Origin of the sequence: Hymenobacter metallilatus, from assembly GCF_003944705.1 — a bacterium.
In the GTDB taxonomy this organism is placed as follows: Bacteria; Bacteroidota; Bacteroidia; order Cytophagales; family Hymenobacteraceae; genus Hymenobacter; species Hymenobacter metallilatus.
Genome location: NZ_RWIS01000007.1, coordinates 57672 through 113566, shown reverse-complemented (window position 1 = coordinate 113566; position 55895 = coordinate 57672). Strand labels below are relative to the sequence as shown.

Genomic DNA, 55895 nt, shown 5'->3' with positions numbered 1-55895 from the left:
TGCCATCCTTCACGGTGAAGGGGGTAGCCTCGGCCACGGGCGACGGATTTCTGGCGCCCCGCCTGATTTCCGGCACCACCGTAACGGACAACATGACGGGGACGCTGAAGCTCTCGGGCTCCGCTACCATCGGCAGCAAAGTGCTGCTGAACCAGGCCCTGCCCTCGGGTGCTACTCCTACCGGCCTGTTTGTGCCGGCTACTGGTGGCATCTGGCTGAACAACCCCAACTACACCGTACTCGGCCAGAACAACTCTACCACCGTGAACGGGCTGCTACGCATGACGGCGGGCACTTACAACGTGGGCACGGGCAGTGGCAACTCGCTGGTATTTGGCTCTAACGCCGTGTACACCATGGAGGGAGGCACGCTTACCACCGCGGGGCGGTTTACCAACTTTGCCTCGGCCACCACGGTAACGGGCACCATGACCTTTAGCATGAGTGCCGGCACCATTAATGTGGCAAACGTGGCAAACGCCGGGGCAGCGCCTTCGTTTGGCGTGAACGGCACCACCACTATTTCGGGCGGCAACATTAATCTGGTGCAGCGTAGTACGGCCACTACGCCCCTCGACTACTACGTGGCCGGTGCTACCTACAACTTCAGTGGCGGCACCCTGAATGTTGGTACGGCTGCTACCGCAACCAACTTCGACTTCCGGATTCGGGGCATTGTGCCAAACGTGAGCATTCCGAGCGGGAAAAGTGCTTTCCTGGTTGGGCAAACCAATGGGTACGGCACCATGCTGGTAAACCCAGGCGGCACACTGAACCTGAATGCCAACATCCTGCTGCAACTGGGCTCCACCATCACCAACAATGGTACACTCACCGGTAGCGTTGCTGGCAGCACGCTCTATTTTGCAGGCTCCGTACCGCAGACTCTGGGCGGCAGTGGCACATTCAGTACGCCTGTGCGGACTATTTCTCTGGACAACAACGGAGGCGGCGTAACCCTAACGGCTCCGCTGACGGTGTACCGGGCCAACTTCTTCACTGGCAACCTCAACGGCTCCAACAACCTCACGTTTGGCGATGGTACGGCGGTAGGCAACGTTATCCAGATTGGCGTAACGGGAGCTACTACCCAGGCGGGCTCGTTTAACGTGGCGCCCAACTTCAACATCGGTGCGGGCTACCTGCAGGTAATTTATGCGCCGGAAACTGCCGGCCGCACTACGGGCTTCGAAATTCCGGCAACACGCAGCATCGACTACCTCTCCATTGCGAATCCGAACGGGGTAACGCTGGCCGGCGGCAACCTGACGGTGCGGGGCGACGCAACGCAGTCGTTGTTTCTGACCAGCGGCGTGCTGAGCACGTCACCCGCTAACACCCTGATTCTGGCCGAAACGGTGGGCGCACCGCCGACGGGCAGTGCCGCCAGCTATGTACGCGGCCCCCTGGCTATCATCGTAAACAGCGCCACGGCCGTAAGCCGCACCTTCGCTATTGGCGACGGGCCAGGCTGGCGGCCGGTAGTGGTAGGGGGAATTACTACCTCGGGCCCCCAAACTTTCACGGCTACTATTGTGAGTGGAGCTACGGGTGGCACGTTGTCGGGGGCTATGTCGTCGTTGAATCCGACCCGCTATGTGCGCCTGCAGAACACGGCGGCACTACCGGCTTCGGCAACGGTTCAGCTTAGCTACGGAGCCGATGATGTGGTGGGTGGCCCCACTACCTCGGTGGTTGCCCAGGCGGCTACGGCGGCCGGCACCTATGCCAGCATTGGCGGCGCAGCGGCTTCGGCCCCTACCACGGGCCTGGTATCTACCTTGCCCATCACACCCGGTAACGACTTCTTCGTGCTGGCCAATACGGAAGGCGGCGCCCTGACCTCCTCAGTGGCTAGTGTGTGCGGCAGCACGAACTCCGGCACCCTCACGCTTTCGGGCTACGCGGGTACCATTACCGGGTATGAGGCCAACACCGGCAGCGGCTTTGTGGCGGTGCCGGGCACCAATACCGGTACTACGCTGGCCTTTAGCAACCTCACCCAGACTACTACCTTCCGGGCAGTTATCCAGACCTCGGACAACCGTATTGTGTATTCTTCACCCGTCACGGTGACGGTAACCGCAGGTCCTGCCGCTACCCTGGCCGCTGCCACGCCTACTACCTTCTGCGGCTCCGGCACCCTCACCCTGAATGCCACGCCGGTAGCCGGGGCTACCTACCAGTTCTTACTGAACGGGCAGCCAATTAGCGGAGCCACTTCCGATACCTACACTACCACAGTAGCTGCCAGCGGCGCCTACTCGGTAGTAGTTACTACCGGCAACTGCTCAGCTACCTCTTCGGCTATTCAGGTAACCGTGAATCCGGCTACTTCGGCTGCCTTCTCGTACGCCACCAGCACGTTTTGCCAGAGCGGCAGCAACCCCACACCTACCATTACGGGTACGGCCGGGGGTACATTCAGCAGCACCGCGGGCCTGAGCCTGGATACGGCTACCGGAGCCATTAACCTGTCGGCCAGCACGGCGGGCACGTACACCGTAACGTACAGCGTCAGCGGCACCTGTCCTTCGTCGGCTACGGCTACGGTAACAATCAGCAATGCCGCAACGGCAGGTTTCAGCTACGCGGCTGCTACGTACTGCACCTCGGCTACGGGCCCGGTAACACCAACGCTGGCTTCGGGCGCCACTAGCGGCACGTTCAGCTCAACTACCGGCCTGACCATTGACGCGGCTACGGGCGCCATCACACCCGGCACCTCTACCCCTGGCACCTACACCGTAACCAATACGGTCGCCGCCTCGGGAGGCTGCGCGGCCGTAACGGCCACTACCACGGTTACCATTACGGCTCCGGCCACGGCCGGCTTTGGGTATGCCAACAGCAGCTACTGCACCAGCGCCACCAGCACGATTACGCCGACCCTGACGGCCGGGGCCTCGGCTGGTACCTTCAGCTCCACGGCTGGCCTAACCATTAGTGCCACTACCGGAGCTATTACCCCCGGCACCTCTACACCCGGTACGTACACGGTAACCAACACAGTAGCCGCCTCCGGTGGCTGCGCGGCCGTAACGGCCACTACCACGGTTACCATTACGGCTCCGGCTACGGCCGGCTTTAGCTACGCCAATACCACGTACTGCACCAATGCCGGAGGTACCGCCGTACCTACACTGGCCAGCGGAGCCACTGCGGGTACGTTCAGCTCTACTTCGGGCCTGACCCTTGATGCTACCACAGGCGCTGTTACGCCGGCCACTTCTACTCCCGGCACGTACACCGTGACGAATACAGTAGCCGCTTCTGGTGGCTGCGCGGCCGTAACGGCTACGGCTAGTGTTACCATTACGGCTCCGGCTACCGCCGGCTTCAGCTACGCCAATGCCAGCTACTGCGTGGGCACGGCTTCGCCGGCAGTGGTACTGGCTGCCGGCGCCACGGCCGGTACGTTCAGCAGCACTACGGGCCTTACCATTAATGCTGGCACGGGGGCCATTACCCTAGCCACCAGCACCCCTGGCACCTACACTGTAACCAATACGGTGGCTGCGGCCGGTGGCTGCTCGGCTGTTACGGCCACTACTACGGTAACTATTAACCCCACTCCAGCTCAGCCCACCGTTACCATCCGCTACAACGGACCAACGACCACGCTTACCAGCAGCGCGGCCACCGGCAACCAATGGTACCTGAACAACACCCTGATTCCGGGTGCCACCGGCCAGGATTACGTGGTTAACTCGGCGGCTCAGTACGGCAACTACTCAGTTCAGGTAACCAATGCGGCCGGCTGTGCTTCGGCCTTCTCGACCTCGCAGGTGGTTACTTCTATTGTGAAGCCGCTGGCTGGCTCTTCGCTTACGCTCTATCCGAACCCCACCACCGACGGCCAGCTGACGCTGAAGCTAGCGGGCTACAGCAAGGCCGTGGAGCTGACGGTATACAATGCCATCGGGCAGCAGGTGCGCACCCTCACGGTGCCCGCCGGCCGCCTGGAACAGCCCCTCGACCTCACGCAGCTGCCGTCCGGTGTGTACATGCTACGGGCCCGCTCCGAAGGCGGCCTCGACGTCCGCCGTATTGTGAAGGAATAAGCCTCGGTTGTATTCCTCTGACCCAAAAACTCCCTGCCGACGGTGTCGGCAGGGAGTTTTTTTGTGCTGATGGTTGCCCAACGGGCGTATTCGGCCGCCCGCCGGCTGGTTTCAGGCGGTCCAGGAACAAAAAATATGGCAGGATGCAGATATTTGGCCTCTCTCCTTTGCTGCTTGCTCTCCTATGTCTGTTTTCAGTACGTATGTACAACTCGGGTTCCACCACATTTTCAACCTGCGCGCCTACGACCATCTGGTGTTTCTGCTGGCGTTGTGCGCCCCCTATGTGCTGCAGGACTGGCGGCGGGTAGTGGCCCTGGTAACGAGCTTCACAGTGGGCCATTCCATTACGCTGGCACTGGCTACGCTGAACGTGGTGCAATATTCGCCCGCTGTCATTGAGCTTCTGATTCCGATAACCATTGTGCTCACCTGCTTACTGAATCTGGCCCGGGCCGGCAGTGCAGGCAGCCGCATAACCGACCGCCCCGGCCCGCAACCCGTGGTGCTGGCCCTGCCCAACCTGTTGGCCCTGGCGTTCGGGCTGATTCATGGGCTGGGTTTTTCCAGCTACCTGCGCGAGCTACTGGGCCAGCAAAGCCGCCCGTTACTGGAGCTGCTAAGCTTTAACCTGGGCGTAGAGCTGGGCCAGCTGGTTATTGTACTGCTGATTCTGCTGCTGGGCTTTACACTACTGCGGGGCCTGCGTGTGCACCGCCGCGACTGGCTGCTGGTAAGCACCGGTGCCGCCCTGGGTATTGCCCTGACGTTGTTGGTGGGCCGGTAAACGACAGCTCTGTGCAATCCTCGGTGTCCTCGGCGGACTAAAAAACGCCCGAACGATTCCGCTCAATGAGTATAGGTCCTTCGCCCTGCCTGGGATGAAACTTCAATACTTCACCCATTCAACACACCTTACGCAACCTGCCCCGCTTACCGGCGTCTTTCGCCGCGTGCGGCGGAGCATAGCCTGGTTCCCCTTATTTTTCAAGACTTTTCTCCCCTTTTTCCCGATATGCTGAAACAACCTCTACTGGCCGCCGGGCTGGTGGCGCTGCTGGCTCTGCCGGCAACCGCGCAGAATACCAATTCCGGTACCGACAAATTTGCGCAGCTGGAAACCCTGCTGCCCACACCCAACTCCTACCGTACGGCCTCCGGGGCGCCCGGTACCGATTACTGGCAGCAGCGTGCTGACTACAACATCCGGGTGAAGCTGGACGATGACAAACAAGCCATCAGTGGCGACGAGGATATTACCTACACCAACCTCTCGCCCGATGTGCTGACTTATTTATGGGTGCAGCTCGACCAGAATATTCTGGATAAAAACTCCATCACCACGGCTACCGAGGTGGGCCAGATTCAGCAGCGTATGCCGTTTCAGGCCCTGGATTACCTGCAGAAAAGCGAGTTTGATGGGGGCTTCAAAATTGCGGAGGTGAAGCTGAAAGGCGGCAAGGCCCTGCCCTACGTAATCAACCACACCATGATGCGCGTGGACCTGCCTACGCCCCTGCGGCCCAAGCAGGCCGTTACGTTCAGCATCAAGTGGAGCTACAACATCAACGACCAGACCAAAATCAACCAACGCTCGGGCTACGAGTTTTTCCCGGAGGATAAGAACTACCTCTACGAAATTGCCCAGTTCTACCCCCGCATGGCGGTGTATTCCGACAATCAGGGCTGGCAGCACAAGCAGTTCCTGGGCAACGGCGAGTTTGCCCTGCCCTTCGGCGACTACCGGGTGAGCATTACGGCCCCCGCCGACCACGTGGTGGGCGCTACCGGTACGTTGCAGAACGCCTCGGAAGTATTGTCCTCGGCCCAGCGTCAGCGCCTGGAGCAAGCCAAAACCTCCAACAAACCGGTGCTGATTGTGTCGCCGCTGGAGGCGGAGCGGGCCGAGCAAAACCGCGCCAAAGGCACCAAAACCTGGACCTACGCCGCCAAAAACGTGCGCGACTTCGCCTGGGCCTCGTCGCGCAAGTTCATTTGGGATGCCATGGGCGTGAAGCAGAATGGTGTGTCGGTGATGTGCATGAGCTACTACCCCAAGGAGGGCAACCCGCTCTGGGGCAAGTACTCGACGGAGGTTATTGCGCACACCATCAAAACCTACTCGAAATTTACCATTCCCTACGCCTACCCGGTGGCTATTTCGGTGCACGGGCCGGTGGGCGGCATGGAGTACCCGATGCTGAGCTTCAACGGCGGCCGCCCCGAAAAGGACGGCACCTACTCGGCCGACCGGAAGTACGGCATGATTTCGGTGATTATCCACGAGGTGGGCCACAACTTCTTCCCCATGATTATCAACTCCGATGAACGGCAGTGGACGTGGATGGACGAGGGCCTGAACACCTTCGTGCAGTACCTCACCGAGCAGGAGTGGGAGCGAAACTACCCCTCCCGCCGCGGTGAGCCCGCCAACATTGTGGCCTATATGCAGTCGGATAAGAGCCTGCAAACCCCAATTATGACCAACTCGGAGTCGGTGCTGCAGTTTGGCAACAACGCCTACGGCAAGCCCGCTACCGGCCTCAACATTCTGCGCGAGACCATCATGGGCCGCGAGCTGTTCGATTACGCTTTCAAGGAATACGCCACCCGCTGGGCCTACAAGCACCCCACCCCCGCCGACTTCTTCCGCACCATGGAAGACGCTTCGGGCGTGGACCTGGACTGGTTCTGGCGCGGCTGGTTCTACTCGGTGGATAAGACCGATCTGGCCATTGAGGGCGTGAAGTGGTACACGGTGGATTCAAAGAACCCCGAAATTGAGAATGCCCGCAAGCGGGAGATGATCAACAAAGCACCCCAGAGCATTTCGCAGCAGCGCAACCTCCAGGACATCAAGAAAACCCTGGTGGACGATAAGCCCGAGCTCAAGGACTTTTACAATCAGTACGACCCGCTGGCCACCACCGAGGCCGATAAGCAGCGCTACCAGCAGCTGGTGAAGGGCCTGAGCCCCGAGCAGCAGCAGCGCCTCAACAGCGGCCTGAATTTTTATGAGGTGAGCCTGAAAAACAAGGGCGGCCTGACCATGCCGGTCATCGTGCAGATGACCTACGAGGATGGTAAGCAGGAAATGATGACCATTCCGGCCGAAATCTGGCGCAAGAACAACGCCGAGGTAACCAAGGTGTTCATCACCGAAAAGCCGGTGGTGAGCTTCGTGCTGGACCCCTTGCAGCAAACCGCCGACACGGACCTAAGCAACAACAGCTGGCCCCAGAAAGCCGTGCCCTCCCGCTTCGAGCTGTTTGAGTTTCAGCAGCGCCAGCAGCCTAACCCCATGCAGCAGTCGGCCCTGCAGCAGCAGGAAAAAAAGCCAACCGGTACCAGCACCGGCGGCACCAACTAAGCACTGCCTGGAACACCAAACAGAACGCGCCGGACTGCTTTGCAGTCCGGCGCGTTCTGTTTCTGGTTAAGAGGATGCTCCACTTACATCTCTGTGCTCCGGGAGCGGGCCCTACGCGGGGTGAGCGGTAGGCCAATAGTCGCGGAGCAGACCCTGCAGGTTACTGAGCGTGAGTTTACTGGAACGAAAGTGCAACAAGGGCGTGTGTACATCGCCCACAATCACCTCAATTTCTGAGGAATCAGAGTACCACAGGATGCTAATCAGCGCATGGCCAAAGTCACGGCAAATCACCTGGCCTTTGTTTTGCCAGGCCTCAGGGCATTCAGAGGAGTCGCGGAAGCCTAACTCCAGCAAATCAGCTATTTTCATAAACGAAAATACTTCGGAAGGGGCGCGAAATAACGTCCCAACTCGGTGTAAGGCAACAAAACCCGGGTAGTTGGGGGCCAGTGCTGGGTAAAGGTTTATCCGGGAGCAAACCCGCTACGGGCTGGCAGACGTTTTCTTGTTAGCTTGACCTATCCTTTCATCCTCAACCTTTCCCCCACTATGGGACTCCTCGACGGCCTGCTGGGCAATGCTTCCGAAACCGATGCGCAACAGATTCAGCTGGAGCTGCAGCAGCTTCTTTCCCCGGGCGAGCAGGTACGCAACGCCTACGCCGTGCTGCGCGACCTGATGGTATTCACCACCAAACGCCTTATTCTGGTGGATAAGCAGGGTGTAACGGGCAAAAAGCGCGAGTACCTGAGCCTGCCCTACCGCAGCATCGAGCGGTTCAGCATGGAAACCACCGGTCATTTCGACCTCGACGCCGAGCTAAAAATCTGGGTGCGCGGCCAGACCGAGCCCATCAGCAAAACTTTCCGTGGCGACAAAAACGTGTACGACGTGTACCGCGCCCTCGGGGAATTTGCCGTGTAGTTGATAGTTGCTGGTTGGCAGTTGTTAGTAGCGGATTTCGGACCGGTATACAGGGCCGAAATCCGCCACAGCTGCGGTTGCCCGGTCGTTTTTCTCGGCAAACCGTACTGACAACTAATAACTGAAAACTAAAAACGCCCCATGCCCCGCTTTACCGCCGCCCACGCCCTTACGCAGGCCCGCCAGCACCCACTGATTCCGGTGTTTTACCATGCCCAGGAAGACTACGCCCGACGGGTGCTGGCGGCCTGCCACGCGGCCGGCGTACGGCTGTTTGAGTTCACCAACCGCGGCTCTCAGGCGCCGGAAATCTTCGAGCGGCTGCAGCGCTTTGTGGAAACTGATTTTCCGGATCTGCTGCTGGGAGCGGGCACCATCTTCACGGTTGAGGAGGCCGGCCGCTTTATTGAGGCCGGGGCCGACTTTATTATCCAGCTCGTATGCAGCCCCGACGTGGCCGCTGTGTGCCGCAGCTACAACCTGGCGTGGCTGCCCGGCGCTCAAACGCTGAACGAAGTGTACGAGGCCCACCGCCTGGGGGCCACCCTGGTAAAGCTGTTTCCCTCGGCCTACCTCACCCCGGAATACCTGCGTATTCTGCGCGGCCCATTGCCCCAGGTGCCACTTATGGTTACGGGCGGTATCCAGCCCACCGTCGAGAGCCTTACGGAATGGAAAGCAGCCGGGGCTACCTGCGTGGGCCTTGATGCCCGCCTGCTTGACACCGACGACCCCGCCCGCCTCACGGCCCAGGCGCGGGAGCTATTGGCGGTGCTGCAACCTACTACGTAAGCACGCGGCACTTCCCGTATCGTCGTGGCTGATGTTGTCAAGCACTTGTCCCTGAATGTCCGTTTTCTCCCGTCTGAAGGCCCTGTTTCGTAAGCCCGTTTTACCGGAGCGCACCTCCATTTACCACCCGGATGCAGAGCAGTTTCGGGTACGACACGCGGCTTACCTGGCGCAGAAAGCGTCAGCCGTTGTGCAGGAGCCCAAGCCGCTGTCGGAGCACTACGGCAATTTCCACACGTTCCTATACCGCCCCGATTTCGACTGGTTTCTGAAAACGGAAGTCCTCCCTTTGGGGCCACGCACCCGGGCGGCAGTGGAGTGTTTCGATGCTAATCATTGGCAAAAAAAACACCCGTTCAACTTTCCTGGCCCTTTTTATACCGGCGAATCGGATACCTGTGGGACGGGCGTGTGCGAAGCCCCGGACAACGTAGCCAACGACGAATACAGCTGTGAGTTTGTGTTCCGACAGCCTCAGAACTACCCACAGTTTCTGCACGTCCTGGATGCGGCGGCCGTGGAAGTATTGGAAAGTTACTCCGCCAATGGCAACGAATATTGGACGTATGCCGCCTGCAAGGAGTGGTGGCGCAGCCGTGGGGAGCTGGTAGCCGCATTGTCGCACCCAGATGTACAACGCGCTAATAATGGTCAGGCTCAGGCATATCTGGCTTATCTGGACGGAGCGGCGGAAACGGACTTACGCCGGTATTGCTATTTTCTGGAAAACGGGCAGTATCCTGCGGATAAAAGCACAGCTTTGCCCCCGCTTTAACCCAGCCAACGGCGCGCTTACTACCCTTGTATGCCCGAAGAACCCGCGTGGAGTGAACTGGAAGTAACGGCCGTGCGCGGCCAGTCGGTGCTGACGCGCAGCCGCAGTGTGCAGCCGCTGAAGCTGCTGAACCCGCGCACCCACGGGGCGGGCTGCCAGGTGGTCCTGTCCAGTTACGGAGGCGGGTTTCTGGCCGGCGACGTAGTGCGGCTGCGCCTGCACGTGCAGGCGCAGGCCCGGCTGCTGCTCAGCACCCAGGCCAACACCCGTGTGTACCGCACCGACCACGCAGTCAGCGCCGAGCAGCATTTAGAGGCTCATCTGGCCCCTGGCAGCCTCACCGCCATCCTCCCCGACCCGCTGGTGCTCCAGGCCCGGGCTCGCTTCCGCCAATACCAGCACTGGTACCTGCAGCCCGGCGCCGTGCTGCTGCTGGCCGACTGGCTGCACTCGGGCCGCATGGACAGCGGGGAGCAATTCGAATTCCACAGCTACGAATCGGAAATCCGGCTAACGTATGGGGGCCGGCTGCTGGCCCTCGACCGGTTCGGTTTCCGGCCCCGGGAGCACATCGCCACTTCCCCCGCTCACTTCGGCTCGCACCAGACCACGCTGTCGGTGTACCTGGCCGGGGAGCCTGCGGATGCGCGGTTCCAGCAACTTTCCGCCGTGCTGGCCGCCCAACAGCCCCACTCCCGCCGCCAGCTCCCGCCCGACCTCTCCCAACAGCCCGCTGTAATAACCTTCACCGAAGCCCGCCCCAGCCTGCATCTGCTCCGGGCCGTCGGCCACAGCCGTGCCGCTCTGCAACCCCTCTACGATGCCCTGCACGACGCTTTGGCCTCGCCAGAGCTGCTGGGGTTTCATGCGGGCAGGCGGAAGTATTAGGGTTTCTGGCACCATCTGAAGGTCATTCCTCGCGCTGCTCGGAATGACCTTCGGCTGTACCGTTGATTCTACCGCCGTTCCGGCCCCACGGCCGCAAAGGCCCGGGCTTTAGCCTCATGGATGTGCTGAATAATTTCCTCCAGTCCTACGCCGTGCAGGGCCCGCGCAAACAGGAACGGGCCATGCCCGCGCATACGGCGGGCGTCCCGGTCCATCACGTCCAAGTCGGCGCGCACCAGCTCGGCCAGGTCGGTTTTGTTAATCACCAGCAAGTCCGACTGGGTGATGCCGGGGCCGCCCTTGCGGGGCACCTTGTCGCCCCCCGACACGTCGATGACGTAGATGGAGTAGTCCACCAGCTCGCGGCTGAAATGGGCCGCTAGGTTGTCGCCGCCGCTTTCCACGAACAGGTAGTCGAGGCGGTTGTCGAAGCGCTTCATCAGACCTTCCAGCGCGTCCATGTTCAGGGAAATATCCTCCCGAATGGCGGCGTGGGGGCAGCCGCCGGTTTCCACGCCCACAATCCGGTCTTCGCTCAGCGCACTGTGCCGGATAAGAAACTCGGCATCCTCGCTGGTGAAGATGTCGTTGGTGACCACGCCCAGCTCGAACTCGTGGCGCAGCCGCTCGCATAAGGCTTTCAGCAACGCCGTTTTGCCCGTCCCCACTGGCCCGCCGATGCCCACCGTGAAGGCCCGCTGCCGGAAGTTGCGGTGCGTGGGCAGGCGCCGCGTCTCCCGCTGGGCAAAGTCGCCGGGCGAGTCGTACTGTTCGTGGGTGTGACCGTGGAGCAGCAAGGCGAGTTTATCAATGAAGGGCATGTTGAACAGTTGTTAGTTGCTGGTTGTCAGTTGTCAGAAGCACAGCCTACCTAGAACGTCATTCCCAGCGCAGCCGAGGAATTTTGCGTGCTGACTTTGTTGGATAAAGAACGTCATGCTGAGCGAAGCCGAAGCATCTCTACCGCTTCGTTGGGTTAGCATTGCAACGAAGCGGTAGAGATGCTTCGGCTTCGCTCAGCATGACGTTCCTTTTGCTTATCATTATTTCTTCAGCTCGTCGTTCTGCCTGCCAGCGTCAGTTCTGAAACAGGCGGGAATAGACCTGTTCGTGCAGCATCTGGGCGGCATCGAGCAGGACGGCGGAGCGAGTGGCGTGGCGGTGGTCGAGGGCGTCGGCCCCGAGCAGCAGGTCGTCGAAGATGGCGTAGAACTCGTGCTGCAGGCGGTGGCCTTCCATGGGGCCCAGGCAGCCCAGCCGAATGGCCGCGCTGACCTGGTCGCGCAACGCCAGGTGCAGGTAGAGCGTGTGAATTTCGGGCAGCGTATACTCAAGGCGGCGCAGGCTCAGGGCCAGCAACGGCACGAAGTGCAGCGGCAGTTCCTCGGCAGCCAGCCACTCGCCCAGGGCGGGCAGGCCGGCGGCCGGGTAAAACGAGTGCAGCAGCCGCAGCCAGGTTTTGCCCTGTGTGAGGCTGCCGCGGTGCAGGGCCGGCACCAGCAGCTGGGCGTCGTACTCCTGCACAATGGTGCGCAGGGCCCCAGCCCCGGCGGGCAAAGCGGCCCGGTAGCAGGCATTCAGAAATGGCACTTCCATCCCCACCGCCTGCTGCAGAAACGAGTACAGGTAATTCCGCAGCCCGCTTTCCGATTGCACCAGCCCAAACGTGCGGCTGCTTTCCAACCCATACGAATACGCAAACCCACCCGTCGGCAGGGCCGAATCGGCCAGGTGAAGCAAACGGGCAAGACGGGTAGACAATTTCAGGAGTTAGAAGTGAGAAGTAAGGAGCTAGGAGTGAGTAACTAGCTCCCCTCCTTGGAAAGGAGGGGTTGGGGGTGGTTGACGACGGTCGAACGATACTAGAGCTAAAAGCTAGCGGGCCGTTCAACGAATCAACCACCCCTAGCCCCTCCTTTCCAAGGAGGGGAACCAGCTCTCTAGCATTTAGATCTAAAACAGATTATACAGCTGCGTCAGGGGCAGTGTGTCCACCGGTTCGCAGGTGAGGTGCACGCCGTCGACGGTGACGCGGTAGGTTTCGGGGTCTACTTCGATGTTGGGCAGGTAGTCGTTCAGGGCCATGTCCTTTTTCTGCACCGTGCGGCAGCCCTGCACGGCTACTACCTGCTTTTTCAGGCCGTAGGAGGCGCGCACGTGCTCCACCGATGCGCCCGACACGAAGGCCAGCGCAATCGGGCCCACCGCCCCGCCGAAGGCCCCGAACATGGGCCGCGAAAACGAGGGCTGGGGCGTGGGGATAGAGGCGTTGGCGTCGCCCATCTGGCTGCGCACGATGACGCCACCTTTTAGCACCATTTCGGGCCGGGAGCCGAAGAAAGCGGGTTTCCAGAGCACCAGGTCGGCCAGCTTGCCGATTTCGATGGAGCCAATATGCTGCGCGAAGCCGTGGGCGCGGGCGGGGTTGATGGTGTACTTGGCCACGTAGCGCCGGGCCCGGAAGTTGTCGCAGCCGCGGGCGGCGTCTTCGGGCAGCAGGCCGCGCTGCTGGCGCATCTTATGGGCCGTTTGCCAGGTGCGCGTCACCACCTCGCCCACCCGGCCCATGGCCTGCGAGTCGGAGCTGATGATGCTGAGTGCGCCCAGGTCGTGCAGCACGTCCTCGGCGGCAATGGTTTCGCCCCGGATGCGGCTTTCGGCAAAGGCCACGTCCTCGGGGATGTTGCGGTCGAGGTGGTGGCAGACCATGAGCATATCGAGGTGCTCGTCGATGGTGTTTTTGGTGAAGGGCCGGGTGGGGTTCGTAGACGAGGGAATAACGTTCGGCTCGCCGCAGATTTTGATGATGTCGGGGGCGTGGCCGCCGCCCGCGCCCTCGGTGTGGTAGCTGTGGATGGTGCGGCCCTTGAACGCGCCCACCGAGTTTTCCACGAAGCCGCTTTCGTTAAGCGTATCGGTATGGATGCACACCTGCACGTCGTACTCCTCGGCCACCTGCAGGCAGGTATCGATGGTGGCGGGGGTGGTGCCCCAGTCCTCGTGCAGTTTGAAGCCCAGAGCCCCGGCTTCCAGCTGTTCGCGCAAGCCCTCGGGGCGGGAGGTGTTGCCCTTGCCCAGAAAGCCGAAGTTGAGCGGAAACGCATCGGTGGCCTTCAGCATCATCTCGATGTAGAACGCGCCCGGAGTGCAGGTAGTAGCGCTGGTGCCCGCCGATGGCCCCGTGCCGCCGCCCAGCATGGTGGTGAGCCCGGCGGCCAGGGCTTCATCGATCTGCTGGGGGCAGATGAAGTGGATGTGACAGTCGATGCCGCCGGCCGTGAGGATGAGCCCCTCCCCCGCCACCACTTCGGTGGTCACGCCCACCGTCATGCCCGGCGTCACACCCGGCATAATGTGCGGGTTGCCGGCCTTCCCGATGCCCGCAATGCGCCCGTTCTTCACCCCGATATCGGCCTTGTAGATGCCGGTGTAGTCGAGCACGAGGGCGTTGGTGATGAGCAGGTCCAGGGCCTCCGCCTGGGAAATGCCGGCGGCCTGGCCCATGCCGTCGCGCAGCACCTTGCCGCCCCCAAACTTGCATTCCTCGCCGTACACACAGAAGTCGTGCTCCACCTCAATCACGAGGTCGGTATCACCCAGCCGCACCCGGTCGCCGGTGGTAGGGCCGTACATATCGGCGTACGCGCGCCGTGAGATGAGAAGGGACATGGAGAGAAAAATTAGTCCTGGCCTAAGAAAATAAATCCACCATCTTTTTTACTCACATATCCAAATTGAGTATTACTGTATGTCACAGATATTATCTCTTCATCTTTACCGAATTCTTTCAATTTTAAAGCCTTGCAATACGCACACCGTTCGAAATTAAAGCTCACTATTGTCGGCCGCAAAACTCTATACATCGGTGTTTTGCTTTGGCTATGTGGATCTGTTCTCCATTTCACTTTCCCATTGATATCAATTGCAGTTATATATACTCTAGCAGAATCTAATACGTATTTTGTTCCGTCTTTTTTATCAGTAATCACTAACTGCTTTGGCTTGCCACTCAAGGTGGCATGTGCTACATATTGCCTAGTTTGAGCATTACAAAAGTTCACAAGTATTAAGCAACCCGAAAGCAATACAATATTTTTCATTCGCATTTTATTATTAGGAAAAGCAATATAACTATCGTTCCAACATCAGCACGTGAGATTCCTTGACTTCGTTCGGAATGACAGTTCAAACAAACTCAATCAACCTTCCCATTAATCCGCGCGTTGCCGCCGTACACGATTCTTTCCCCGGCCAGCGCCACCAGCGTTACGGTTTTCCGCTCGCCGGGCTCGAAGCGGACGGCGGTGCCGGCGGGAATGTTGAGGCGGAAGCCCCGAGCAGCGGCGCGGTCGAAGTCGAGGGCGGCGTTGGTTTCGAAGAACGGGTAGTGCGAGCCGACCTGGATGGGCCGGTCGCCGTGGTTGAGCACGTCGAGGGTCAGGGTTTCGCGGCCTTCGTTGAGCTGCAGGTCTTCGGTGGCCAGCTGGTACTCGCCGGGCGCGGGCGGAATGGTTTCGGGCGGCACGGCGGCCGGGCGCGGGGCGCGCACGAGGCCGGAGCCATGAAGGGCCAGCTCGGCGGAACCGGTTTCGCGGCAGATGGGGTGATGCACCGTCACGAGCTTGGTGCCGTCGGGGAAGGTGCCTTCCACCTGCACCTCGGCCACCAGCGCGGCCACGCCCGGCAGCACGTCCTGCAGCCCCAGAATCTGCTTGCCCTTGTCCATCAGCGCCGCCACCGACTCCCCGTCGCGGATAAACTCCAGCAGCTGGGTCGCCAGCAGCGCCACCGCTTCGGGGTAGTTCAGGGCCAGGCCGCGGGCGTAGCGTTTCTGAGCCACCACGCCGGCCTGGTGCAGCACCAGCTTATCGAGGTCTTTGGGGGAGAGATGCATCTTTTAGAACTGAGAGCTTAGAGGTGAGAAGTTAGACACTTCCGTTGAACGATGTAGAGACGCGACACTTCGCGTCTCCGCGTTGAACGACTTGCGCGTGGCTGGCTATGGGTTGGAAGCTGCATAGCACGAGCCGTTCAACGACGAGACGCGAAGTGTCGCGTCTCTACATCGTTCTGGCCTTATTACGCTACCGGAACTGCTCTCATTTCTCAGTTCTAAGCTCTCACTTCTAAACAGATTCCCATACACCATCCACCCGCCATACCCGATGCTGAGCAGGGCCGAAACGATGACCAGGCCGGCGCGCAGGTTGCGGCTGAAGCGCATGCGTTGGGTGAAGGGCACGCTCATCAGGCCGGTAGCGCCCAGCATACCCACCACCGAGCCCAGCCCGAACAGCACCAAATAGGCCACACTCAGCCAGGCGGAGCGCAGACTACCCATCAGCAGTAGCACCAGCGCCCCGCTGCCGGCCAGCCCGTGCACGAGGCCCACGGCGTAGGCCGTGCCCCGGCGGTAGCGCGGCGGGGCGGTTTGGTAGTAGCTTTTATCGGTGAGGCGGCTCAGGCCCAGCACCAGCAGCAGCGCGCCCACGGCCGCCTCGAAGTAGTTGGTGTGGCTGACGAGGGAGCGGCTCAGCAGCAGCGCGCCCCCGAACACCACCAGCGTGGTGGTGTGGCCCAGGCCCCAGAACAGCCCCTCACGCACGGCGTCGCGGCGGTGGTCGTGGCGGGCTACCAGGGTGCTCACGGCAATGAGGTGGTCGGCCTCGAAGGCGTGTCCGGTGCCGGCCAGCAGGGCGAAGGAAAGCGGCAGGGCCTCTTGCATGAAAACAGGCGCATCAGGGGGTTTAGGGTGGTAATCTAAGCGGAACGCTGTAAAATCAATACACTGTTCTCCCATTACCCTTAAAAAAATAACCCTGCTACCAGAGCAGGGCTATCTAATTTCGATAAACCACCTTCCAAACACTACCCTCCCACCACCGGAGCATTAGGGGCAGGTACAGAGGGGTTGTACTGGGGCGTGGCGGCGTTGTGGATGGCGGTGGCCAGGCCCTTGTCCGATTTGAAGTCGTTGCGCTTGTAGGGGCGGATGATAAGGCGCAGGGCTTTGTCGGAGCTGAAGTAGCTGATGGCCCAGCCCACCAGCGTAACTACTTTGTTGCGGAAGCCCACCAGCGTCATCAGGTGCACAAACAGCCAGGTTAGCCACCCGAAGAAACCGCCGAAGTGCTTGTTGCCGGGCAAATCCACCACGGCGCGGTTGCGGCCCACAATGGCCATGCTGCCCTTGTTGGTGTATTTGAACGGCCGTAGGGTTTCGCCGCGCAGCAGCCGCTTGAAGTTGTCGGCCAGCTGTTCGGCCTGCTGAATGGCCACGGGGGCCAACATGGGGTAGCCGCGGGGCATCTCATCGGTGACCATGTTGGCCACGTCGCCGATGGCGTACACGTTCTGGAAGCCCACCACCCGGTTCACCGTGTCCACGTTCACGCGCTTGTTGCGGGCCACGGCGGCTTCGGGCAGCCCTTCCAGCGCCGCCCCGTTCACGCCGGCCGCCCAGATCAGGTTTTCGGTCCGGATGAACTCGGTGTCGGAGTAATACAGCTTGCCGTCCTCGAAGTGCTTGGCCTGGGTGTTGAGGCGCACGTGGATGCCCATTTCCTCCAGGTAACGCTTGGCCTGCACCTGCGAGTCCTTGCTCATGGGCCCCAGCACCTCCGCGCCCGACTCTACCAGGTATATTTCCATCTGCTTGAGGTCGAGCTCGGGGTAGTCTTTGGGCAGTACGTCCTTGCGCATTTCGGCCAGAGAGCCGCAGATTTCCACGCCGGTGGGGCCGCCGCCCACCACCACCACGTTCATCAGGGCCTGCCGGCGGGCGGGGTCTTCGGTGAGGATGGCCTTCTCGAAGTTCTGAAACAGGTAGCTGCGCAGGTTCAGGGCGTTGGGCACGCTCTTGATCTGCATGGCGTTCTGCTCGATGCTGGTCAGGCCGAAGAAGTTGGTGAGCGAGCCGGTAGCCACCACCAGGTGGTCGTAGCGGATGTCGCCGATGTTGGTGGTGAGTGTGTTGGTAGCCGGATCAACGCGCTGCACGTCGGCCATGCGGTAGAAAAAGTTGTGCTGGCCGGCAAAGATCTTGCGGATGGGGTAGGCAATGCTGTCGGCCTCCAGGGCGCCGGTAGCTACCTGATAGAGCAGGGGCTGGAAGTTGTGGTAGTTGTTACGGTCAATCACCACTACCTGCACGGGCGCGTCGGCCAGGTCCTTGGCCAGCCGCAGCCCGGCAAAGCCGCAGCCGATAATGACAATACGAGGTTGGGAGGTGCGGGGCAGATTGGTATCCATAGCAAAGTCGGAAGGTCAAACAGTGGCTGTACTGAAGTTAGGGAGGAATGGTTGAATGAATGAATTGTTGGATTGTCCTTCTGGGCAGCACTAAGCACCTGCAGATTGGTGCAGTCCTCTACAGAGAGTTACGCCCCGAAAAAGCACAAAGCCCCTGACTTCCGCGCGGATGCCAGGGGCTTTGTTATGTCAAGAGTAGCCAGCACGCTAGATGCTTCGCGCCGCTCTGCATAACGTTCTGTGGCAGTTCACCTATTCACCTTAATAATCCACGCCTTCCTTCTTCTTGAACTCACCGCTTTTCACCTGGTTGATGAGCTGCAGCCAGCTGAAGGGGTTCAGTAAGGGGTTGTTGGTAGCCGGAGTAGCCCCGAAGCCCATGCGGCGCATCTGGTCGTTTTGCTGAGCCTGCATGGTCTGGCGGTAGTTGCCCATGCTCGTAACCGGCAGGGTATTAAACATACGCCGCATGATTTGCTCGTTGAGCTTATCGGCCGGGGTACGGTCGTTTTCGGTGGGGGGCTTCATGGCCAGGAAAGCCTCCTTAAAGGCCTTTTCGGTGGCATATGGAAAGATGCGCACCTCGGGCAGCACCGTGGCATCTTCCTTCAGGTTCACGATAACCGAGTAGCTCTGCCGCGGATAATTTTCCGGGATAATCACGTACTGGTTGCGGTAGCCCAGGCTCCGGATAACGATACTATCCCCGGCCAGCACCGGCAACGAAAAATAGCCGTAGGGATTGGTGGTAGTGCCGCGCCCGGCCTTGGGCACAAAAATAGCCGCACCCGGCACACCCAGCAGGGAGTCGCCGGAGGCCACAATACCAGTGAACTGCACTACCTGGCGCTGCCCCTGGGCCTGCGCCCGCCCGGGAGCCAGCAGCAACACGGCCAGCAGCACGCCCACTACGGCAGGAATCAACAGGAAACGAAATCGGGCCACAACTGACATACAAGGTGGTAGGAGATACCAAAGATACGGCACTTTCGGGGGCCGCTGCTGGGTTTGTGTATAAATTCGGGCCCGGGCTTCTGGATTGCCGCCGCGGGCATTTCTCTAAAGATGCGTCTGAAACACTTTACCGTTGCATTCGGCCAGCAACTCTTCAAAGCCCTCGGCGACGACTCGCGCGTACGGATCCTGCATTTGCTCTGGCGCAACCAGGAAATGTGCATCTCCGACCTGGAGCAGGTGCTGGACTTCAGCCAGACCAAAACGTCCCGCCAATTATCGTACCTGAAAAATGCAGGTTTGGTGAATTTTCGGCGGCTTGATAACTGGGTGTTTTACTTTATCAAGGACGAAGCCCAGGATTTCCTGCACCAACTGCTCGGCTACATGGAGCGGGACCCCCAACTGGTGCATGACCAGAAGATTTACCAAACCCTCTGGTCGAACCGGGAGTTGGCTGCGTATAAGCTGCAGAACCGCCGCTGGACCGGGAGCCACTGATGGACGCAGCCCTTGACGCTGTTTCTTGCCCGGGCCCATTGGCGGGTGTCCTTTCTGTTTCTGCTTGTTGCCCGTGAAATCTGCCGACTCTGTTATTCGCCTGTTTGTATGCACTGCCCAGAAAGACGAGGTAGGTAAGGACGTAGCCAAGGCCCTGAAGATTGAACTCAAGAAGCAAGGCCTGAAAAAGCTGCTGACCGGCGGCTCTACTCGCAAAGTGCGGGTACAGACCTGCAACTGCCTCGACCTGTGCAAGCAGTGCAAAAAAGGCCCTGGCGCTGCCCTTATCATCCACCCTGAAGGCACCGTGTACGGCAACGTCCGGCCCCGCGACGCCGCCGACATCGTGCACGAACACCTGGGCGAAGGCCGGGTTGTAGAACGGCTACGGCTTGATTGATTAATCGTCATGCTGAGCGAAGCCGCAGCATCTCTCCTGCTTCGTTGGATTACTATGGCAACAAAATGGGGGAGATGCTTCGACAAGCGGACGCCAGATGAGCATGACGGTCTTTTTGCCTAACGTTCATCTACCCTCCCCCATTCAACTCTTCACCTACTCACGCATCACCAGTGAAATACCGTCACCTTTTTTTCGACCTCGACCATACGCTCTGGGACTTTGAAACCAACGCCGATGAAACGTTGCGTCACCTGTTTGCTGAGCACAACATCGGCCGGCATGGGGTGACGGTGGAAAAGTTTATCAAGGAGTATTCCGACATCAACCACGGCTTGTGGCGGCTTTACCAGAGCGGCAAAATCACGCAGCAGCAGTTGCGCGTTACCCGCTTCCCGCGCACGTTTGTGCAGTTGGGCCTGCGCGAGGAAGATTCGCCAGCGGGCATTTCGGAGCAGTTTACCGACATTCTACCCCAAAAGAAAGCCGTATTTCCCTATACCTACGAGGTGCTGGACTACCTCAGGGACAAGGGGTACCGCCTGCACCTCATTACGAACGGCTTCCGCGACATTCAATACATCAAGCTCGATTCGTCCCGGCTGACGGAGTATTTTGAGGAAGTTGTCACGTCGGAATGCTGCGGCCACCTCAAGCCCGACACGCGCATTTTCGAGCACGCCCTAGAGCGTACCGGCGCCACGAGCCAGGAAAGCCTGATGATTGGCGACAACCTGGAATGCGACGTGCTGGGCGCCTACAATGCCGGCCTCGACCAGGTGTACTTCAACCCCGATAAGCGCCGCCACTTCAACCAGATTACCTACGAAATCAGCTGCCTGAGTGAGCTGAAGGAGATTTTATAAGGTTAAGACGGCAGTAACCTTTCATCAGCCTGCGCATGCCGCGCCGTGTGCAGGGACGAAGGGCATTATCCCATTGGTTGGTAACTCAGCTACACCAGGGTGAGTTGCGCTGCTCAAGTTGCCAGATGCCCACGCAAGCATCTGTCCTTACCTTTGCCCCATGATTCGCTTACTTGGTTTTTCGGGCCGGCGCGGTAGTGGTAAGGATACCGTAGCCCGGCTGATTCAGCAGCTTCAGCCGCAGCAGCGCTGGCACATTCGCTCGGTAGGTGAGCCCATTAAAGCGGTGTGTGCGGCCCTGGCCGGCGAGGGTACCGCCCCGTATTTTTCCCAGCAGGGTAAGGCCGAGAAGCTACCGGCCTTTGGCCGCACCCGGGGCGAAATGCTCCAGCAGGTGGGCCTGGCCCTACGCCAGTGGGAGCCGGATATCTGGGTGCAGGCCTTTTTCTCGCAGCTACCCACCGAGCAGCACACGCTCATTCCGGATGTGCGCTTCCCCAATGAGGCTGACCTCATCCGCAGCCGGGGCGGCCTGATGGTGCGCGTGGAAGGCGACCCGCTGCACCAGCGCGGCGACGGCACCCGCGACGATGACCACCCCAGCGAAACCGCCCTCGACCACTACCCCAACTTCGACTTCACCATCCACAACTCCGGCTCACTCGCTGATCTGGAATGGCAGGTACGGGCACTGCTGGGGCGGCTGTAGAAATCGTAGTACCCTACCCCACCGGTCCCGGCTGCTCCTGCCACGAGGGCGTACCGCCCGTCACGACGCGGGGCCAGTCATCCACGTATTCCAGCCGGTCAAGCAACAGCACCCGGCGCGAATGGCCCTGCTCGTCGTCGATGGCGTCGAAAGTGGGTTGTTGCGGGTTGATGGCGTGGTAGGCCAGCCAGTCGTGGCCGGCGGCATCGGTTACCACGCAGTTGTGGCCGGGCGCGTGCCAGTGGCGGTTGGCTTCGAGCAGGGTGGCGTACGGGTTGCCGGTAGCTTCGGCCAGCGTCTCGAAGGGGCCGAGGGCGTGGCGGGAGCGGGCCACCAGCACGGCGTAATGGGCCGCGGGCCCGCAGCAGTTGTTGCCCGAATAGAACAGGTAGTACCAGCCGTGGCGCAGGATAACCCAGCTACCTTCCAGCAACTGGTCGTAGCGGCGCGGGTCGCCGGTCCCGGCCGGGTGCAGCAGCTTGCGGGTTTTGCTGTTGGGCTTGAAGGATACCCGGTCATCGGCCAGCTCCCGCACCCGCAGCGGCCCGAAGCCCGAGCCCCAGTACAGCAGCCGCTTGCCGGTAGCCGGGTCGTCGAAGGCCATGGGGTCAATGTCCTGAAAATCCTTGCCGCGCCGCAGCGGGGCGCCCACGTCCCGGAACGGCCCGGCAGGCTCGGTGGCCGTGGCTACGGCCAGGCACAGCCCGCTGCCCCAGTCGGGTTTGGCGGAGTAGTAGAGGTAGAATGTGCCCGCGTGCTCACTCACGTGCGGGGCCCAGAATTTCTGGTGCCGACGGGCCCAGGCCGGCTTTTCCGGCAGACCTTCGCCCAGATACACCCACTGCACCAAATCCGGGGAGCGGGCCACCTGCAGGTTGATGATGGCGCCGCCGGGGCGCTTGGTCTGGGTTCCGTAGGCGTAATAGTAGCCGTCGGAAGCCCGGATAATGGTGGGGTCGGGAAAGTCGAAGTCCCAGACCGGGTTTTGATAGGTGGAGGCCATGCGGTGTGCTTGGTTGGGGTGTGAGCCGGTATACGCAGTTTTGGGGCTGAACAGTCTGTAGCCGACAGGCCCGTCCGGACACAGGCCCGTGCAGCTTCGCCCCATCATTCCCGGCAGCGCGCTACCTTTGCCTTCCCCACCACCCATCACGCCAAACCAGCACTCCATTATGGCCAACGGCTTTTTCAACGTCCCCGTCCCCATCAACGAGCCTGTAAAAGGCTACGCCCCCAACTCGCCCGAGCGGACCGAGCTGCTCAAGACCCTGAAGGAACTCAAGCAGCAGGAGCGCGACATTGCTATGCACATCGGCGGCCAGGAAGTGCGCACCGGCAACACCCAGCGCATCTCCCCGCCCCACGACCACCAGCATACTCTCGGCCACTTCCACGAAGGCTCGGCCGCGCACGTGCAGCAGGCTATTGACGCGGCCCTGGCTGCCCGCCCCCAGTGGGCCGAGCTGCCCTGGGAGCAGCGCGCCGCCATCTTCCTGAAAGCCGCCGATTTGCTGGCCGGCCCTTACCGGGCCCGCATCAACGCGGCCACCATGCTGGGCCAGAGCAAAAACTGCTTCCAGGCCGAAATTGACGCCGCCTGCGAACTGATCGACTTCTTCCGCTTCAACGTGCATTTCATGCAGGAGCTCTACCGGCAGCAGCCCCAGAGCCAGCCCGGCATGTGGAACCGCCTGGAGCACCGCCCGCTGGAAGGCTTCGTATTCGCCCTCACGCCCTTCAACTTCACTTCCATTGCTGCCAACCTGCCCTCTTCAGCAGCCATGATGGGCAATGTGGTAGTGTGGAAGCCCGCCAACACCCAGATCTACTCAGCCCAGGTGCTGATGGAGTTGTTCAAGGAAGCCGGCGTACCCGACGGCGTAATTAACCTGGTGTACGTGGACGGCCCCACCGCCGGGGAAGTTATCTTCAACCACCGTGACTTTGCCGGTATTCACTTCACCGGCTCCACGGGCGTATTCCAGAACATCTGGAAAACCATCGGCCAGAACATTCACAAATACCGCAGCTACCCGCGCATCGTGGGCGAAACCGGCGGTAAAGATTTCATTGTGGCCCACCGCACGGCCCACGCCAAAGCCGTAGCCGTGGGCATCAGCCGCGGCGCGTTTGAGTACCAGGGTCAGAAGTGCTCGGCCGCCTCGCGCGTGTACCTGCCCTCCAACCTGGCCGACGAAATCCTGGGCTACGTGAAGGAGGACCTCAAATCGTTCAAGATGGGCGACGTGGAGGACTTCTCGAACTTCATCAATGCCGTTATCGACGAGCGGAGCTTCGATAAGCTGGCCAAGTACATCGACGGAGCCAAGGCCGACCCGAACGCCGAAGTCGTGGCCGGCGGCAACTACGATAAGTCGAAAGGCTACTTCATCGAGCCCACGGTTATAGTAGCCAAAGACCCCAAGTACGTGACTATGTGCGAGGAGCTGTTCGGCCCCGTAGTAACGGTGCACGTGTACGATGCCGACAAGTTCGAGGAGACGCTGGAGCTGGTGGATACTACCTCGCCCTATGCCCTCACCGGCGCCGTTTTCGCCCAGGACCGCTACGCCATCGATCTGGCCTCGAAGAAGCTGGTGCAGGCCGCCGGCAACTTCTACATTAACGACAAGCCTACCGGCGCTGTGGTGGGCCAGCAGCCCTTTGGCGGGGCCCGCGCCTCCGGCACCAACGACAAGGCCGGCTCTCTGCTGAACCTGCTGCGCTGGGTGTCGCCCCGCGCCATCAAGGAAACCTTCGTACCGGTTACGGACTACCGTTACCCCTTCCTGGGCTCGGCTCCGGCGGAGGATCTGAATAAGGATACGGGTTTGTAGTCTTTTGCCAGAATAAGCACAAGGGAAACGCCGCCTCGGAAAACCGGGGCGGCGTTTTTGTGTAGTGCCCACCCTTATTCCGGTTAGGGTTTATCGAGTTGCGGCTGAATGTCCAGTTCCGTGTACAGTTCAGCCAGTGGCAGCGAAATACCCAGTTCCGGAATCGTCACCGCCTCGTCTTGGCCGGCCAGCGGCGTAAATGACCACACGCCCGACGGCTCCCGCCGGTACCACTCCACCAGCCACTTATCGGCCGATACCAGCAGGTAGTGTTGCAACGAAGCCAGCTGCGTGTAGCGGCTGAACTTCCAGATTCGGTCATGGCTTTCCGTTCCCGGCGACAATACTTCAATGATGAGCACCGGGTGGTGCATCATTATTTTATCCGGTGAGTCGTCGGGGTGGCAGGTCACCATCACGTCCGGGTATGTGTACAATTCCCCCTCACGTACGGCCAGTCGGATGTTCTCGGCATACACCCGGCAGCCTTTGCCACGTAGCGCATTGCGTAGACTCATCACGCAGTTAAGCACTGTGAGATTGTGTACTCCCAGCCCGCCTGACATAGCAAAGACTTCGCCCCGATAATACAGGTGCCGCTGCTCCGATACCTCTTCCAGCGCGAAATACTCCTCTACTGTGTAGCGACGAGGTGTCGTAAATACTGGTTCCATAGCGAGGGGGCTGATATTCTCACCAAATATACGCCTTTCCCCTGCAGGCTGATTTCCCGTTTGTTCCGCCCGCATTTCGTGGTACCTTTGCCTTCCATGCCGTATTTACACGGCTTTACCCTGTCGCAGCCTATGCTTCTCGCCGTTCCGACTAATTACCAACCCGCTGACTTTCTGCCGATTGTTGTGCAGTTCGTCTTGGCCATTGCTTTCGTGGCCTTCGCCATGATTGTTTCCCACCTGGTAGGTCCGCGCCGCAAGAGTGTGGTGAAGGATGAAGCCTTCGAGTGTGGTATCGAATCGGTGGGCAACGCCCGTACCCCAATTTCGGTGAAGTACTTCCTCACGGCCATCCTCTTCGTGCTTTTCGACGTGGAAGTAATCTTTATGTATCCCTGGGCCGTGAACTTCCGCGCCCTCGGTACCTCCGGTTTCTACCAGATGATTGTATTCCTGGCTCTGCTGATGGCGGGCTTTGCGTACGTCATTAAAAAAGGCGTTTTGCGCTGGAATGAAAGCCGTTAGCAGCAACCTTTGGGCCCGGCCCGGTGTTGCTTTCAAGTGGAGTATCTCCGCTTCCTAACCTGACTTATTCGCATGGATACTAGAATTCCTGAAATTAAAATGGTAGATGCCCCCGAGGGCATGGAAGGAGCGGGCTTCTTCGCTACCTCGCTGGAGAAAGTGGTGGGCATTGCCCGCGCCAACTCGCTCTGGCCCTTGCCCTTCGCCACCTCCTGCTGCGGCATCGAGTTTATGGCCACTATGGGCTCCCGCTACGATATTTCCCGCTTCGGCTCGGAGCGTCCCTCCTTCTCACCCCGGCAGGCTGATTTGCTGATGGTGATGGGCACCATTGCCAAGAAAATGGCCCCCATTGTAAAGCAGGTATATGAGCAGATGGCCGAGCCCCGCTGGGTGCTGGCCATGGGCGCCTGTGCCTGCTCCGGCGGCATTTTTGATACCTACTCCGTACTCCAGGGCATCGACCGGATCATTCCGGTGGACGTGTACATTCCCGGCTGCCCGCCCCGCCCCGAGCAGGTGCTCGACGGGCTAATGCGCATCCAGGACCTGGCCAAAAACGAGTCCCTGCGCCGCCGCAATTCACCCGAGTACCAGGCCCTGCTGGCATCTTATAACATTAAATAAGTTGCTGGTTTCCAGTTGCTGGTGTCTAGTTGTCAAGCGAATCGGCCGTTAAACTACTAGAAACCAGCAACTAGGAACCAGAAACTAATAAGCATATGGCTGACCAGAACGAATCCATTCCGGCCCAGGAAGAAGCGGCTGCCAAAGATCCGGCCGCGCAGAAAAACGCGCAGCTGCTGGCGTTGCTGCACCGCTTATTCGGTGAGGACGCCTTCACCGACGTGGAGGAGCCCTACGGCCTGCTCACCGCCACCACTACCCGGGAGCGGATTCACGACATTGTGGCTGGTTTGCAGCAGGATCAGGAGTTGCAGCTCAATTTCCTGACCACCATGTGCGGCATGCATTTCCCCGAGCGGGAGGGCCAGGAGCTGGGCATGGTGTATCACCTGCACAGCCTCACCCAGAACATCCGGCTGCGGCTGAAGATTTTCTTCCCCATTGCCGACCCGGTAGTACCTACCCTGACCGACCTCTACTCCACCGCCAACTGGATGGAGCGCGAGGCCTTCGATTTCTACGGCATCATCTTCCCCGGTCACCCCAACCTCATCCGCATCCTCAATGTGGAGGACATGGACTACCACCCCATGCGCAAGGAGTACGCCCTGGAAGACGGCACCCGCGAAGATAAAACCGACCTGTTTTTCGGACGATAATTATTTGTCATGCTGACGAAGGAAGCACCTTATCACGGCTGCCTTTGCCAGAGTTAGTAACCCCAGTGGCGCGGACGTGATAAGGTCCTTCGCTACGCTCAGGATGACAATTACACAATGGCAGTAAACGACACGCTGGAAGGCACCCATAAAATCATAGAGGAAGCACGCGAGCAGCAGGCCCGGATCAATCCGCTGGCGCCCACTGTCAACGACTTCAACCAGGAGCTGACTACCCTAAACCTGGGCCCCACCCACCCCGCTACCCACGGCATCTTCCAGAACATTCTGCAGATGGATGGGGAGCGGATTGTGTCGGGGGTACCCACTATCGGCTACATCCACCGGGCTTTCGAGAAGATTGCCGAGCGGCGGCCCTTCTACCAGATTACGCCCCTCACGGACCGGATGAACTACTGTTCGTCGCCCATCAACAACATGGGCTGGCACATGACGGTGGAGAAGCTGCTGGGCGTGGAAGTACCCAAGCGTGCCCAATACATGCGCGTGATTCTGATGGAGCTGGCCCGCATTTCCGACCACTTGATCTGCAACGGCATTCTGGGGGTAGATACGGGCGCCTTCACCGGCTTCCTCTACCTGATGGACGAGCGGGAGAAGATCTACGAAATCTACGAGGAAGTAAGCGGTGCCCGCCTGACCACCAACATGGGCCGCGTAGGCGGTATGGAGCGGGATTTCACGCCGGTAGCTTTGCAAAAGCTGCGCGCTTGGCTGAAAAGCTTCCCGGCCGTCATGACGGAATTCGAGAAGATGTTCAACCGCAACCGCATCTTCATGGATCGGGTGGTGGACGTGGGCGCTATTTCCGCCGAGCGAGCCCTCAACTACGGCTTCACCGGCCCCAACCTGCGCGCCGCCGGCGTCGATTACGACGTGCGGGTGATGAACCCTTATTCCAGCTACCAGGACTTCGAGTTTGAAATTCCGGTGGGCACCAAGGGCGACACCTACGACCGGTTTATGGTGCGCAACGAGGAAATCTGGCAGAGCCTGCGCATTATCAACCAGGCGCTGGAAAACCTGCCCGAAGGCCCTTACCACGCCGATGCGCCGCACTATTACCTGCCGCCCAAGCAGGCCGTGTACAAAAACATGGAGGCCCTCATCTACCACTTCAAAATTGTGATGGGTGAGATTGATGCCCCCGTGGGCGAGGTGTACCACTCGGTGGAAGGTGGCAACGGCGAGTTGGGCTTCTACCTGGTTTCCGATGGTGGCCGCACACCCTACCGCCTGCACTTCCGCCGTCCCTGCTTCATTTACTACCAGGCCTATACCGAAATGGTGGTGGGCCAGACCCTCTCCGACGCCATCGTGACGCTGTCGTCGATGAACGTAATTGCCGGGGAGCTGGACGCGTAGTTTTTTGCTGAATTCAACTGTTATGGAGACGACTGCCGTCAAGCCGCAATTCTCTGAAGCCGCCAAGGCCGAGATTGAGCGTATCTGCAAACAATACCCCGCCGAGCGGCGCAAATCCGCTATGCTGCCGGTGCTGCACATTGCCCAGGCCGAATTTGGTGGCTGGGTGAGCCCCGAAGTGCAGGACCTGGTGGCTGAAGTGCTGGGCGTAAAGCCCATTGAAGTGTACGAGGTGTCGTCGTTCTACACCATGTTCAACCTCAAGCCGGTAGGCAAGCACGTGCTGGAAATTTGCCGCACGGGCCCCTGCATGTTGCGTGGCTCCGACGAGCTGACGGCCCATCTGGAGCGCATTACCGGCGCCAAAGTAGGCGGCCCAGCTTCGGCTGATGGCCTGTTTACGCTGAAAGAAGTGGAGTGCCTGGCCGCCTGTGGCTTCGCCCCCATCGTGCAGGTCCGCGAGAAGTACTACGAGCAACTTGATACCCCGGAAGCCGTGGACGCCATGCTCACGGAGTTGCGCAACCAGGTGCACCGCCCGGCGCTACCTTGGGAAGAAAACGGCCTCCCGAACGCGCTGGCCCGCAACTAGCCCTCTGCCGCCATGGACGAACGGAATAAAGACCTGCCGCTGATTGTCTCGGAAATTCTCATTGAGATGCACGAGATGAAAGAAGCCCTTAATCGAGTGGCGTCTGTTGTTGTGAAGCAGCAGGAGCATACGAACAATATGTTCAATACGCTTCTGGATGAGAACCGGAAAAACATGGAGTTTATGACTTACTCCATCAATAAAGCACTCGGACAGCAGCAACAGGTAAACGCAGCCTTTGAGCAGCGCCTGACCGAACTAGAAGCTAAATACAACGGCTAAACGCCTACGACTATGGGACGCAAACTGCTGACCGAACATATTAACGTTGAAGGCATCGACACCCTGGAAGGGTACCGCAAGCACGGTGGCTACCGCTCGGTGGAGAAGGCCCTGAAAACGATGACCCCCGATGAGGTGGTGGAAGAAGTAAAGAAATCGGGCCTGCGGGGCCGCGGCGGTGCGGGCTTCCCCACGGGTATGAAGTGGAGCTTCCTGGCCAAGCCCGAGGGTGTGCCGCGTTACCTCGTCTGCAACGCCGACGAATCGGAGCCGGGCACCTTCAAGGACCGTCAGCTGATGTCGAAACTGCCCCACTTGCTTATTGAGGGTATGATTACGAGCTCGTACGCGCTGGGCGCCAACACCTCGTACATCTACATCCGCGGCGAGTTGTTGTATGTGCTGCGCATCCTGGAAAAAGCCATTGCCGAGGCTTATGCGGCTGGTTTCCTGGGCAAGAACATCCTGGGCTCGGGCTACGACCTGGACCTGCACGTGCACCCCGGCGGCGGTGCCTACATCTGCGGTGAGGAAACCGCCCTCTTGGAAAGCCTGGAAGGCAAGCGCGGCAACCCGCGCAACAAGCCGCCCTTCCCGGCTGTGCAGGGCCTCTACGCCCGCCCCACGGTGGTCAACAACGTGGAATCCATTGCCGCCGTGCCGGTAATTGTGAACGAGGGTGGCGACGAGTATGCCAAAATTGGCATCGGCCGGAGCACCGGCACCAAGCTGATTTCGGCCTGCGGCCACCTCAACAAGCCCGGCATCTACGAAATTGAGTTGGGTTTGCCCGTCGAGGAATTCATCTACTCCGATGAGTACTGCGGCGGCATCTGGAAAGGCCGCGACCTGAAGGCCGTGGTGGCCGGTGGTTCGTCCGTTCCGATTCTACCCAAAGAGCTGATCCTCAAAACCGCTGCCGGCGAAAACCGCCTGATGACCTACGAGTCGCTCAGCGACGGGGGCTTCGTGACGGGCACCATGCTGGGTTCGGGGGGCTTCATTGCCATGGACGAGACCACCTGCATCGTGCGCAATACCTGGAACTTCAGCCGCTTCTATCACCACGAGTCGTGCGGGCAATGCTCGCCCTGCCGCGAGGGTACGGGCTGGATGGAAAAGGTGCTGCACCGTTTGGAGCACGGCCACGGCCACATGGAGGACATCGACCTGCTGGTGAGCGTAGCCAAGCAAATCGAGGGCAACACCATCTGTCCCCTCGGTGAAGCCGCCGCCTGGCCCGTAGCCGCCGCCGTGCGCCACTTCCGCCACGAGTTTGAGTGGCACGTGACCCACGCCAAGGAAGCCGCCCAACCCGGCGCGGTGTACCGGGCCGGTGCCGTGCTGGTGTAACTTTAGAACGTCATGCTGAGCTTGCCGAAGCATCTCTACCGCTTCGTTGCATTGCTAATTAATTACCCCCGGTAGAGATGCTTCGGCAAGCTCAGCATGACGTCCTTTGTTGTGCAGATCAGTCGAAATCCTAACGATTTCAACCAATAATGGCTAAAATAACTTTCGACGGCATCGAGGTGGAAGTTCCGGACGGAACCACCATCCTGAATGCGGCCCGCCAGATTGGCGGCAGCATCGTGCCCCCGGCCATGTGCTACTACACCCCGCTGAAAGGCTCGGGCGGTAAGTGTCGTGCCTGCCTGGTGCGCGTGGCAGCCGGTTCGGCTAAGGACCCGCGCCCCATGCCCAAGCTGGTGGCCTCGTGCGTGACGCCGGTGCAGGACGGAATGGTGGTGGAAAACACCACCAACGAGCAGGTGCTGAACGTGCGCAAGGGCATTGTGGAAATGCTGCTCATCAACCACCCCTTGGATTGCCCCGTGTGCGACCAGGCCGGCGAGTGTGATCTGCAGAACTTCGCCTTCGAGCACGGCGTGAGCACCACTCGCTACCAGGAAGAGCGCCGCACCTTCGAGAAAATCGACATTGGGCCGCTGATTCAGCTGCACATGACGCGCTGCATCCTGTGCTACCGCTGCGTGTACACCGCGGACCAGATTGCTAAGGGCGACCGGGTGCACGGCGTATTGGGCCGCGGCGACGCCGCCGAAATCGGCACCTACATCGAGAACATCATCGACAACGACTTCTCCGGCAACGTGATTGACGTGTGCCCGGTAGGTGCTCTTACCGATAAGACGTTCCGCTTTAAGTCGCGGGTGTGGTTCACCAAGCCGGTGAATGCCCACCGGGACTGCCCCAAGTGCTCCGGCAACGTGGTGCTCTGGTACAAAGGCAAGGACGTGCTGCGCACCACCGCCCGTAAGGACCAGTACGGCGAGGTAAAGGAGTGGATCTGCAACGAGTGCCGCTTCGAGAAAAAGGAAACCTCGGACTGGCAAATCGAAGGTCCCGCCCACATTGACCGTTCCTCGGTTATTTCGGCCAACCACTACGAGCTGCCCGTGCTGAACCAGTCGGTAGTAGCCGACCTGCCCGAAAGCACCGTGCGCGACCTGCAGCAAAACCCACCGCTGAAATTAGGTAACTAGTTGTTGGTTGTTAGTTGTCGGTTGTCAGTCTTGAACAGAGAGGACAGCCTGCACTAACAACTGACAACCAACAACTGACAACTACACCAATGCTCGAACTACCTGCCCTCGGCTGGCAATCCATTGTCATCTTCGTCGTATTTGCGCTTTCACTGCTCATTGCGACGTACTGCACCTACGCGGAGCGCGTAATTGCAGCCTTCCTGCAGGACCGCGTGGGCCCCGACCGTGCTGGCCCTTACGGTCTGCTGCAGCCCCTGGCCGATGCCGTGAAGATGTTTACGAAGGAAGAGTTCTTCCCCGGCGGTGCTAATAAAGCCCTGTTCATCTTCGGCCCCTGCCTGGCCATGATTACGGCCTTGATGTCGTCGGCGGTAATTCCGTTCGGCAACAACATGAGCTTCGGCAACAACGCCTTTTTTCTGCAGGGTATTGAGGTGAACATCGGCATGCTGTGGGTGTTCGGCGTGGTGTCGCTGGGCGTGTACGGCGTGATGATTGGCGGCTGGGCCTCCAACAACAAGTTTTCGTTGCTGGGTGCCATCCGCGCGGCTTCGCAGAACATCAGCTACGAACTGGCCATGGGTATGGCCCTGATTGCCGTGCTGATGATGTCGGGTACCCTGAGCCTGCGCGAAATCACGCTGCAGCAGTCGGCACCGGGCGAATGGGCCATGTGGAATATTGTACGGCAGCCGCTGGGCTTCATCATTTTCCTGGTGTGTGCTTTTGCTGAAACCAACCGGACACCCTTCGACTTGCCGGAGTGCGAAACGGAGCTGGTGGGTGGTTACCACACCGAATACTCCTCGATGAAGCTGGGCCTGTACCTGTTTGCGGAGTACATCAACATCTTTGTGGCTTCGGCCGTGATGAGTGTGCTGTATTTTGGTGGCTTCAACTTTCCCTTCCAGTATGAGCTGCGCGACTGGTTCGTGAACAGCCAGAGCTGGGAACTGGCTTCGGCCCAGAACCTGATTACCCTGCTGGGCACCGTGGGCCTGTTCCTGAAGATTTTTGCCTTCATCTTCTTCTTCATGTGGATTCGCTGGACCCTGCCGCGCTTCCGCTACGACCAGTTGATGCGCCTGGGCTGGACCATTCTCATTCCGCTGGCTGTCTTCAACATTCTGCTCACCGGCGGCCTTATTCTGGCCGGCGTGATTCAGTAACAACTTCATTTACTTTGTCATCCGGAGCGGAGCGAAGAATCTTATACAAGCAGAACGAGACTCGTAGTTAACGGCTTGCTCTAGCGGAAAAAGAGCCATTACTCCACTCAGACTGACAGAAGGAACCATAGTATGCAACTCACCAACCGAGCCAAGAAGCTAGAGAAGAAGCCCATGACGCTGGCTGAGCGGGCTTACCTGCCGGCCATCTTCCAGGGCCTGAGCATTACGATGCGCCACTTCTTTATGAAGAAGGCCACCGTGCGCTACCCCGAGGAGGTACGTCCCTTCGCACCCATTTTCCGGGGCCTGCACGTGCTCAAGCGCGACGAGCAGGGCCGGGAGCGGTGCACCGCCTGCGGCCTCTGCGCCGTGGCCTGCCCCGCCGAAGCCATTACCATGGTGGCCGGCGAGCGGAAGAAAGGTGAGGAAGGCCTCTACCGCGAGGAGAAGTACGCCATCAGCTACGAAATCAACATGCTGCGCTGCATCTTCTGCGGCCTCTGCGAAGAGGCGTGCCCCAAGGCGGCCGTGTATTTGCAGCCCGATAAAATTGCGCCCCCACGCTACGAGCGAGACGAGTTTATCTACGGCAAGGACCGTCTGGTAGAGCCCGTGTCGCCGGACGCCCGCTCCGTGCGCGGTATCCAGCTCACAGCTGACCAAGCCGACACGCTACGGGCGCGCTTGGCGTAGTTGTTAGTTGCTGGTTGTCAGTTGTCAGAATTATTCATGCTCTGATACCTAACATCCTCTCCCTAACAACTGACAACTAACAACTGACAACTAACTGCATGTCTCCTCTTTTCCTCTTCCTGTCGTTTGTGGCGCTGCTGAGCGCGCTGGGTGTGGTATTTGCCAAAAACCCGGTGCACAGCGTACTGTTCCTGATTCTGACTTTCTTTTCCTTATCAGGACACTACCTGTTGCTGAACGCGCAGTTTCTGGCGGCCGTGAACATCATCGTGTACGCCGGAGCCATTATGGTGCTGTTCCTGTTCGTGATTATGTTCCTGAACCTGAACGTGGACACCGAGCCGCACAAGCCGGCGCTGGCCAAAATTGCGGCGGCCGTAGCCGGGGGCTCCCTCCTGCTCATTCTCGTGGCAGCCCTGAAAGATGTGCATCCAGTTGGAGTAACGGGTACCGCCTTCAACTCACAGATTGGCATGGTAGACCAGTTGGGCTTAAAGCTCTACACGGACTTCCTGTTGCCTTTTGAACTGGCTTCTGTGCTGTTTCTGGTAGCTATGGTAGGCGCCGTAATGCTCGGCAAGCGCGAAGTAGGCGAGCGTAACTTCTAAGTATCAGCCAGGTGAAAAACCTGTTCGGTAAGCGGCTATTTTCGATACTCTACCTAGTGAGTTGCGGAATAGCCGCTTTGCTTTTGGGTAGTTGCCAGTCAGCAGATAAAAAACCTGGCTGGAATGCAGTAAAGCGTATGTACTTCGCTCCGTCTGATGATGCGGAAATGACGGTGGCACTGTATGACAGTCGCAAAACGGTAGATCAGTTTATTGTTGCTTTAACCAGCGGCGATACTGCAGCCTACAACTTTGGAATAAAGGCCGCTTTTCCAACTTCAGATGGGACTAATGAGCACATTTGGCTAACGGATATTCAAGTAAAAGGTGACTCACTTTTGGGCACTATAGATAACGAGCCAGAATTTACTACCGTAGTTAAATTTGGTCAGCAGGTAGCTGTTCACAAAGACTCTATTACAGATTGGAATTACACACGTAACGGTAAGTTGGTAGGCGGCTACTCCATTCGTGTTGTGCGAAGTAGACTCAATCCCGAAGAGCAAAAACAGTTCGATCAGCAGTTGAAAATGGTTATAGAATAAAGCAGCAGCGGCACCTGATTCCTCAGGTGCCGCTGCTGCTTTACTGGCTTATGCTGAAGCTGTGTGGTCGGGTTCAGTTGCCCGGCGGCGCATCCAAGGCGGGCCGGCGCAGACCCCTTCCATCTTCTGGCGAAATTTTTCCTGTTCTTCGGGGGAAAGGGTGGCCATTTTGGCTTCCATTTTCTGCCTCCACAGTCGGCGTTTATGAGCCCAGCCGGCGCGGTGGCCCCGGCCGCCCCAGCCCCCGAACAGGATGCGCGAAAGCACCAACAGCCCCAGCGCCTGCCAGATGCTGATGAGCGGCAGATTGAACAGGCCAGGCAGCAGCCAGTTCCACAGGCTCATGGTGACGTAGCCGGCCACGGCTACAAACAAAACGGCAAAGAATATGAATTTGAGGCCGCGTAGCAGCCAAAAGGAGCGGTTCATCTTGAGGTTGTTAGTTGTCAGTTGCTGGTTGTCAGTTGTTAGTTATCTGGTATCGGAACAACTTATACTCTTTACAAGTATAGCGTGTCTTAACCACTAATAACCAGCAATCAACAACCCAAATTTCAGTCCGTAAACAGCTCAGTGTAGAGCGTGCGGAGGCGTTTGCGCAGGTGCTGCACGGCGTAGTGCTTGCGCGAAATCAGGGTTTTGAGCGGAACACCGGTTTCCTCCTCCATCTCGCGGAAGGTTTTATCCTCCAGTTCGTGCCAGATGAATACTTCGCGCTGGGCCGCAGGCAACTCGGCCAGGGCGTCGCTGAGGGCCTCCATGAGGGTTTCGCGCAGCAGCCGGTTTTCAGGGGCATCGTCTACAGCGGGCAGGATGTCAGCCAGCAGCAGGGTGTTTTCGTCGCCGTCAGCGGCAAATGCGGCCATTTCGTTTTCCAGGGAAACGGGCTTTTTGCGGCGGTAGAGGTCGGTGATTTTGTTGCGGGCTACCCGGAACAGCCAGGCAGCGGCCTGCTCCACGGGCTTCATCACCCGGTAGCTTTCCACCAGCTCGGCAAACACGTCCTGCAGTACGTCTTCGGCCTCAGCTTCATCGGGAATTCGGCGGCGGATGAATGCCAGCAGCCGCTTGCGCTGGGTACGTACGGCTTCCTGAATCTGCAGGTCCTGGTGGCCGGCCGTCATCCGCGTGGCATCGAGTGATAGAGCAAGAGTTTCCATTCTGCAGAGGCAGACGGAATGGGCCGGAAGATACTTTATCAGCCAGCGAAATTTCTTTTGGGTTGGTAATACTAGCGCCTGTCATCCTGAGCAGCGCGAGAGACCTTTCCACGCTTGCACAACAGTTGTATAGCGTCGTTGCTTACGTGATAGATCCTTTGCGCTGTTCAGGATGACAAGTTTAGAGTCTTACTATCTCCTACAAAAAGTGATACAGGAAGGTGATAATGCCTGTGTATGCCGGCTTGCGGCTACCTTCAACTTCCAGAGTTACTTCAATGCGAGCTTTGGCAATACCGCGCAGATCTTTCACGGACAGTAGTTTGGCGCGTAGTCGTACCTGACTATCTACTGCCACGGCCTGGTTGAAGCGCAGGCTCTCTATTTCGTAGTTCACCTGCATCTTTAGATTCTCGATGCTCACGATTTGCGTCCAGAGGTAGGGCAGCAACGATACGGTGAGGTACCCGTGGGCAATGGTAGCCCCAAACGGCGACTCGGCCCGGGCCCGCTCCGCGTCCAGATGAATCCACTGGAAGTCGAGCGTGGCGGCGGCAAACTGGTTGATTTGCTCCTGCGTGATGGTATGCCAGGCCGACAAGCCGAGTTCCTGCTCTTCGTATTGCTGCAGCTCGGAAAGGCTGCCGATGGTAAGGCTCATAGGGTAGAGGGAATGGGGAATGGGGAATAAAGAAACGAATGTACGGTTGCCAAACCGTTGATGCCGAAGTTTGCAAACCCAAATTGCGAAGTAGTGGCTGGAGCCAGTCCCCTTCTCAGATACGGAGGGGCAAGAAGTAGTGGATGATGGCAGGCCGGTATCAGGACCAGCCACTAGTGAATGTTCAATGGGTACCCTGCCCTACCTCCGCATCCGAGGAGGGAAACTGGCTGCTGGCGGTGGTCCACAACTTGGGTTTGCCAAGTGAAACTGGCGGGGTGCATTTCGTTGCCTGGCCTTCCCCACACCCAAACTATGTTTCTCTCACCGGACTTCACCGCGAATTTTCGCCCTAGTCAGTGCGTTACACAACCGCATTTAGGGGTGGCGTTTTCCGATTTTCAGGATACCTTTGCCGGCTAGTTGTCCTCACCCGGTGGCGGGTGCGTGACATCCTTTTTTCGCCGTCAGCCCCTGCGCATGGACCAGAACATTCCCGAGGTAATCCAAACGGTTCCGCTTCAGTACTACGTTTTCTTCGCCGCTGCTCTGTTTTCCATTGGAGTACTGGGCGTGCTTACCCGGCGCAATGCCATCATCATTTTTATGTGCGTGGAGCTAATGCTCAATGCCGTAAATGTGCTGCTGACCGCCTTTTCGGCCTACCGTGCCGACCCCAACGGGCAGGTATTCGTGTTCTTCATCATGGCCGTGGCCGCCGCCGAAGTAGCGGTAGGCCTGGCCATTATTGTGATGATTTACCGCAACCTGCAAAACACCGACGTTAACCTGCTCAACCGCCTGAAGTTCTGATTTGTATTGTCATCCTGAGCGAAGCGAAGGATCTTATCACGTCTGGATTATTTCTGAACGATTATCGTTCTAACGTGATAAGGTCCTTCGCTCCGCTCAGGATGACAGACGTGCTTCTGCATCCCTGACTTATGCAAGAAACTGTAATTCCCGCTGCCGGCGCGCCGTACTCCACGTTCCTGTACGTGCTTATTCCGCTGCTGCCGTTTTTGGGCTTTCTGATCAACGGGCTGCTGAACCGTAAGCTTTCGGGCACGGTGGCCGGCGCTATCAGCAGCCTGGCGGTGCTGGGCTCGTTCGCCATTTCGGTGTTCCTGTTCCTGAACTTCCAGTATCAGTACACCGTCACGCTGTTCGACTGGATTTCGGTCGGCTCGATGCAGATTTCCTTCAGCTACCAGATCGACCAGCTCAGCCTGATTATGTTGCTGCTCGTGACGGGCGTGGGTTTCCTGATTCACGTCTACAGCATCGGCTACATGCACCACGACGAGAACGTGGGCAAGTTTTTCAGTTTCCTGAACCTGTTCGTGTTCAGCATGCTGGTGCTGGTGCTGGGTGCCAACTTCGTGATTCTGTTCATCGGCTGGGAAGGTGTGGGGCTGTGCTCCTACCTGCTCATCGGCTTCTGGAACAAGAACACCGCCTACAACAACGCCGCCAAGAAAGCCTTCATTATCAACCGTGTAGGTGACCTGGGCTTCCTGCTGGGCATCTTCCTGATTTACCTGACCTTCGACTCGGTGCAGTACGCCGAGGTGTTCCAGAAGGCCAGCACGCTGCAGATTGGCACGGGCGTGGTAACGGCCATTACGCTGCTGCTGTTCGTGGGCGCTACTGGTAAGTCGGCCCAGCTGCCGCTTTACACCTGGCTGCCCGACGCCATGGCCGGCCCCACCCCGGTTTCGGCCCTGATTCACGCCGCGACCATGGTAACGGCCGGTATCTACATGATTCTGCGCGCCAACGTGTTGTTCACGCTGGCCCCCGATACCCTCGAAGTCATTGCCATCATCGGCGCGGCTACGGCTTTGTTTGCCGCCACCATCGGCCTGGCCCAAAACGACATCAAGAAGGTGCTGGCCTACTCCACCGTTTCGCAGCTGGGCTACATGTTTTTGGCCCTGGGCGTGATGGGCTACAGCACCAGCCTGTTCCACGTCCTCACCCACGCCTTCTTCAAGGCGCTGATGTTCCTGGGCGCGGGCTCTGTGATTCACGCCATGAGCAACGAGCAGGATATGCGCCGCATGGGCGGCCTGCGCAAAGCCTTGCCCATTACGTTCATCACCTTCCTGGTAGGCTGCCTGGCCATTGCCGGCATCCCGCCCTTCTCGGGCTTCTTCTCGAAAGATGAAATCCTGCTGCATGCCTTCGAGCACAGCAAGGTGCTGTACGCGGTGGGTCTGTTCACGGCCTTCCTGACGGCTTTCTACATGTTCCGCCTGCTGTTCCTCACCTTCTTCGGTGAGTTCCGGGGCACTGAGGAGCAGAAGCACCACCTGCACGAGTCGCCGGCTTCCATGACGCTGCCGCTCATCGTGCTGGCTATTCTGGCCGCCGTGGGTGGTTTCATGAACGCGCCTTTCTTCCTGGGTGAAGACAACGCGTACCTCTCTAACTACCTCGCGCCGCTGTTCACTTACTCCAAGCAGCTGAACCCGGCCGCCTTCGCCGTACACGCCGACCACGCTACCGAGCTCATGCTCATTGGCCTCTCGGTGGGTGCGGGCGTGCTGGGCATCATCCTGGCCTACGTGCAGTACGTGAGCCGCGGGGTGCGCCCGGTGGAAGACGGCGAGTCGCGCGGCTTCCTCGAAAACCTAGTGTACCACAAGTACTACATCGACGAGCTGTACAACGCCCTGATCGTGCGGCCCATCATGTGGCTCTCGCGCGGCCTGTTCCGCTACGTGGAAAACGGCATCATCGACCCCATCGTGAACGGCTTCGGCCGCCTGACCATGGGCGGGGGTCAGCTCCTGCGCTACGTGCAAACCGGCTCCGTGGAAACCTACCTCATCCTGATGGTGGTGGGCATCGTGCTGGTCATGGCGCTGAACTTCGGGAAGTTCTAGGGTTATGCTGGGCGTCCTTCTTCTAGCAGATGTATTTGAGCCGGGTATTTCCTTTCCAGGAATCCTACTTCCGTTCGTTTGCTATCTGATGCCCACTATAATCGGCCGCGACCAGCAGAACATCCGCACCATATTCCTTCTGAATTTACTTCTGGGCTGGACTATCATCGGATGGTTTTTCGCCTTACATCTTGCGCTTAAAGTGTCGTTTGCTGACCGGGAAGCAATTGCTTCTCATCGGCTCGGACGTCATCGGAACAACTCGCTTAGCTAATGCTGACTGTCCTTCTTCTACTCTGGCCCGTGGCGGCCGCCCTGCTGCTGCACTTCTTCAAAGGCCGTGCGGCCCGGGTTCCGGCGCTGGGCGCGGCCCTGGTTGAATTTGCGCTGGCAGCCTATGCCGCTCTTACCTTCAACGCCAATAACAGCGGCCAATTCTCCTACAACCTCAACTGGATTCCCTCGGCGGGCATTCAGTTTGCGGTGGGCATGGACGGGCTGAGCCTGCTGCTGGTGCTGCTGACGGCCGTTCTGGTGCCCGTGATTCTGCTGAGCGCCTTCCGCCGCAACTTCGAGAACGAGTCGGTGTTTTACGCGCTGGTGCTGTTCATGCAAACCGGTCTGGTGGGCGTGTTCACGGCTCAGGATGCCTTCCTGTTCTACTTCATGTGGGAAGTGGCCCTGATTCCGATTTACTTCCTGGCTGGCGTGTGGGGCGGCGTAAACCGGGCCCGCGTTACGTTCAAGTTCTTCCTGTACACCATCATCGGCTCGCTGTTCATGCTGGCCGGCTTCGTGTACCTCTACTTCCAGACTGGTCCTTCGGCCGACGGCCTCTCGGCCCATAACTCGGCGCTGGCTTCGTTCTACAACCTGAACCTGACTGCCGCAACGCAGATGTGGTTGTTCTGGCTGATTTTTGCGGCCTTCGCCGTGAAGATGCCCATCTTCCCCTTCCACACCTGGCAGCCCGATACCTACACCGAGGCTCCGGCCCCGGCCACCATGCTGCTCTCGGGCATCATGCTGAAAATGGGTATCTACGGCTGCATGCGCTGGCTGCTGCCGGTGGTGCCCATGGGCGTGGACTACTGGCAGAACCTAGTACTGATTCTGGCTATCATCGGCATCATCTACGGCGCCATCATTGCCATCCGCCAGCAGGACGTGAAGCGTCTGATTGCTTATTCATCCCTCTCTCACGTGGGCTTGATGATTGCCGGCGTATTCTCGCTGACCCCAATGGGTATGCAGGGTGCCAGCATTCAGATGCTGGCTCACGGCGTGAACGTGGTGGGCATGTTCTTCATTGCCGACGCCATTGAGCGCCGCACCGGCACCCGCAACATTGCCGACCTCGGCGGCCTCACCCGCAAAGCGCCCGTGCTCACGGTGTGCTTCCTGGTGCTGCTGCTGGGCACGGTGGCCCTGCCCCTCACCAACGGCTTCGTAGGTGAGTTTCTGCTGCTGGGCGGCGTGTACCAGTTCAACCACTGGATGGGTGCCGTAGCCGGCGTAACCATCATCCTGGGTGCGGTGTACTTGCTGCGCATGTTCCAGCGCGTAATGCTCGGCCCCGATTCCTCGTTCACCGAAACCTTCACCGACCTCACCGGCTCGGAGCTGGCCCTGCTGGTGCCGCTTATCGTGCTGGTGTTCTGGATTGGCCTGTTCCCCAACACGTTCCTGCACCTGTCGGAAGGCAGCGTGATGAACATTCTGAACGAGGTAGTAAAACGCTAATCTGTAGCGCGAAGCCTTTGCTTCGCGTATCGTTGAACGACTTGGTTTGCCCCGGCACCTATTGCTTGTTCAACGATTCCAACGATACGCGAAGCGAAGGCTTCGCGCTACATTGAGACGAACATGAATTCCATCATTCTACTTTCCGTTCTGGGCCTAGGCAACCTCTTCCTGGGTTTCCGCCGCTCCAACCGGCTGCTGCTGCCCGTGATGATGCTCATCCTGGGTTTGGTGCTGACGGTGAACTTCATCGACTGGGGCACTACCGAGTCGTACTTCAACGGCATGCTCACCATCGATGACTTCTCGGTGGCCTTCACGGGCATTGTGCTGCTGACGGCGTTAGTGCTGATTCCCTTCTCCCAGAAGTACGTGCTCGACGGCGAAACCAACCTGGCCGAGTACTACTCGCTGCTGCTGTTCTCGCTGGTGGGGGCCATTATGCTGGTGAGCTACAACCACCTGTTGATGCTGTTCCTGGGTATTGAGACGCTGAGCATTGCCATGTACGTGCTGGCCGGCTCCGACAAGCGCAACCTGCGCTCTAACGAAGCCGCCCTGAAGTACTTCCTGATGGGTGCCTTCTTCACCGGCATCCTGCTGTTCGGGGTGGCGCTGGTGTACGGGGCTACCGGTACGTTCGTACTCAGCAACATCAGCTTCGCGGTGCAGAACCCCGCCCCCGGCTTTGAGTCGCTCAAGCCCATGCTTTACATCGGCATGCTGCTGATGTTCATTGGTATGGGCTTCAAAGTATCGGCCGCGCCTTTCCATTTCTGGACGCCCGATGTGTATGAGGGCACGCCGACGTTCTTTGCTGCTTTCATGAGCACTATTGTGAAGACGGCCGGTTTCGCCGCCTTCCTGAAGCTGCTGGTACAGGCCTTCCCGGCCGCCAACGCCCAGGGCATCTGGCTGCCCACGCTCACTGCCATGTGCGTGCTTACGCTGCTCATCGGCAACGTGGGAGCCGTGGCCCAAACCAGCATCAAGCGGATGCTGGCCTACTCCAGCGTATCGCACGCGGGCTACCTGCTGATTGCCCTGGTGGCCTTCAACGGGCAGCTGGTAGGTGCTTCGGCGAATGGTATTCTGTTCTACTCCCTGGCCTATTCGGTGGCCACGGTGGCGGCCTTTGGGGTGGTGAAGCTGGTGGCGGATGCCCGTCAGCGCGAGGACTACAACGGCCTGAACGGGCTGGCCAAAACCAACCCGCTGCTGGCCTTCTCGCTCACCGTATCCATGCTGAGCCTGGCCGGCATTCCGCTCACGGGTGGCTTCTTCGGCAAGTTTTTCGTGTTTTCGGCGGCCGTGGAAAATGGCTATATCGGCCTCGTGGTATTTGCCGTGGTAATGTCGATGGTGAGCATCTACTACTACCTGCGCCCCATCATTGCCATGTACATGCGCGACACCGACGTGACGACCAGCGAGGCCGTACCCGTTACGACCTTCCAGGCGGGCGCGCTGCTGCTGCTGGCGGCCCTCACGGTGTTGCTGGGTGTGCTGCCCGGTCTGGTGGCTGGCGTGCTGTAGGCAAGCTTGCTCACCTGCGAATAAAACAAAAAGAGCGGCCGTGGGCCGCTCTTTTTGTTGCTATACCTCCAGACTATTTCTTAATGACCCGGATGCTGATGCGGCGGTTGAGGGCGCGGCCCTCGGGCGTGGTGTTGGGCGTGATGAAATACTTGCCGCCGTAGCCTTTGGCCTGCACCCGGTTGATATCAACGCCCATCCCGGCAATGGCCAGCATAGCCGTTTTGGCCCTTTCCTCGCTGAGCTGGAAGTTTTTGAGCGGATTGCCGGTGCTGTCGGTATATCCGCCGATTTTTACCACCGAAGCCGGGAAGGTTTTGAGGATACTGGCCACGTTGCGCAGCTGCAGAAACGACTCGTCGGTGAGCGTAGTGGCTCCCGGCTCGAAATACACCCGGTCGAAATTAATCCAGCCTTTGGTTCGGTTCACGGAGTCCACTTGCTGGGTAGGGTCGGCCAGGAAGGTATAAAGGCGGTTTTCGGTGGAGGTGGCCCCTACCTTCTGGGTAGTACCATCGGCTAGGTGCAGGATGAGGGGCTGGCCGGTATCGTAGATATAGTTGCCGGTAGAGGCATCGTAGCGCCCGCCCTGGCTTCCGGAAGGGGTAGCCGCTGCCAGAGGCGTAGCAGCTACCCCTACTTTATTGCTTTGTTTAAAGGGCATATCCTGCCAATTGCCGAATACATAGCCCAGCACTACTGCCGCCAGTAATAGTGCCCCCCATTGCCACCGTACCGGACTGCGCCCTTCGCTTCCACCTACAGCGGGAGGTGTGTAGGTTTGTCCGCCGCCTACCGGGGCCCATACCCCAGTTGCCAGCCCAGGGGTAGGCGCTACTGCATCCGGGGCCGTTGCAACCGGGGTTGGCTCAGAAGTGGGAAGGAGCATACCCGGCAGGCGGCCGCCTTCCTGCACCAGCCAAGCGGCCAGAGCTTCGGGCGTAAGGTTGTGCTCCTGGCTATGCTCCCCGATAACGCCCAAAGCCGCTACGGCCGCCGCACTAAGTACCCGTTCGGCTACGGGCAGCCCGAAATTGGCTGCCGTAGCCACCCGCAGGGCCGTGAAGTGGTAGGATTCGCCCAGCAGGCCCCGCATCAACGATTCGCCCCGGGCAATCCAGCCATGGTGGGTTTCGGTGGCCATGGGCTCCAGCACGCTGGCTCCATATGCCTCTCGCCCCAGCTTCCAGATAGTTTCGGGGCCGTCGGGCCCGCTTACCCGCCCAGCCAGGGCTTGCACTGCTACCGGAATAGCCCGGGTGAGGGCCGAGCGGAGCGCGGGCACGCTTTCCTGAGTTTCCTGCGCCAATTGATTCAGCAGGTCATTGCTAAACGAAAAGTGCGTAACACTTGCGAGTGACTGTTCCATACTTACCATCCCTTTAAATCCAACATAAATAAAACTACATTTTTTATTTGAATAATTATTAATAAAGCAATAAAAAAGCGTCAACACCAGTGGGGGTTGGCGCTTTGTGTAGTAAAACGTGGGGTATACCGGGGGCTAGACTGCCGGATACAGTGGCTTGGCGCACGACTTACGGGAGCATCCTTCAAGGGTTTACCTCACCCCCACTGCCTTCCCTCCACAGCAGAGCGGGGGCCTGATAGAAAAGAATTCTTAAGGTGTGCCACACTTCTGATCAAGGCTGTATTGACGGTTGCATAGAAGAACCGTCCTTCCGAGCGGAGTCGAGGAATGACGACCTCTCCGGAACGAGACAGGCTCTTGAGGACAGTTTGCCAACTGCCCATATGATTCAGGCACGGCGTAGCAGCACGGTTTCCTCGTTGGCGTAGGCCACAGCGTCGTCTGAGAAAGGCTCTTCACCGCGGAATTTTTGCAGCAGGCGGGCGGTGGTAATAATATCTTTTTGGCAGTAGCGGGCAATGCGGGGCAGGTCGTTTTCTTCGTAGTAGACCCGCGCTACATCTTTACCCTGAATATCATCCTTGGGCGTAGGAATGCCGAACATTGCCGCCAGCAGGCTCAGGGAAGTAAAGGATTTCCGGTCCCCGAACTTCCATAGCTCCATGGTATCCAGGTGGGTGAGTTCCCAGGGTTTTTTTCCGGCCGTATCCAGGTGGGGAGGAAGTTCCAGCCCGTTGATGAGAATACGCCGTGAGAGGTAGGGCAGGTCGAACTCCTTGGCGTTGTGCCCGCACAGCCGGAAATGCGGCCGTTGACTGATAACCTGGCTGAACTCCTGTAGCAGTTGCCGCTCGTCGTGCCCGTAAAACGATTTGACGCTGAAGCTGCTGCTACCATCGGCAGCCGGGCGAAAACGCCCCAGCGAAATGCACACGACCCGGCCAAACTCGGCGTAAATGCCGGCCTGCTCGAAGAGGGCGGCCGCGTGCAGGGTATCGGGCAAGGGAGCAATATGGTCGTGGTGCGAAATCCAGCCCTTTTCGCGGCGTAATGCGTGGCATTTGTGTTCCCACAGTTCCTTCAGCATACCGGCCAGGTCGTCGTGGTTGCCTACGCAGGGCACCGTTTCGATGTCCAGCACAAATATTTCATCGAGCTTCAGGTCGCGGAGCAGGCGCATACGGACGGAGACTAAAGGGCGAGCGAATAAGGAAATATAGCGCCCATAACAGATAAAATAGTGTACTGCTGCTGCTTTCTATACAGGCCAGACCCGCGCCTGGCCCGACTCTGGCGGCTACTGCCGGCAAAATCGGGCCAGGCGCGGGTCCGGAAAGCCCACATCAGGCTTATCAGGCACCGACTGCAACAGAAGGCATCAGGCCAGGGCGGGCCGGTTGGTAAGCCAGAGGCCCAGCAGGGTAATCAGGAGTTCACGACGAGGCTTGCGCATGACAGGTGCAGGTGTGAGGCGGCTGCCCAGCCGGCCCCGGATGACCCACCGCGTAACGCAGCTTCGCCGGAGCCGTTGGGCAACAGAAAGTTGCGCAATTCGTGGCCCTCAGGCAATAGCATGATGATGTGAATTGGGTGGGCGGGCTGCAAGGGCGGTTCGGCCAGTGTAGTTGCCGCAAAGTGCCTCAACCGGTGTTTTGTTGGGGGCTACGTGAGCCCCTGGCGCAGGGCTTTGCTTACGGCCTCCGTCATGGAGCGTACGTGCAGCTTTTCGTAAATCTTCTTGATGTGTGACCGAACGGTGTCGATACTGATGCCCCGGTCGGCGGCAATCATCTTGTAGCTGTAGCCTTCTACCAGCAGCCGCAGAATCTCCTGCTCCCGGGCACTCAGTACGCCGTTTTGCTCATCGGGCTGTTGGCGGGGCATGGGCTTTGGGAACAGCCGCAACACCTGCCGGGCAATGGCGGGCGTCATGGGCGCACCACCGGACCGCACTTCGCCAATGGCTTCCAGAATTTTGATTGGGGGCGTTTTCTTCAGCAGATATCCATCGGCACCAGCACAAACGGCTTCAAACACCCGCTCATTTTCCTCGAATACAGTCAGCATTACTACCTGCACCTGGGGTGCCACCTGCTTAATGCGGCGCAACCCTTCGATGCCAGTGCACCCGGGCATATCAATATCCATGAGCACCACGTCGGGCTGGTAGAGCCTCACATCTTCTTCGGCGCGGGTGCAGTTGCTTAGTGCTGCCAGCAGCTCCAGGTCGGAGGAACTCCCCAACAACTGGCTCAGACTGGCCCGCAAGTCGGGATTGTCCTCATAAATCAGAACGCGGGCGGAAACTGACATAGTAACACGTAGCAAAGAGGGGATTTTAGCTAAGGTACACACCCAGGCTACACGGCGCTACTGCATGATGATGTGAGCAGATGAAGAGATAGTGGGATGGTGAGATGGGGAGGTGGTGAGTTTGACGTTCTGACGGCGCATTGGAGCAGTTGGCGCATATTTACGCCGTCAGAACGTCAAACTCACTATTTCACCACCTCACCATCTCATCCCATCGGTATGCTCAGGCGCAGAGTGGTGCCTTTGCCGGGGGCCGACTGGATAGTGAGTTGACCATGCAGTGCCTCAGCGCGGGTGCGCATGTTGGTGAGGCCATTACCCCCACCCTGGGCCGGAGCTGCCGGGTCGAAACCCACCCCATCATCCTGCACGGTGAGCAGCAGCCGGCCCTGCCGGTACTCCAGCGTAATAGCGGCGTGCTGGCAGCGGGCGTATTTTACCAGGTTATTAATTGCTTCCTTGAACAGCAGAAAGAACTCCCGCCGGGCGCGCATATCAAACCGGAGGCTCTGCAAAGCCGCATCGGCCCGAAAGGTAAACTCAATACCCGCCGACTCCAGCACCTCCGAGGCCAGGCGACGCATACGGGCCGTTACGTCATCCAACCCATCGTGGGCCGGGTTGATGGCCCACACAATATCGTCCATGGCATCCAGCATCCGGCGCGAGGAGTCTCCGATTTGCTCCAGCACGGCGGCGGCCTGCTCGGGGCGGTGCTGGCGCTGGTGGGTACGGGCAATCTGACTCAGAATGGAAATACTACTGAGCGTGGAACCCATATCGTCGTGCAGGTCGCGGGCAATGCCGTGGCGCACCTGCTCCAGCGCCAGCAGCTGCCGTACCCGCAGGCGGTAAAGCAAAAACAGCACCGCAAACACCACCCAGCTCAGCCCAATCCGAAACCACCAAGTATGGTACCAGGGCGGGTCGACGACAATGCGCAATACGGCCCCCACCGGGTTCCAGAGGCCGTCGTTGTTGGTAGCCCGCACCCGAAACGTGTAGGTGCCGGGGTCGAGGTTGGAATACGTGGCCTCGTGACGGGCACCAGTCGGCACCCAGTCCGGGTCGAAGCCTTCCAGCAGGTAGGCGTAGCGGTTTTTCTCGGGCTGCCGGTAGTTGAGGGCCGCAAACTCCAGCGTAAACACGTAGTCCTGGGGGGTAAGGCGTAGCGTACGCCGTTCCGTTATGCTGGTATCGGGCAGATCGATGGGCTGGTTGAGGCGGCGCAGCCCCGTTAGCACTACCGGGGGCACAAATGTGTTGGGCCGGATGGCGGCGGGCCGGAATGCCACCAGGCCGTTTACCCCACCAAAATACAGTACCCCATCCTGACCCCGGTGGGCCGCCCCCGCGTTGTACTCATCCTGCAGCAGGCCCGCGTGCTGATCGAAGGTGAGCACCTGCCCGGTAGCGGGCGCAAGCCGGGCCAAGCCCTTATTGGTCGACAGCCATAGGTACTGCTGCGGGTCTTCGAGCAGGCCGTATACAACATCGTTGGGCAGGCCCTGCGGCTCCCGGAATACCGTAAACCGGCCCTTCTGCGCATCATCCAGCCGGCAGAGGCCACCACCTTCCGTCCCGACCCAGAGGTGGCCGGCGTGGTCCTGCAGGATGGAGCGCACAAAGTTGCTGCTGAGGCTGCGCGGGTCGCGGGCGTTGGCCCGGTACGCCCGAAAGCGGCCCGTACGCATATCCAGGCAGTTGAGCCCACCCCCACCCGTACCAATCCAGAGTATGTCCCGCTGCCGGTCTTCCAGCATCACACGCACGAAGTTGTTGCCAAGGCTGGCGGCGTTGCCCGGGTCGTGGCGGAAGTGGCGAAACTGCCCGGTGGCGGGCGTGTACTGGCTGAGGCCGCCCTCCGTGCCCACCCAAATCCGGCCGCGGCTGTCCTCGTACAGCGCCCGGATAAAATCGTCGCCGAGCGACGCCGGATTAGCGGGCTGGTGCCGGAAATGGCGAAACTGCCGGCTACCCGGTTCCAGGCAATCGAGGCCTTGATTCTGGGTGCCAACCCACAGCCGCCCGGCCCGGTCGAGGCAGAGGGCGCGTACGTAGTCCTGACTGAGGCTACCGGGGTTGCGGGCTTCATACCGGAACTCCTGGCGCTGTCCGGTGGCCGGGTGGTAGCGCACCAGCCCCCGGCTTTCGGTGCCGGCCCACACCGCCCCGTCGGGGGCTTCCAGCACGGCCCAGATGCCCACTGGCGCGCCAATGGGCACACTACCGAAGGCCGGGGGCCGGGAGTCGCACCGGGCCACCCCCTTATCGGTACCTACCCACAGCATCCCCAGCCGGTCGAGCGTGATGCTCTGAATGGCATCGGAGGGTAGGCTGAGCGGCTGCCCCGGCTGCTGGCGCACCGTGGTAATTTGCTGCGTACCAGGCTGCAGAAAACTCAGCCCCGTGGCCGTACCAATCCAGAGGCGGCCGTCGGGGGCGAGGCACAGTGCCCGAATGCTGTTGGTGGCCAGCCCCCCGGCCGTGGCCTGATAGGTATGCAACACGGTGCCCGTAGTGGTTAGCTGGTACACACCATTTGCCTCCGTGCCCACCCACAGCGTACCGGCCGGGCCCGCTGCCAGCACCGTAATGGGGCTGGCTCCCCGAAAGCTTGGCAGTGGATGTAGCCGCTGCTGGGCGGTATCCAGCCATGCCACCTGGCCGGCCCCAGTACCTATCCATAGCTGGCCGTTGGGCGTAGCTGCCAGCGCCCGAATAGAGTTGTCTCGTCCCGGGCCGTTGCCTATCGGTGGCAGGCGCCGAAAGCGTTGTGCTTGGGCATTCCAGTAGTGCAAACCGCCTTCCGTGCCCACCCACACCCGCCCCCGCTGATCCGTTAATAAGGCCCGGACGAAATTGTCGGCCAGGCCGGTGGTATCGGGCTCCGACTTCTGTACTACCTGAAACCGGCCTGTCAGCGGGGAGTAGCGGCATACCCCGCCCCCACCGGTACCCACCCAGAGGGTACCAGTATGGTCCTCGGTGAGCGACAAGATGAAGTTGCTGCTCAGGCTGCCGGGCCGCTGCGGGTCGTTGCGGAAGGTGCGGCACTGGCTGCCGTCGTAGCGGGTGAGGCCATCCTGGGTACCCAGCCACATAAACCCCCGCTGGTCCTGCACGGCGGCCAGCACGCTGTTCTGGGCCAGTCCCTCCTGGGCCGTGAGGGTTTGAAACACGGGGGTCGGCTGGGCGCACAGGGCGCCACTGTACCCTAGCATTACCAGCAGGCGAAGAAGGTAGCGGTACCACATAGCAGGCGAAACCCGATAGTATCCTGTCCGGATTACGATGTTGTAAGCTAGAGAGAAAATGTTTTCCGTACTCTGCCAGGCAGCAGGTTTCAGCGGCGGCTACTCAACGCCCGGTTGTCAAGGTCGTTGTGGTCAGCTGGATGCTCTGCCTGTACTGGATCCTACAACTCCGCGCTACCCCCGGTTACTCGCCGCCATGCGCTTGTGCCATCAACAGCAGTGCGGTCGAGACGAAAGTTCCTGGTGGAAAGTAGTCTACAGCATTACTACCGCACTGCTACTTCAACAAAAAAATAATCATATATTGGTGTTGGTCTAAAGGGTGGTTTTCGCTAGCTTGAGGAATGATTCAGACCACACTCCGGTGTGCCAAATGCGGTAGTGCCGCCCTGCGCAAAAATGGCACGAGTGAAGGCAAAGCCAAGTACCTGTGCACAGCTTGTCGCCACCAAGCCGTGTTTGCCCCCGCGGCCCCGCGCAAAGCGGCGCAGTATGCGCAGGTGGAAAAGCTGCTCTTGGAGCGGGTCTCGCAGCGGGCCATCGTGCGCCTGACGGGCGTAGCGCGCATGACGGTGGCTAAACTGGCAAAAAAAAGCGCAGACCCGTCCCCTGAGTTGTCCGTTGCCGCACCGGCCGAAAGAGCTGGAACTGGATGAACTGTGGACGTTTGTCGGCCGCAAACAGCGCAAGAAATGGCTGTGGCTAGCTGTGGAGCGGCACACGCGGCGCATCGTAGCCTGGGTGCTGGGCAGCCGGGGCCGCGCCACGGCCCGGCGTCTGTGGCGGGCACTGCCCGCCCCGTATCGGACAGGTACGTGGTACCATACGGACGAATGGGACGCCTACCGGGGGGTATTGCCGGCCCGGGCCCATCGGGCCCACCCCAAAGGCAGCGGCCAAACCAGTATCGTGGAGGCCATCAACTGCTCCTTGCGACAGAAATGCGCCGTGCTCGTGCGCAAGACCTGCTCGTTCAGTCGCTGCTTAGCCATGCACCACGTGCGCATCCAACTCGTCATTGACGAGCACAACCGACGATGCACCATCACTTAGACCACCGCCCATATATTAATATACTCATTATACGGTGGCTCCCCATAGTAGTACACAATTTCTTTATCGAATAAAACTACTGTTCCTTCCGTACGGCCAATTATATTTTTAAAAACATCATCAACCGCCATTTCCTGCCCATCTATTGTCGAATCTGAGGAAATTATATAACAGGCTGCATTACATAAATTCTGCAATATCACTTCTATATCGAGCGAGCTATGCAAGCGTCGTAATTTATCTTTATCAATGTCCTGACCATGATATAACATTTCCAGAAATTTTTTTCGATGCTTTGGATTATTAATAAAGCTCAGATACCGCTGACGTTTAGCTTTTACGATGTATTTACTGATAAAGGATGTTTCCAATTCTAAATTCATAGTCTTAAAATAATAAAAACGGGAATAAGCAGAGCCTACTCCCGTTTTTATACTCGTAAAAAAACAACCTTACTTCCCTGCTACCACATCTGTTTTAATGCTCAACTCCTTGAGCTGCGCCCCCGAAATCTGGGAGGGCGAGTCAATCATCACGTCGCGGCCAGAGTTGTTCTTGGGGAAGGCAATGAAGTCGCGGATGGAGTCGGCACCGCCGAACAACGAGCAGAGTCGGTCGAAGCCGAAGGCAATGCCGCCGTGCGGGGGCGCGCCGTACTCGAAGGCGTCGAGCAGGAAGCCGAACTGGGCTTTGGCTTCTTCATCGGAGAAGCCCAGCAGGCTGAACATACGAGCCTGCACCGCCCGGTCGTGGATGCGGATGGAGCCGCCGCCCACTTCCACGCCGTTAATCACCATATCGTAGGCGTTGGCGCGCACTTCGCCGATGGTGTCGGGCGAATCGAGCAGGGCCAGGTCTTCGGGCTTGGGCGAGGTGAAGGGGTGGTGCATGGCGAAGTAGCGGCCTTCCTCCTCAATGTATTCGAGCAGGGGGAAATCCACCACCCACAGTGCCGAGAAGGTGTCTTTGTCGCGCAGGCCGAGGCGCTGGCCCATTTCCAGGCGCAATTCACTCAAGGCCTTGCGGGTTTTGTTCGGCTCGCCGGCCAGCACCAGCAGCAGGTCGCCGGGCTGGGCAGCAAAGGCAGCTTTCCACTGCTGCAGCTGCTCCTGCCCGTAAAACTTATCCACCGACGACTTTACGCTGCCATCGGCTTCCACGCGGGCATACACGAGGCCGGTGGCCCCAATCTGCGGGCGTTTCACGTACTCAGTCAGCTCGTCGAGCTGCTTGCGGGTGTAGCTGGCTGCGCCCGTGGCACAGATGCCCACCACCAGCCCGGCCGCATCAAATACGGGGAAATTGTGGCCTTTCACGAGGTCGTTCAACTCCACAAACTTCATTTCGAAGCGGGTGTCGGGCTTGTCGTTGCCGTAGTAGCGCATGGCGTCGGCGTAGGTCATGCGGGGCAGCTGTCCGATTTCCAGGCCCTTCACCTCCCGGAACAGGTACTGCACCAGCCCTTCGAAGGTGTTGAGGATGTCTTCCTGCTCCACAAACGACATTTCACAGTCAATCTGCGTGAATTCGGGTTGGCGGTCGGCGCGCAGGTCCTCGTCGCGGAAGCACTTCACAATCTGGAAGTACCTATCAAAGCCCGACACCATCAGCAGTTGCTTAAAGGTTTGGGGGCTCTGGGGCAGGGCGTAGAACTCGCCGGGGTTCATGCGCGAGGGCACCACAAAGTCGCGGGCCCCTTCGGGTGTGCTTTTGATGAGCACTGGCGTTTCCACTTCGATAAACTCCTGGCCGTCCAGGTACCGGCGCGTAGCCTGGGCCACGCGGTGGCGCAGCATCAGGTTCTGGCGAACGGGGGCGCGGCGCAAATCCAGGTAGCGGTACTTCATACGCAGGTCGTCGCCGCCGTCGGTGTCGTCCTCAATAAGAAAGGGCGGCAGCTTGGCCGGGTTCAGCACCTCTATTTTCTCTACCCGAATTTCGATGCCGCCGGTAGGCATCTTGTCATTCTTGGAGTGGCGCTCGGCTACTTTCCCCGTTACTGCCAGCACAAACTCGCGGCCCAGCTGCCGGGCCTGCTCGCGCACTTCCTGGGTTTCCACACCTTCTTCCAGGGCCAGCTGCGTGAGGCCGTACCGGTCGCGCAGGTCCACCCACAGAATGCCGCCCTTGTCGCGGGTGCGCTGCACCCAGCCGCAGAGCGTAACGGTTTGGCCAATATGTTCGGGGCGAAGTTCGCCGCAGGTGTGCGTCCGGAGCATTTGTCTGAGTTTCTGGTTACTGGTTTCTAGTGGCTGGCTTTTGGCTTTCGGGCGAGGCACCTTACAGGCAGCAGGCTCCACAAGCAGGCAGCTTGCGCAAGCATCGGCTCCCATTCTGACCACTGATTGAACCCAACCAGCAACCAGAAACCAGCAGCTAGAAACTGCTCAAAGGTAGCCAGGAAAAATAAGTAGGATCGGAAAAATTCCCGTTTTCGTGTGCATCCGGCCAGCTTTTGTGCGGCCATAAAAAGCCGGTTTAGGTGGGTTGACGGGCTTTTGCGTAAGCTTGCGCAAAATTGGTACGGAGTATGCAAATGGCTTTTCCCGAACCAACTTCTCTTCGCCACACTCCTTCTTTACCCCATATGAAACGCCCCGTTCTGCTCGCTCTGGCCGCCACCCTTCTCTCTTTCTCAACCGCTCAGGCCCAAACCAAGGTGAAAACCAAAGCCAAATCGGCCAACGGCACCGAAGTAAAAACCAAGTCGGAGGCGGAGCCCGTAACGCTGAACGGCCCCATTAAGCGGGTGGAAACCTTGTCGGGTATCGACGTTTTTCCGTCCTCCAGCGGCCAGACCATCATGCTCAGCTTCACCCAGCAGTTTACCAAACCCGGTACGCTGGTGATGACCAACTATAAAAAGCAGCCCGTATATACCACTGAGCTGGACCCCGCCAACAATACCGGGGAGCCCGTGGACCTGGGCCGCATTCCGGCCGGCACGTACCTGATTGAGGCGAAAACCGGTAACTACGTGTACTGGAAGAAGGTAAGCATCAAATATCCTTCGGTGGCTACCACTAAAAAGCGCCGCTAAATCCTGGCGGTAAGTGGATTTGTCGGATTCCACGGCTTTGTTCTTGTTCTTTTCGGGCTCCGGAGTCGTTATGGCTCCGGAGCTTTGCGTTTATCATGCGGGGCCCGGTTGCGGGTTGCGCCTTACCTTTCTGCTACTATGAAAACTCTCGCGCGTTTCGGCCGGATGTTGCCGCTGCTGCTGGCGGTACTGCTGCTCACAGCCTTTGCTGGCCCCAAACTCAAGAAAACTGCCGTCGGCAAGAACATCACCATTGGAGTGCCCGAGAGCTTTCAGGCCCTGCCCGACGATGGTATTGCCACCAAATATCCTTCGCCCCGCAAACCCCTGGCCGTATTCAGCAACCCCAGCGGCCGCGTGGACCTGAGCGTGCAGCAGAAGCCCACCACGTTCACCAACCGGGACTACGCCCTGCTGCTGAAGATTTATAAGGCCAGCATTCAGAATATGTACGGCAAAGTGCAGTTCCTGCGCGAGGATATTCAGACGGTGAACAAGCGGGATTTTGTGGTGCTGGAGTTTGTTTCGACGGTAACGGATAACCGCCGGGGCGGCAATTTGGCCCCCATCCGGAAATACCAGCTGGTGCAATATGCCATTGAGGGCGACCAGCTTTTCGTATTCACCTTCGATGCTCCCGCCGACGAGCAGGCCCAGTGGCAACCCACCGCCCATGCGGTGATGGGAAGCATTGTAATGAAGTAAGTGGTAAAGGAAGCTGAACAGCTCGTCATTCCGAGCTTGCCGAGGAATCTCGCGTGCTGACGTTGCAATGGTAACTCAAACATCAGCACGCGAGATTCCTCAGCAAGCTCAGAATGACGTTCCCTATTTAACCCATCCCCTAAACGCCATGACCCTTTCTCTTTATTCCGATGAGCAGTACATCCGGGAGGCGCTGAAGCAGGCCCTGTATGCATTCGAGGAAGATGAAATTCCGATTGGGGCCGTGGTAGTGCTGGACAAGCGCATTATTGCCCGGGCCTACAATCAAACCGAGAAACTGCAGGACGTAACGGCCCACGCCGAAATGCTGGCCCTTACGGCTGCGGCCAACCACCTCGGCAACAAATACCTGCAGGAATGCACCCTGTACGTAACGGTAGAGCCCTGCGTGATGTGCGCCGGTGCCACGGCCTGGGCCCAGGTCCGGCGGGTGGTGTATGGCGCAGCCGAGCCCAAATTCGGGTACCGCCGCCACGGCCAGCTCCTCCATCCCCGGGCCGAGGTGGTGAGCGGTATCCTGGCCGACGAGTGCGAGAACCTGATGCGCGAATTCTTCGCCCGGAAGCGGAAATAGCCTACTTTTGACGGCCACCGTAACCCAGAGGGGGAAATGGTGGTTGTACTGTCAGCCGGTGCGTGCACCGAACCGTATCACAGCAGCACGTTAGGTGTTAGCGCCCTTCGTTCCAATGTGCTATGGACCGGCGCATATGCCGGCCGACCGAAACTCCTTCTCTCCCATTTCACTCCAAACCTTTCTGTATTATGGCTTTCGAACTCCCCCAACTGCCTTACGCCTACGATGCCCTGGAGCCGCACATTGATGCGCAAACCATGGAAATTCATCACAGCAAGCACCACCAAGCTTACGTTACCAACCTCAATAACGCCGTAGCCGGTACCGAACTGGAAGGCAAAAGCCTGGAGGATTTGCTGCAGAGCATTGCCTCGGCCCCGGCGGCCGTCCGCAACAACGGCGGCGGCCACTGGAACCACTCCTTCTTCTGGCAGATCCTGAGCCCCAGCGGCGGCGGTGCGCCCTCAGGAGCGGTGGGCGAGGCCATCAACAAGGCTTTTGGCAGCTACGAGAAGTTCAAAGAAGAATTCACAAAAGCCGCCACTACCCGTTTCGGCTCCGGCTGGGCGTGGCTGTGCAAGCAAGCCGATGGCTCGGTACAAATCTGCTCTACGCCCAACCAGGATAACCCCCTCATGCCCGACACGGGCTGCAAAGGCACGCCCGTACTGGGCCTGGATGTGTGGGAGCACGCCTACTACCTCAAATACCAGAACCGCCGCCCCGACTACATTGCTGCTTTCTTCAACCTCATCAACTGGGACGAGGTGAATAAGCGCTTCGGTGAGGGCGCGTAAGCGCGTACCGCGTCGGTATCATTCAGGAAGGCTGCCGCTCCGGTAGCCTTCTTTTTTTGTCGCACCGGCCGGGAACCGGAGCAGTGTTTGCCACCCGCCAGCCACCGCCCTTGGCGGGCAAATTTCTGTATCTTGCTTGTCTATGGATACCCAACTGGTGGC

General features: G+C 59.2%; 56 protein-coding genes (2 of these 56 cut by a window edge). 36 read left to right on the top strand and 20 right to left on the bottom strand.

The window, feature by feature from the left end:
* The 3 genes from EI290_RS11920 to EI290_RS11910 form a co-directional block, all read left to right on the top strand.
* On the top strand, window positions 1–4064 hold the 3' portion of the coding sequence (locus tag EI290_RS11920; protein ID WP_125430336.1) for a T9SS type A sorting domain-containing protein. Its footprint begins 625 nt before the window's first position; 4064 of the gene's 4689 nt are visible here — the last part of the coding sequence; its start codon lies off the left edge, out of view; its stop codon occupies window positions 4062–4064.
* Between the two features lie 184 nt (window positions 4065–4248).
* A complete protein-coding gene (locus tag EI290_RS11915) occupies window positions 4249–4851 on the top strand; it encodes a HupE/UreJ family protein (RefSeq protein ID WP_125430333.1) in 603 nt (200 codons plus the stop codon).
* A 228-nt stretch (window positions 4852–5079) separates the two neighbouring features.
* Window positions 5080–7434, top strand: coding sequence for a M1 family metallopeptidase (locus EI290_RS11910; RefSeq protein ID WP_125430330.1), 2355 nt, complete (start codon window positions 5080–5082; stop codon window positions 7432–7434).
* A 111-nt stretch (window positions 7435–7545) separates the two neighbouring features.
* On the opposite strand, the gene EI290_RS11905 is transcribed toward EI290_RS11910, so the two are convergent.
* Window positions 7546–7806: a hypothetical protein gene (locus EI290_RS11905; RefSeq protein ID WP_125430327.1), complete on the bottom strand. Its 261-nt coding sequence runs from the start codon at window positions 7804–7806 to the stop codon at window positions 7546–7548.
* Between the two features lie 180 nt (window positions 7807–7986).
* Between EI290_RS11905 and EI290_RS11900 the strand changes: the two genes are divergently transcribed.
* The 4 genes from EI290_RS11900 to EI290_RS11885 all read left to right on the top strand — a co-directional run bounded on the left by EI290_RS11900 (window position 7987) and on the right by EI290_RS11885 (window position 10816).
* Window positions 7987–8361: a PH domain-containing protein gene (locus EI290_RS11900; RefSeq protein ID WP_125430324.1), complete on the top strand. Its 375-nt coding sequence runs from the start codon at window positions 7987–7989 to the stop codon at window positions 8359–8361.
* Window positions 8362–8502: 141 nt separating this feature from the next.
* Window positions 8503–9153, top strand: a complete 651-nt coding sequence (locus EI290_RS11895; protein WP_125430321.1) for a beta/alpha barrel domain-containing protein — start codon at window positions 8503–8505, stop codon at window positions 9151–9153.
* A 55-nt stretch (window positions 9154–9208) separates the two neighbouring features.
* Window positions 9209–9928, top strand: a complete 720-nt coding sequence (locus EI290_RS11890) for a hypothetical protein (protein ID WP_125430318.1) — start codon at window positions 9209–9211, stop codon at window positions 9926–9928.
* A gap of 30 nt (window positions 9929–9958) precedes the next feature.
* Window positions 9959–10816 (top strand): urease accessory protein UreD, encoded by an 858-nt coding sequence (locus EI290_RS11885; protein WP_125430315.1) that lies wholly within the window; start codon window positions 9959–9961, stop codon window positions 10814–10816.
* A 68-nt stretch (window positions 10817–10884) separates the two neighbouring features.
* Here the strand turns inward: EI290_RS11885 and ureG are convergent, their stop codons facing one another.
* The 8 genes from ureG to EI290_RS11845 form a co-directional block, all read right to left on the bottom strand.
* Complete coding sequence (gene ureG / locus EI290_RS11880) at window positions 10885–11637, bottom strand: urease accessory protein UreG (RefSeq protein ID WP_125430312.1); 753 nt, start codon at window positions 11635–11637, stop codon at window positions 10885–10887.
* 256 nt (window positions 11638–11893) lie between these two features.
* Complete coding sequence (locus EI290_RS11875; RefSeq protein ID WP_185816968.1) at window positions 11894–12577, bottom strand: urease accessory protein UreF; 684 nt, start codon at window positions 12575–12577, stop codon at window positions 11894–11896.
* A gap of 192 nt (window positions 12578–12769) precedes the next feature.
* Entirely contained in the window at window positions 12770–14485 is a 1716-nt protein-coding gene (gene ureC / locus EI290_RS11870; protein WP_125430306.1) for an urease subunit alpha, read from the bottom strand.
* A gap of 11 nt (window positions 14486–14496) precedes the next feature.
* Window positions 14497–14916: a hypothetical protein gene (locus EI290_RS11865; RefSeq protein WP_125430303.1), complete on the bottom strand. Its 420-nt coding sequence runs from the start codon at window positions 14914–14916 to the stop codon at window positions 14497–14499.
* Between the two features lie 95 nt (window positions 14917–15011).
* Window positions 15012–15710 (bottom strand): urease subunit beta, encoded by a 699-nt coding sequence (locus tag EI290_RS11860; RefSeq protein WP_125430300.1) that lies wholly within the window; start codon window positions 15708–15710, stop codon window positions 15012–15014.
* A 105-nt stretch (window positions 15711–15815) separates the two neighbouring features.
* On the bottom strand, window positions 15816–16541 hold the full coding sequence (locus EI290_RS11855; protein ID WP_125430297.1) for an urease accessory protein: 726 nt from the start codon (window positions 16539–16541) through the stop codon (window positions 15816–15818).
* 143 nt (window positions 16542–16684) lie between these two features.
* The gene (locus EI290_RS11850) at window positions 16685–18067 is read right to left on the bottom strand and encodes an NAD(P)/FAD-dependent oxidoreductase (RefSeq protein WP_125430294.1); all 1383 of its coding nucleotides are present in this window, start codon (window positions 18065–18067) and stop codon (window positions 16685–16687) included.
* Window positions 18068–18328: 261 nt separating this feature from the next.
* Window positions 18329–19012, bottom strand: a complete 684-nt coding sequence (locus tag EI290_RS11845) for a carboxypeptidase-like regulatory domain-containing protein (protein ID WP_185816967.1) — start codon at window positions 19010–19012, stop codon at window positions 18329–18331.
* Between the two features lie 120 nt (window positions 19013–19132).
* Between EI290_RS11845 and EI290_RS11840 the strand changes: the two genes are divergently transcribed.
* The 4 genes from EI290_RS11840 to EI290_RS11825 all read left to right on the top strand — a co-directional run bounded on the left by EI290_RS11840 (window position 19133) and on the right by EI290_RS11825 (window position 21497).
* Window positions 19133–19522, top strand: a complete 390-nt coding sequence (locus EI290_RS11840) for an ArsR/SmtB family transcription factor (RefSeq protein ID WP_125430288.1) — start codon at window positions 19133–19135, stop codon at window positions 19520–19522.
* A 73-nt stretch (window positions 19523–19595) separates the two neighbouring features.
* Window positions 19596–19922 carry a (2Fe-2S) ferredoxin domain-containing protein gene (locus tag EI290_RS11835; protein ID WP_125430285.1) on the top strand — a complete coding sequence of 109 codons (327 nt, stop codon included), beginning with the start codon at window positions 19596–19598 and terminating at the stop codon, window positions 19920–19922.
* Window positions 19923–20095: 173 nt separating this feature from the next.
* Window positions 20096–20788, top strand: a complete 693-nt coding sequence (locus tag EI290_RS11830; RefSeq protein ID WP_125430282.1) for a YjjG family noncanonical pyrimidine nucleotidase — start codon at window positions 20096–20098, stop codon at window positions 20786–20788.
* Window positions 20789–20948: 160 nt separating this feature from the next.
* The gene (locus EI290_RS11825; protein WP_125430279.1) at window positions 20949–21497 is read left to right on the top strand and encodes a hypothetical protein; all 549 of its coding nucleotides are present in this window, start codon (window positions 20949–20951) and stop codon (window positions 21495–21497) included.
* A gap of 13 nt (window positions 21498–21510) precedes the next feature.
* Here the strand turns inward: EI290_RS11825 and EI290_RS11820 are convergent, their stop codons facing one another.
* Window positions 21511–22500: a glycoside hydrolase family 43 protein gene (locus tag EI290_RS11820; RefSeq protein ID WP_125430276.1), complete on the bottom strand. Its 990-nt coding sequence runs from the start codon at window positions 22498–22500 to the stop codon at window positions 21511–21513.
* A gap of 169 nt (window positions 22501–22669) precedes the next feature.
* Between EI290_RS11820 and pruA the strand changes: the two genes are divergently transcribed.
* Window positions 22670–24334 (top strand): L-glutamate gamma-semialdehyde dehydrogenase, encoded by a 1665-nt coding sequence (gene pruA, locus EI290_RS11815; RefSeq protein ID WP_125430274.1) that lies wholly within the window; start codon window positions 22670–22672, stop codon window positions 24332–24334.
* Between the two features lie 83 nt (window positions 24335–24417).
* On the opposite strand, the gene EI290_RS11810 is transcribed toward pruA, so the two are convergent.
* Window positions 24418–25008: a Uma2 family endonuclease gene (locus EI290_RS11810; protein WP_125430271.1), complete on the bottom strand. Its 591-nt coding sequence runs from the start codon at window positions 25006–25008 to the stop codon at window positions 24418–24420.
* A gap of 132 nt (window positions 25009–25140) precedes the next feature.
* Here EI290_RS11810 and EI290_RS11805 point away from each other — a divergent pair, with 132 nt between their 5' ends.
* The 12 genes from EI290_RS11805 to EI290_RS11750 all read left to right on the top strand — a co-directional run bounded on the left by EI290_RS11805 (window position 25141) and on the right by EI290_RS11750 (window position 34607).
* Window positions 25141–25533 (top strand): NADH-quinone oxidoreductase subunit A, encoded by a 393-nt coding sequence (locus tag EI290_RS11805; RefSeq protein ID WP_125430268.1) that lies wholly within the window; start codon window positions 25141–25143, stop codon window positions 25531–25533.
* A 72-nt stretch (window positions 25534–25605) separates the two neighbouring features.
* A complete protein-coding gene (locus tag EI290_RS11800) occupies window positions 25606–26160 on the top strand; it encodes an NADH-quinone oxidoreductase subunit B (protein ID WP_317127470.1) in 555 nt (184 codons plus the stop codon).
* Between the two features lie 95 nt (window positions 26161–26255).
* A complete protein-coding gene (locus tag EI290_RS11795; RefSeq protein WP_125430265.1) occupies window positions 26256–26819 on the top strand; it encodes an NADH-quinone oxidoreductase subunit C in 564 nt (187 codons plus the stop codon).
* 117 nt (window positions 26820–26936) lie between these two features.
* On the top strand, window positions 26937–28205 hold the full coding sequence (locus tag EI290_RS11790; protein WP_125430262.1) for an NADH-quinone oxidoreductase subunit D: 1269 nt from the start codon (window positions 26937–26939) through the stop codon (window positions 28203–28205).
* Between the two features lie 22 nt (window positions 28206–28227).
* Entirely contained in the window at window positions 28228–28797 is a 570-nt protein-coding gene (locus tag EI290_RS11785) for an NADH-quinone oxidoreductase subunit NuoE family protein (protein ID WP_125430259.1), read from the top strand.
* Window positions 28798–28809: 12 nt separating this feature from the next.
* On the top strand, window positions 28810–29079 hold the full coding sequence (locus tag EI290_RS11780; RefSeq protein ID WP_125430256.1) for a hypothetical protein: 270 nt from the start codon (window positions 28810–28812) through the stop codon (window positions 29077–29079).
* A gap of 12 nt (window positions 29080–29091) precedes the next feature.
* Window positions 29092–30432 (top strand): NADH-quinone oxidoreductase subunit NuoF, encoded by a 1341-nt coding sequence (gene nuoF, locus EI290_RS11775; protein ID WP_125430253.1) that lies wholly within the window; start codon window positions 29092–29094, stop codon window positions 30430–30432.
* A gap of 149 nt (window positions 30433–30581) precedes the next feature.
* Window positions 30582–31586 carry a 2Fe-2S iron-sulfur cluster-binding protein gene (locus tag EI290_RS11770; RefSeq protein WP_125430250.1) on the top strand — a complete coding sequence of 335 codons (1005 nt, stop codon included), beginning with the start codon at window positions 30582–30584 and terminating at the stop codon, window positions 31584–31586.
* An 89-nt stretch (window positions 31587–31675) separates the two neighbouring features.
* Window positions 31676–32758 (top strand): NADH-quinone oxidoreductase subunit NuoH, encoded by a 1083-nt coding sequence (gene nuoH, locus EI290_RS11765; protein WP_125430247.1) that lies wholly within the window; start codon window positions 31676–31678, stop codon window positions 32756–32758.
* A 132-nt stretch (window positions 32759–32890) separates the two neighbouring features.
* Window positions 32891–33454: a NuoI/complex I 23 kDa subunit family protein gene (locus tag EI290_RS11760; RefSeq protein ID WP_125430244.1), complete on the top strand. Its 564-nt coding sequence runs from the start codon at window positions 32891–32893 to the stop codon at window positions 33452–33454.
* Window positions 33455–33552: 98 nt separating this feature from the next.
* On the top strand, window positions 33553–34062 hold the full coding sequence (locus EI290_RS11755; protein WP_125430241.1) for an NADH-quinone oxidoreductase subunit J family protein: 510 nt from the start codon (window positions 33553–33555) through the stop codon (window positions 34060–34062).
* Window positions 34063–34073: 11 nt separating this feature from the next.
* On the top strand, window positions 34074–34607 hold the full coding sequence (locus EI290_RS11750; protein WP_125430238.1) for a YegJ family protein: 534 nt from the start codon (window positions 34074–34076) through the stop codon (window positions 34605–34607).
* A 48-nt stretch (window positions 34608–34655) separates the two neighbouring features.
* Here EI290_RS11750 and EI290_RS11745 read toward each other — a convergent pair whose 3' ends face one another.
* The 3 genes from EI290_RS11745 to EI290_RS11735 form a co-directional block, all read right to left on the bottom strand.
* On the bottom strand, window positions 34656–35036 hold the full coding sequence (locus EI290_RS11745) for a hypothetical protein (protein WP_185816966.1): 381 nt from the start codon (window positions 35034–35036) through the stop codon (window positions 34656–34658).
* Between the two features lie 125 nt (window positions 35037–35161).
* Entirely contained in the window at window positions 35162–35767 is a 606-nt protein-coding gene (locus EI290_RS11740; protein ID WP_246008934.1) for an RNA polymerase sigma factor, read from the bottom strand.
* A 199-nt stretch (window positions 35768–35966) separates the two neighbouring features.
* Entirely contained in the window at window positions 35967–36428 is a 462-nt protein-coding gene (locus EI290_RS11735) for a MaoC family dehydratase (protein ID WP_125430235.1), read from the bottom strand.
* A gap of 480 nt (window positions 36429–36908) precedes the next feature.
* Here EI290_RS11735 and nuoK point away from each other — a divergent pair, with 480 nt between their 5' ends.
* The 5 genes from nuoK to EI290_RS11710 all read left to right on the top strand — a co-directional run bounded on the left by nuoK (window position 36909) and on the right by EI290_RS11710 (window position 42598).
* On the top strand, window positions 36909–37241 hold the full coding sequence (nuoK, locus tag EI290_RS11730; protein ID WP_125430703.1) for an NADH-quinone oxidoreductase subunit NuoK: 333 nt from the start codon (window positions 36909–36911) through the stop codon (window positions 37239–37241).
* A gap of 131 nt (window positions 37242–37372) precedes the next feature.
* Entirely contained in the window at window positions 37373–39319 is a 1947-nt protein-coding gene (nuoL, locus tag EI290_RS11725) for an NADH-quinone oxidoreductase subunit L (RefSeq protein ID WP_125430232.1), read from the top strand.
* A gap of 4 nt (window positions 39320–39323) precedes the next feature.
* Window positions 39324–39593, top strand: a complete 270-nt coding sequence (locus tag EI290_RS23025; protein ID WP_125430229.1) for a superinfection immunity protein — start codon at window positions 39324–39326, stop codon at window positions 39591–39593.
* Window positions 39593–41062 (top strand): complex I subunit 4 family protein, encoded by a 1470-nt coding sequence (locus tag EI290_RS11715; protein ID WP_125430226.1) that lies wholly within the window; start codon window positions 39593–39595, stop codon window positions 41060–41062. Before EI290_RS23025 ends, EI290_RS11715 begins: the two co-directional genes overlap by 1 nt.
* Before the next feature lie 123 nt (window positions 41063–41185).
* Entirely contained in the window at window positions 41186–42598 is a 1413-nt protein-coding gene (locus tag EI290_RS11710) for an NADH-quinone oxidoreductase subunit N (RefSeq protein WP_125430223.1), read from the top strand.
* A gap of 73 nt (window positions 42599–42671) precedes the next feature.
* On the opposite strand, the gene EI290_RS11705 is transcribed toward EI290_RS11710, so the two are convergent.
* From EI290_RS11705 to EI290_RS11690, 4 genes are all read right to left on the bottom strand, one after another.
* Window positions 42672–43967: an OmpA family protein gene (locus EI290_RS11705; protein ID WP_185816965.1), complete on the bottom strand. Its 1296-nt coding sequence runs from the start codon at window positions 43965–43967 to the stop codon at window positions 42672–42674.
* A gap of 391 nt (window positions 43968–44358) precedes the next feature.
* A complete protein-coding gene (locus tag EI290_RS11700) occupies window positions 44359–45150 on the bottom strand; it encodes a 3'-5' exonuclease (RefSeq protein WP_125430217.1) in 792 nt (263 codons plus the stop codon).
* 482 nt (window positions 45151–45632) lie between these two features.
* The gene (locus tag EI290_RS11695; RefSeq protein WP_125430214.1) at window positions 45633–46283 is read right to left on the bottom strand and encodes a response regulator; all 651 of its coding nucleotides are present in this window, start codon (window positions 46281–46283) and stop codon (window positions 45633–45635) included.
* A 206-nt stretch (window positions 46284–46489) separates the two neighbouring features.
* A complete protein-coding gene (locus EI290_RS11690; RefSeq protein ID WP_125430211.1) occupies window positions 46490–49540 on the bottom strand; it encodes a sensor histidine kinase in 3051 nt (1016 codons plus the stop codon).
* 344 nt (window positions 49541–49884) lie between these two features.
* Here EI290_RS11690 and EI290_RS23090 point away from each other — a divergent pair, with 344 nt between their 5' ends.
* Together EI290_RS23090 and EI290_RS11685 are read left to right on the top strand one after the other, a co-directional pair.
* Complete coding sequence (locus EI290_RS23090; protein ID WP_449404929.1) at window positions 49885–50196, top strand: transposase-like zinc-binding domain-containing protein; 312 nt, start codon at window positions 49885–49887, stop codon at window positions 50194–50196.
* Entirely contained in the window at window positions 50162–50593 is a 432-nt protein-coding gene (locus tag EI290_RS11685; protein WP_185816964.1) for an IS1 family transposase, read from the top strand. The genes EI290_RS23090 and EI290_RS11685 overlap by 35 nt, the downstream gene beginning before the upstream one ends.
* Here EI290_RS11685 and EI290_RS11680 read toward each other — a convergent pair.
* Window positions 50590–50976 carry a hypothetical protein gene (locus EI290_RS11680; RefSeq protein WP_125430205.1) on the bottom strand — a complete coding sequence of 129 codons (387 nt, stop codon included), beginning with the start codon at window positions 50974–50976 and terminating at the stop codon, window positions 50590–50592. The genes EI290_RS11685 and EI290_RS11680 overlap by 4 nt on opposite strands.
* Before the next feature lie 69 nt (window positions 50977–51045).
* Window positions 51046–52812, bottom strand: a complete 1767-nt coding sequence (gene aspS, locus EI290_RS11675; RefSeq protein ID WP_125430202.1) for an aspartate--tRNA ligase — start codon at window positions 52810–52812, stop codon at window positions 51046–51048.
* 368 nt (window positions 52813–53180) lie between these two features.
* On the opposite strand from aspS, the gene EI290_RS11670 reads away from it, so the two are divergent.
* From EI290_RS11670 to EI290_RS11650, 5 genes are all read left to right on the top strand, one after another.
* On the top strand, window positions 53181–53633 hold the full coding sequence (locus EI290_RS11670; protein ID WP_125430199.1) for a hypothetical protein: 453 nt from the start codon (window positions 53181–53183) through the stop codon (window positions 53631–53633).
* A gap of 138 nt (window positions 53634–53771) precedes the next feature.
* Window positions 53772–54338 (top strand): hypothetical protein, encoded by a 567-nt coding sequence (locus EI290_RS11665; protein ID WP_125430196.1) that lies wholly within the window; start codon window positions 53772–53774, stop codon window positions 54336–54338.
* A 148-nt stretch (window positions 54339–54486) separates the two neighbouring features.
* Window positions 54487–54933, top strand: coding sequence for a nucleoside deaminase (locus EI290_RS11660; RefSeq protein WP_125430193.1), 447 nt, complete (start codon window positions 54487–54489; stop codon window positions 54931–54933).
* Window positions 54934–55124: 191 nt separating this feature from the next.
* Window positions 55125–55733: a superoxide dismutase gene (locus tag EI290_RS11655; RefSeq protein WP_125430190.1), complete on the top strand. Its 609-nt coding sequence runs from the start codon at window positions 55125–55127 to the stop codon at window positions 55731–55733.
* A gap of 142 nt (window positions 55734–55875) precedes the next feature.
* Window positions 55876–55895 carry the beginning of an ArsR/SmtB family transcription factor gene (locus EI290_RS11650; protein WP_125430187.1) on the top strand. It continues 250 nt past the right edge of the window, so only the first 20 of its 270 coding nucleotides appear in the window; the start codon lies at window positions 55876–55878; its stop codon lies beyond the right edge, outside the window.

What these genes read in the sequence shown, in the direction of transcription:
- nuoF (WP_125430253.1), top strand. Translation starts at nt 29,092, where the DNA reads ATGGGACGCAAACTGCTGACCGAACATATTAACGTTGAAGGCATCGAC.
- EI290_RS23025 (WP_125430229.1), top strand. Translation starts at nt 39,324, where the DNA reads ATGCTGGGCGTCCTTCTTCTAGCAGATGTATTTGAGCCGGGTATTTCC.
- nuoK (WP_125430703.1), top strand. Translation starts at nt 36,909, where the DNA reads ATGGACCAGAACATTCCCGAGGTAATCCAAACGGTTCCGCTTCAGTAC.
- EI290_RS11855 (WP_125430297.1), bottom strand. Translation starts at nt 16,541, where the DNA reads ATGCAAGAGGCCCTGCCGCTTTCCTTCGCCCTGCTGGCCGGCACCGGA.
- EI290_RS11690 (WP_125430211.1), bottom strand. Translation starts at nt 49,540, where the DNA reads ATGTGGTACCGCTACCTTCTTCGCCTGCTGGTAATGCTAGGGTACAGT.
- EI290_RS11915 (WP_125430333.1), top strand. Translation starts at nt 4,249, where the DNA reads ATGTCTGTTTTCAGTACGTATGTACAACTCGGGTTCCACCACATTTTC.
- EI290_RS11790 (WP_125430262.1), top strand. Translation starts at nt 26,937, where the DNA reads ATGGCAGTAAACGACACGCTGGAAGGCACCCATAAAATCATAGAGGAA.
- EI290_RS11860 (WP_125430300.1), bottom strand. Translation starts at nt 15,710, where the DNA reads ATGCATCTCTCCCCCAAAGACCTCGATAAGCTGGTGCTGCACCAGGCC.
- EI290_RS11840 (WP_125430288.1), top strand. Translation starts at nt 19,133, where the DNA reads ATGCGTCTGAAACACTTTACCGTTGCATTCGGCCAGCAACTCTTCAAA.
- EI290_RS11710 (WP_125430223.1), top strand. Translation starts at nt 41,186, where the DNA reads ATGAATTCCATCATTCTACTTTCCGTTCTGGGCCTAGGCAACCTCTTC.
- aspS (WP_125430202.1), bottom strand. Translation starts at nt 52,812, where the DNA reads ATGCTCCGGACGCACACCTGCGGCGAACTTCGCCCCGAACATATTGGC.
- EI290_RS11680 (WP_125430205.1), bottom strand. Translation starts at nt 50,976, where the DNA reads ATGAATTTAGAATTGGAAACATCCTTTATCAGTAAATACATCGTAAAA.
- EI290_RS11850 (WP_125430294.1), bottom strand. Translation starts at nt 18,067, where the DNA reads ATGGATACCAATCTGCCCCGCACCTCCCAACCTCGTATTGTCATTATC.
- EI290_RS11865 (WP_125430303.1), bottom strand. Translation starts at nt 14,916, where the DNA reads ATGAAAAATATTGTATTGCTTTCGGGTTGCTTAATACTTGTGAACTTT.
- EI290_RS11700 (WP_125430217.1), bottom strand. Translation starts at nt 45,150, where the DNA reads ATGCGCCTGCTCCGCGACCTGAAGCTCGATGAAATATTTGTGCTGGAC.
- EI290_RS11885 (WP_125430315.1), top strand. Translation starts at nt 9,959, where the DNA reads ATGCCCGAAGAACCCGCGTGGAGTGAACTGGAAGTAACGGCCGTGCGC.
- EI290_RS11660 (WP_125430193.1), top strand. Translation starts at nt 54,487, where the DNA reads ATGACCCTTTCTCTTTATTCCGATGAGCAGTACATCCGGGAGGCGCTG.
- EI290_RS11890 (WP_125430318.1), top strand. Translation starts at nt 9,209, where the DNA reads ATGTCCGTTTTCTCCCGTCTGAAGGCCCTGTTTCGTAAGCCCGTTTTA.
- EI290_RS11910 (WP_125430330.1), top strand. Translation starts at nt 5,080, where the DNA reads ATGCTGAAACAACCTCTACTGGCCGCCGGGCTGGTGGCGCTGCTGGCT.
- EI290_RS11800 (WP_317127470.1), top strand. Translation starts at nt 25,606, where the DNA reads ATGGATACTAGAATTCCTGAAATTAAAATGGTAGATGCCCCCGAGGGC.
- EI290_RS11760 (WP_125430244.1), top strand. Translation starts at nt 32,891, where the DNA reads ATGCAACTCACCAACCGAGCCAAGAAGCTAGAGAAGAAGCCCATGACG.
- EI290_RS11780 (WP_125430256.1), top strand. Translation starts at nt 28,810, where the DNA reads ATGGACGAACGGAATAAAGACCTGCCGCTGATTGTCTCGGAAATTCTC.
- EI290_RS11705 (WP_185816965.1), bottom strand. Translation starts at nt 43,967, where the DNA reads ATGGAACAGTCACTCGCAAGTGTTACGCACTTTTCGTTTAGCAATGAC.
- pruA (WP_125430274.1), top strand. Translation starts at nt 22,670, where the DNA reads ATGGCCAACGGCTTTTTCAACGTCCCCGTCCCCATCAACGAGCCTGTA.
- EI290_RS11810 (WP_125430271.1), bottom strand. Translation starts at nt 25,008, where the DNA reads ATGGAACCAGTATTTACGACACCTCGTCGCTACACAGTAGAGGAGTAT.
- EI290_RS11905 (WP_125430327.1), bottom strand. Translation starts at nt 7,806, where the DNA reads ATGAAAATAGCTGATTTGCTGGAGTTAGGCTTCCGCGACTCCTCTGAA.
- EI290_RS11655 (WP_125430190.1), top strand. Translation starts at nt 55,125, where the DNA reads ATGGCTTTCGAACTCCCCCAACTGCCTTACGCCTACGATGCCCTGGAG.
- nuoL (WP_125430232.1), top strand. Translation starts at nt 37,373, where the DNA reads ATGCAAGAAACTGTAATTCCCGCTGCCGGCGCGCCGTACTCCACGTTC.
- EI290_RS23090 (WP_449404929.1), top strand. Translation starts at nt 49,885, where the DNA reads ATGATTCAGACCACACTCCGGTGTGCCAAATGCGGTAGTGCCGCCCTG.
- ureG (WP_125430312.1), bottom strand. Translation starts at nt 11,637, where the DNA reads ATGCCCTTCATTGATAAACTCGCCTTGCTGCTCCACGGTCACACCCAC.
- EI290_RS11825 (WP_125430279.1), top strand. Translation starts at nt 20,949, where the DNA reads ATGATTCGCTTACTTGGTTTTTCGGGCCGGCGCGGTAGTGGTAAGGAT.
- EI290_RS11715 (WP_125430226.1), top strand. Translation starts at nt 39,593, where the DNA reads ATGCTGACTGTCCTTCTTCTACTCTGGCCCGTGGCGGCCGCCCTGCTG.
- EI290_RS11665 (WP_125430196.1), top strand. Translation starts at nt 53,772, where the DNA reads ATGAAAACTCTCGCGCGTTTCGGCCGGATGTTGCCGCTGCTGCTGGCG.
- EI290_RS11745 (WP_185816966.1), bottom strand. Translation starts at nt 35,036, where the DNA reads ATGAACCGCTCCTTTTGGCTGCTACGCGGCCTCAAATTCATATTCTTT.
- EI290_RS11900 (WP_125430324.1), top strand. Translation starts at nt 7,987, where the DNA reads ATGGGACTCCTCGACGGCCTGCTGGGCAATGCTTCCGAAACCGATGCG.
- EI290_RS11795 (WP_125430265.1), top strand. Translation starts at nt 26,256, where the DNA reads ATGGCTGACCAGAACGAATCCATTCCGGCCCAGGAAGAAGCGGCTGCC.
- EI290_RS11895 (WP_125430321.1), top strand. Translation starts at nt 8,503, where the DNA reads ATGCCCCGCTTTACCGCCGCCCACGCCCTTACGCAGGCCCGCCAGCAC.
- EI290_RS11740 (WP_246008934.1), bottom strand. Translation starts at nt 35,767, where the DNA reads ATGGAAACTCTTGCTCTATCACTCGATGCCACGCGGATGACGGCCGGC.
- ureC (WP_125430306.1), bottom strand. Translation starts at nt 14,485, where the DNA reads ATGTCCCTTCTCATCTCACGGCGCGCGTACGCCGATATGTACGGCCCT.
- EI290_RS11670 (WP_125430199.1), top strand. Translation starts at nt 53,181, where the DNA reads ATGAAACGCCCCGTTCTGCTCGCTCTGGCCGCCACCCTTCTCTCTTTC.
- EI290_RS11820 (WP_125430276.1), bottom strand. Translation starts at nt 22,500, where the DNA reads ATGGCCTCCACCTATCAAAACCCGGTCTGGGACTTCGACTTTCCCGAC.
- EI290_RS11695 (WP_125430214.1), bottom strand. Translation starts at nt 46,283, where the DNA reads ATGTCAGTTTCCGCCCGCGTTCTGATTTATGAGGACAATCCCGACTTG.
- EI290_RS11785 (WP_125430259.1), top strand. Translation starts at nt 28,228, where the DNA reads ATGGAGACGACTGCCGTCAAGCCGCAATTCTCTGAAGCCGCCAAGGCC.
- EI290_RS11805 (WP_125430268.1), top strand. Translation starts at nt 25,141, where the DNA reads ATGCTTCTCGCCGTTCCGACTAATTACCAACCCGCTGACTTTCTGCCG.
- EI290_RS11735 (WP_125430235.1), bottom strand. Translation starts at nt 36,428, where the DNA reads ATGAGCCTTACCATCGGCAGCCTTTCCGAGCTGCAGCAATACGAAGAG.
- EI290_RS11770 (WP_125430250.1), top strand. Translation starts at nt 30,582, where the DNA reads ATGGCTAAAATAACTTTCGACGGCATCGAGGTGGAAGTTCCGGACGGA.
- EI290_RS11755 (WP_125430241.1), top strand. Translation starts at nt 33,553, where the DNA reads ATGTCTCCTCTTTTCCTCTTCCTGTCGTTTGTGGCGCTGCTGAGCGCG.
- nuoH (WP_125430247.1), top strand. Translation starts at nt 31,676, where the DNA reads ATGCTCGAACTACCTGCCCTCGGCTGGCAATCCATTGTCATCTTCGTC.